The following is a 57,671-nucleotide window of genomic DNA, read 5'->3' as shown; positions in this document are numbered from 1 at the left end:
GAGTTCGAGTATATCAACGGTCTGCATGTGCGCTTTATTCTCTGGACCGGCGACGACGAATTCCCACCTGCGTCCCAGATCCTTTTCGAGGATAATTTCCCCTACGCTTACCAGGCGGAGGATCTGGCGGTGGTGGGAGATATCTCCATCAACACGCTGAAGATTCTGGCCGGGAAATAGGCGGATAACTGGAATAAAGGATATTAGAAATAAATGGAAAATAAGAAAAAAGCAATCCTGGCCGTGAGCTTCGGTACCAGCTTTCATGAGACCCGGGAAAAGACCATCGATCGCATTGAGGCAGATCTGGCGGCAGCCTACCCGGAGTATACCCTGTATCGGGCATGGACCAGCAAGATGATCATCACGAAGCTGAAAAAGCGGGATGGTATTGTGATTCCTACGGTGGCGGAGGCTGTGGAACAGATGATTTCCGATGGCGTACAGGAACTGATTGTGCAGCCCACCCATATCATTAATGGCATTGAAAATGATCTGATGAAGGAGGATGTGCTGGCACGAAAGGAAGCCTTTGAAAAAATCGCGTTCGGCGATCCGCTGCTGACCACTACGGAAGACAATGTGGCGGTACTGCAGGCGGTGATGTCAGAATTTCCGGCGCTTGCAGAGGATGAGGCGCTGGTATTTATGGGACATGGAACTACCCATTACGCCAATACCGTTTACGCGGCCTTGGATTATACCTTTAAGGATTTGGGATATACCCGAACCTTTCTCGGAACTGTGGAGGCTTATCCGTCCATGGAATCCCTGAAAAAGCAGCTTCGTGCGCTGGCGCTGAAAAAGGTCATTCTGGCACCTTTTATGGTGGTTGCCGGAGATCATGCAAACAACGACATGTCCGGCGAAGACGAGGATTCCTGGAAGAGTCAGTTTGAGGCGGAAGGGTATCAGGTATCCTGCGTGCTGAAGGGACTTGGCGAGTATCCCAGTGTGCGAAAAATCTATGTGGCGCATACAGAGGCGGCGAGAAAGAGTCTGGAAGAGCAGGCGTAATCATTTGCGTTTCGCGGGTAGACGGGCAGCAACACCGCCCGATATAAAATAAATAGGGTAAAACGGAGATACCGTATCAACAGCAAGTTCTGTTGATACGGTATTTTTATGCAATAGGAAATTCCTATGGAATCCCCTATTACATAAGAAATATTATCGCATTCTTTCTTTGTCGCAAAATCGGAGAATCTGACGAACGATTTCAAAAGTGATTTGTAATAATATGGGAAAAATCACATAGAATGGAAAGTAGTAACAGAAAGGAGGGGGAGAGAGGGCAATAGACAGCTTGTAGTGAAAAAAGGAGAATGAGAGAATTGAGGAGAAAAGCAAAAAGAATTTGGGCGTTCCTGCTTGTGCTTCTGCTGCTTTTTTCAGTGGCCGGAGGAAGCAGCTTCCCGGTGTTGGCAGAGACGGAAGGTGCAAAGAGCGTTTCCGTGGAGGGCGGGGAGGCGAAAGAGACAGAGAAAGCCGAAAAACAGGACAGGCAGGAGGAAGAACAGCAGGAAGATACGGAGCAGGTGGAACCGGGACAGACGGGTCACGATGAGAGAGAAGAGACCGGGGCAGAACAGGGAAAGGACGCGAAGAACCCCCAGGAAGACGATGGAAATGCCAGTCCGGATGAAAATACAGGAATCACAGAAAATGGAGAAGTCGGAACGGAGGAAGAGCCGAAGGTGACCGATCCGGAGCAGCAGCCCACAGATTCCGCAGCAGATCCGGGAGCGGACGCGGCGAATGCAGAAAAACCGGCGGAAAATGAAACAGAGACAGAGAAACAGACCGGGGAAGCCCTTCCAGAGGAAGAGTGTGTTCCGGAGGAGATCCTTCCGGCTGAGCCAGTGGTATTGGATCTGGCGACGGTGAAACCGGAAGCTCCGTCCCTGGCCCATCGGAAATATGCCGAGCGGAACCCGGATGGAACTTACGATCTGACGCTGGAATTTACGGGAAAAGCGGATACCGACAGTAATGCCCGGAAACTGGACGTCCTTCTGATTGTGGACAGGTCGGGGTCAATGACTTACTCTATGGGAGGATCTAAGGAAACAAACTATAAGAACAGCCGCTGGTACAATGCCAAGCTGGCCATTCAGCAGCTGATCGATACACTGGAACAGAATGATGGACTGGATGTTCGTTACAGTATTGTGACATACAGTGGAAGTGAAGATGATGGAACCTGGAATGACGCAAGCATAGCTGTAGAATGGAACGAGGCGAAGAATTTTAAAATAAGTGGGAATCTGACAAATCCACAGGATCAGTACAGTGTCGGAGGCGGTAAGCTGGATTATAAACCCTCAGGTGGAACGAACTATCAGGCAGGACTCCGTACGGGGGCGGAACAACTGGTAAAAGCCCGTTCAGACGCGGAAAAGGCAGTACTGTTTCTGTCGGATGGAAAACCAACGTTTTATTATAATAGTGACGGAGATACTGTGGGAGCCGGAGATGAAGATGCAGATGAAGATTGGTGGGGAAATAAGTATAACTGGGGCAGCTGTTCCGGCGCCGCCTATACCCAGGCAGACAAAATGACCGGCATCAACTATTTCTACGCCATTGGTATCGGAAAAGACGAGCAGGCAATCAATCCGGCTACACTAAAAGAATTGAGCGTGCGGATCGAGAAAAAGAATTCCGGTTGTAAAGTCACAGAGAATAACGCGCCATACCTCTGCGGCAGTCTGGAAGAGCTGAAAAAAGCATTTTCGGAAATGGCTGGTGAGATTACAAGGCTTTCCTGTAAGAATGTGACTGTTACCGATACCCTCAGTGAAAATGTAGATCTGCTGAATAAAGACGGAAAGCCCCTGACCAATGCGTCAGAGCTTGTATACACACTCTCAGCGGTGAATGCAGAAGGCGGCGAAGAGAGCATACCGGACGGAACGACAGTCGTTTATAACCCGGCGACCCGTGAGCTTCAGCTGAAATTCCCGGACGAATACGAGCTGGGCGATGGCTGGACCTATGAAATCACGGTTCACATCGCGCCGTCGGAGCTGGCCTACAAGAAGTATTTTGAGGCAGACGAGACTTACCCGGATAGAGCGGAGCCCGATACAGGAACCCATGCGGACGGCTGGGGCTTTTATTCCAATGTGGAAGACAGTGCAAAATTGATTTACACCTGGAATGATACGGTTCCGGGGGAAGAGGAGTTCCCGATGCCCGTAGTGAAGCTGGACGGCGTGGATATCCCGGTACCCACAGGCCTCGGCTTCAGCGGACAGTTGGGAAGCGGCGTATGGGCAGCGCTGCTTGGCACGGCGACTATGGCGGCTCTGGCATATCTGGCATACAGGAGACGGCGATACGATGGAACGCGATAAGGCTGAAGTAAAATATTTTCTGATCCGGCTGGGTGTGATGATGGTAGTCTTCTGGCTGCTGTTCGGAGTGGTTTTCGGCGTCACGGCCATGAAAGACAATTCTATGAGCCCGAAGCTGGAGGCAGGCGATCTGGTGCTGTACTATCGGCTGGGAAAAAAGCTGAACGATCGCTCAGTGATTGTATTTTGCAAGGAGGGCAGGCAGTATGTGGGCCGTATTGTGGCCCGTGGCGGGGACACAGTGGAGGTGGCCGGAGAGGATGGACTTTACATCAATGGCTATCAGGTTCTGGAAACTGACATTTATTACCGGACGCCGGTATATGATGGAAAGGTGGACTATCCGGTGACACTGAAAGAGGACGAGGTCTTTGTGCTCTGCGATTACCGGGAGGGGGCTTTAGACAGCCGGTATTTCGGGCCGGTGAAACACTCTGAGATAAAGGGGACTGTTATTACAGCAGTCCGCAGATCGGAACTATAAGAACTATAAAACGAGGCAGGAAAGAGAGAGGGAACGAGATGAAATTTCAGAGAATCGCAGGCAGACTGGCAGCAGGAATGATGACAGGAGCAGTGCTTCTGACTACATTTGGCGGAAATGCGCTGGCAGCGACGGAGGTAACGCCTTTGCAAGAGATGAAATATAAAAAGATTGTGACCACAGATGTGCATACGTACGCTCCGGATACGAGCTTTTCCTTTACGCTGACGCCGGTGGATCACAGCAAAGATACGACGCAGGCAACCTTTGCGGATAATGTGGTTTTATCCGGCGTAGAGGGTGGTCTGACTATGGAAAAGGGAACCATTACATTTGCGCCGTCCGGGACAGCGCCTGCAGCATCCTATGAAGGCAGCGATAATATCAAATGGGATATTACAAAATTTACGAGACCGGGCGTCTATCATTATCAGGCGAGGGAAACAGCCGGTAATTACGAGGGTATCGTTTATGACGGAACGGTTTATGATGTTTATGTATTTGTCTTAAAGGATGATACCGGCAGCCTGTATGTAAAAAATATCCTCTGCACAAAGCCGGTGACGGATAAAGAGGGGAATACCAAGGACACGAAATCTGACCTGATTTTCACCAATGATTACGGCAAAGAGCATGACACAACGCACGATATCACCATCGTCAAAAAAGTTACCGGAAATATGGGCGAGACAAATAAAGACTTCAGGTTCCATGTAAAAGTGAAAGGCGCAGACGGTGAATGGTATAAGGTTGTCATCACAGATAAAGAGGGCGGAAGGGTAACGGAGACACATCTGGAGAACAACGTGGAAGCGGAGTATACCATCAAGGATACCGGTTCCATCCATATCTATGGCCTGACTGCCGGTGATACCTATACGGTAAATGAACAGGATTATACCGCAGACGGTTACACCACGAAATATGTGGATGCGGACGGAAAAGAGGTATCGAAGGAGAATCAGGTAACGGAAGACGGGAAGCTGCTCTACGTGGAGAACCACCGCGACGCCAAAATTCCCGGCGGCGTAGTCAGCACCGTAGCTCCCTATGCTCTGATGCTGGCCTTCGCGGCAGCGATGATCTTCTTCTTTGGACGTAAGAAAAAGCTGTTCGGGGAATAAGAAATGTGGCGGGCAGCAGCGAGAGTGGCCGGGATTGGGAACCGGTTACTCACCATAATTGCAGGCCTGCTGGTCTTTGTAATGCTGGCCTACGGTACGTATTCCCTCTGGGATACGTACCGGGTAAGCCAAAATGCTTTTGTATCCGCCGAACTTCTGGATTATAAGCCGGTAGGAGATGGAGAAAGCGCAGGCTTTGCGGAGCTTCAGGAACTGAATCCCGACGTGCGCGCCTGGATCACCATACCAGATACGCATATCGACTATCCGGTGCTGCAGGGAGAAAACGATATGATCTATGTCAATCAGGACGTCTACGGCGAATTTTCTCTGTCTGGCGCAATATTCCTGGCCAGCGCGGACAGTCCCGATTTCTCCGACAGCTACAGCCTGCTCTACGGTCACCATATGGAAAATGGCGCCATGTTCGGCGATGTGGCGAAATTTACAGAAACAGCGTATTTTACAGAGCATCCGGACGGCGTCCTGTATCTGCCGGATAAGGAATTGACTATCCATATTTTTGCGTGTGTGGAGACGGACGCCTATGATGAACAAATCTATCACAGCGGAAAAGACGTGGATGTTTCAGGGCTTCTGTCTCATATCAGAAAAAAGGCGGTACAGTATCGGGAAGCAGTTCGGGGTGAGAAGCTTATCGGGCTTTCCACCTGCGCAGATGATGTGGGAACCAATGGACGCGTGGTAGTATTCGGCTGGCTGGAAGAAACGTCAGCCGGAAGGGAGGTGTAAACACCTGTGAAAAATAAGAAAAAAAAGGTCTGGAAATGGGCGCCGCTTTTCGTTTTTATTCTTAGCCTGTGGCTGCCGGTGAAGACAGAGGCGGCAGAAAAAAGCTGTACGCTCACCATACCGGTGCAGGTCGAAGTGAGTGGTGAAAATATCCCGGGCGGTAAAGATTATAAAGTAACCCTGGAAGCGGTGACAAAGAACGCGCCGCTGCCCATAGAGACCGTGAAGACCCGCACCGGCGCGGGCACGATTACCTTCGGCCCCGTCACCTATGGAGAGGTCGGAACGTATCAGTACCGCATTTCCCAGGATACGGACAGCGCCGAACGCTTCAACTATGACCGGACAGCTTATCTGGTGGACGTACAGGTGATCCGCCGGGGCGATGGCACCCTGACGGCAGAAGTGGTGGCAAACCGGGAAGGAAAGCAGGAAAAATCCGACGCGATTCGCTTTGATAACCGGTATGATGCGCCGAAAAATCAAAGCTCCGGAGACTCCGGCGGACACCGGAGTGCTGTCAGAGCCGTCCGGACCGGCGACACACAGCATCCGCTGATGTGGCTGTTGACAGCCGGGGCTGCGGCAATGGCGATAGCACTGATTATCAGAAAAAGTATCGCGAAGAAACGGGAAAAGAAGGAACGCATTTACAGACAGCGCATGTCGGTTTACCGATAGGCGAAAGGAAAGCAAAAAAAGAACCGCAGCCGGAACCCGATTTTCCGGCTGCGGTTCTTTTGGTTATAAAATCAGCGCTCCATTTAAGATCTGGACACGCTTGCGGGAGTCAGAACACTGGAAATAATCTTGCTGAAGGCCTTCATGAAAATGAAGAGCAGTACCGTATTGATCCCCAGGGAAACGATACATTTTACAAGACGGATGGTGAAGAGATACTTCCATTCCATGCCGTACATAAAATGCAGCCACAGGGTATTCAGGGTGCAGGCTTCTACGAACTCAAAAAAGGTAGCCGCAAAAATACGGACCGGGGTCACTTTGGAACGGTACAGGATCAGACCGAAGGCAAAGCCGAGAATTGCGTAGCTAAGTGTGAAGCCCGGAAAGAAGGGGCCTGTCTGGGGGGCAGCAAAGAAGCTGACCACATCGCCTGCGATACCGGCTGTCATACCCATCACCGGACCGCCATAGGCAGCGGCAGCAGCCAGCGCCAGGAACGCGAAGCGGAACTCCAGATAGGGAGTAAGCTTTAAATTGAAAAAGGAAAGCGCCACGTAAGCGGCCACGAACAGACCGCAGAGGCAGATACTCTGAACCTTCCGGAGATTGTTAAACTGTTCACGAAAGGAAAGGGCATCCTTGGAAAAAAACTGCATAAAAAATACACCTCCAAAATTATGTGTGAGAAACAGGTTACAAAATAAATAATATCGAGACTGCTTATGAAGCCCGATTCCTCCACACATGAGATGTACTCATCTGTAGCAACGGGTGCGGATAATATATCGTAAGACCGAGTCAAAGCTCTCCTTTTCGTTTCGCGGCGACTCCCCAGCCTGCGAACACTTGACGCATAAAATCCTACTTCGCTATTATTTATTTTTCGTTCAGATTGTATCCGAACAGGTACATTATAACATAGATTTTCCAAAAAGCAAGAAAGATTATCAAAAATTTAACGAAACTTTGAAAAAGCCTCCTTGCATAATCCTTCAGAACATGGTATTCTAAAAACCAATGTCGATTTTGGCATATCGCAAATCATTCCTGTGACAAAAATTTCTTATCGTAAAGCGAGGGCTTAGATAAGACGTTTCGATAGAAAGAGGTGTAAAAATGATACTGGATGCAATCCTGGACGCGCTTCTGGATACCGCGAAGACCGTGCCGTTTCTGCTGGCTGCCTTTCTGCTTCTGGAGACGCTGGAGCATTATTCCAATAACTTTATGAATCGTGCCCTGGGAAAAATGGGCAAGGCAGGCCCTCTGGTGGGAGCCATCTTTGGCTGCGTTCCCCAGTGCGGTTTCTCCGTAGCAGCGGCGAACCTGTATTCCGGCGGCGTTATCACTCTGGGAACCCTGATGGCCGTATTCCTGTCCACCTCCGACGAGGCCATCCTGATACTGTTCAGCCATCCGGGCAGCGGCCGGGTCATCGGACAGCTTCTTCTGGGCAAAATGCTGATCGGCATTGTGGCCGGATACCTGTTGGACTTTTTGCTTCGTAAGAAAAAGGAGCACAAGCACATCGAAGATATGTGCCGCGGCTGTGGCTGCAGCGACGACAGCGGCATCGTAAAACCGGCTGTGCGTCATACCATTCAGCTGACCATCTATGTCTTCGTTTTCACCGCCATCCTGAACATCGTACTGGGATGGGTGGGTATGGACGCCCTGACCACCTTCCTGGGCAAAGACACCTGGTTCCAGCCCTTCCTGACCGCGCTTCTGGGACTCATCCCCAACTGCGCTTCCTCAATTCTCATCACCGAGCTCTACCTGGCCGGGGGCCTGAGCCTTGCGTCCGCCATGGGCGGTTTATGCGCCGGAGCAGGCGTCGGCCTGGCAGTCTTATTCCGGGAAAATCATCCGGCGAAGGAAAATGCAGCCATCGTAGGTCTCCTGTACCTGCTGTCCGCCGGAGCGGGCCTGTTGCTGGAATTTATTTTATAGTAGAAATCAAGACAAAGGGATTCTGTAAAAAGCAGGATCCTTTTTATATAAAGCTTCTGAAGGTAGCCAGACCGGAACAGATATGATAAGATAGAAAAAAGGGACAAAAGAAAAGATAAACGGAGGTGCCTATGAAAAAAGCAGGAGGATATTTAAAAAGCATATTGCCGCTGGTGGCTATGCTGGGAATACAATTTGCGGCTTCTACGGTTCAGATGATAAGGTTCATGGTGCAATATGGCGTGGAAGAGGGAACACAGATATACATGAACGATACCATGACGGTATTGCTGATCTCTGACGTACTGCTGCTTGGTGTAGCAGGCCTCTGGTATTATATCAGTGTGGTACGGTGGCGGGAGAAATACGGGATCCGGGAGATGTCACTGTTTCAAAAAAAAGATCTGGTAAGCCTGCTTCTGATGGCGGTGGGCGCGCAGTTTCTGATAGGGATTCTGATGAGCGGCTGGGAGGTGCTGGATCCGAAATCCATGCAGGAGTACACGGATCTGATAGAAGACGCGGGTCTTGGAGAAAGTGGAATTTCCGCGATCCTGGCGACGGTCATCATTGGCCCGATTGCGGAGGAATTGATCTTCCGCGGCCTGACGGTCGAATATCTGAAGCGGGCGGGAGCCTCCTTCGGGGTGATCAATATCCTGCAGGCTCTGTTTTTTGGCATTGCCCATCTCAACCTGGTACAGGGAAGCTATGCCTTTCTGATAGGCCTTCTGGCCGGATATCTGGTGCTGCGCTATCGTTCCATCTGGGCTGGGATTGCCTTCCATATGCTGTTTAACGGGTATTATCTTTTGGAACCTCTGGTAGCCGGAGCCCTGGGCTTTTTGCCTGAGGTGCTGCAGGCGATTTGCTTCGTGGTATTCGGCCTGCTTCTGGTGGCGCTGCCCCTGCGGAGACTGATACGGAAAACAGAAGAACAGGACATGGAATAAAACCGAAATGGGATTTGAGAGATGACTTTTTCACTAAGCATCTCTCATTTTTTTGTCTATGTTTCCGGATTGACCGGTAGCCTGGGCTATGATACAATGATGGAAACTAGGAAACTTTTTTGGGTTTCCGGGTTTCCCCTGACAAAAAGGAAACACCCTAAGGAGGGATGAATGAGAGAGAAAATCATTGATACAGCCATAGAAGAATTTACGAAACATGGATCGAAATTTACCATGAACGATGTGGCGAAGGAATTAGGGATTAGTAAAAAAACCATCTACACCATCTTTGAGAGCAAGCAGGATGTGCTGGTGGGAATTGCCGACCGGTATGCCCGGGATTTTACCGATATGAGGGAAGCCATTGAACAGGATGACAGTTTGGATACTCTGGAAAAGCTGGAACGGCTGTTCTGCGCGATTCCCACCAAGTATTACAATATCGGCCTCAGTCGGCTCTTTGAGGTGGCCCGGAAGTATCCAAAGCAGTACAGATACCTGATGGAGGCGGTGAATCAGGGCTGGATCCTTGCGGAGCAGTATCTGGAGCGGGGCGTACGGGAAGGTAAGATCCGAAAGGATATCTCCGTTCCGGTGGTAATGGCGATGATCCGGGGAACGGTAACCTGTTTTACGGAGAGCGATATTCTCTATAAAAACGGGCTGACCTACGAGCAGGGAAAAGAAGAGATGGTTCAGATCATCATGAAGGGGATAAGAGCAGCGTGAAAGACGCTTCCCGCAGTTACCTGCTGTGAGGATTGCAGAAATAAGAAAAAGGAGAGTGAGACAATGTTTTTTCAGATTTATGGAGAAACCGCAGGCTGGCAGCTGTTAGGCTGGCTGCTGGTCTTTGCCGGACTGGTATTGATGAACGAGGTGGCAAGACGGACCAAATGGGGCGGAATCGCGTGTTTCCTGGCTCTTCCCGCAGTGTTGACGGTGTATTTTATCGCGATCTACATCGGAGCGGCGGCGGGCGCAGAATGGGCGTTGCAGAATGACACCTACGTACATATGAACAGCTGGTTCCATTACGCCAAGCTGTACGCGGCGACGGCGGGCTGTATCGGATTTATGGTACTGAAATACAACTGGGGAAAACTGGGAAAATCACACTGGTTTAAAGCCTTCCCCTTTGTGATTGTGGCAATCAACATTCTGATCGCGGTGGCCTCTGATTTTGAATCCGCTATCCGGGCCGGATCTCTGGCAGGCGGCTGGTGGCTGTCCTCAGAGGGCGTATGGCTGTATGGCGGCTGGTGGAATGTGCTGAATGGCCTGGCGGGTCTATTCAATATCGTATGTATGACCGGCTGGTGGGGCATTTACTCCTCTAAAAATAAGCAGGATATGCTGTGGCCGGATATGATCTGGGTATACATTCTGGCATATGACATCTGGAATTTCCAGTATACCTATCTGAATCTGCCGACCCATTCCTGGTACTGCGGTCTGGCACTGCTTCTGGCACCCACCTTTGCGGCGGCTCTCTGGAATAAGGGCGGCTGGATCCAGAACCGTGCCAATACCCTGGCTCTGTGGTGTATGTTCGCACAGGTATTTCCGCTGTTCCAGGACGCCAGCCGTTTCACTACGGTGACCTCCGTCTACGGCGAGGGCGGCATAGCCGCGGCAATGGGAAGCACTATGCCGGTTACCGCGAATCCTACGGCGCAGGGACTGATTTCTGTGATTGCGTTTGCAGTCAACGTATTTAGCTTCGCTTATATCCTGAAGCAGGCGAAGGTACAGAAGAAGAATCCGTGGAAGGAAGAGATTTTCGTGGATACGAAGGATTATCAGGAGGCAATGGCCAGAACCAGATAAGGCTTTGGAACAGTTACAGGGGCGTGCTCGGGACGGAAAAATTCCGCTCCGGGCACGCCCCTTATTGAAGATATTGAAGAAACGGATTATGAGCCGGATTGCTTCCGGTATACCAGCCAGGAATATACGTAGAGCCAGAGGGTGCCTGCAAGAATAAAGCCAAAGGCCAGCACGGTCATAAGCCTGGAGGGGAAGACACCGGACAGGATCAGGAGAATTCCCATGATACAGAAGAGAACGCCGCCCATGGCGTGGGTTTTCTTCCAGACATATTCATTTTCCAGGGTCCAGGGCGTCTTGATTCCCATGGTGTAATTGGTGCGAAGCTGCGGCATATAGTTGCCGATGGCCAGAAAGAGAATTCCAACGGCCACGGGAACCACCTGCTCGATCCGCACCGGAAGGCCAAAAATGACAGCGTCGGTAGCCCAGGTAAGGCAGATCAGAAACAGGGTCATAGTGTAAATAAAAATATCAAAGGCCTTCTTATGGAGCGTGTAGCTTTTCTTCCTTGGATCGATATAGGGCAGCAGCTTCATGAAAAAGAACAGGATACAGGGCAGCGCCGCAAGGAACAGGGTCACGTATTTGTTGGAATAGCCGTTGACCGTCCCGTCAAAGCCCCAGTGAGTAGGCACGATATCCGGCATCCCCGGCAGCAGGCAGGCGTGGGCCAGCAGAGAGACTACGGAGAGTCCGATAAAAAAACAATCCTTTTTCGTTAATTTCATTATTTATTTCCTCCTTTGGAAAAATCAAAAAACCATTTCATAAGTTCCTGGAAAACAGTCATATTCAGGCTGTAGACGATGTTCTGGCCTCTGCGCTCGTCCAGCACCAGCCCAGAGGATTTCAGAACATTCAGGTGATGGCTGACAGAAGGCTTGGAGATATCGAAGCAGCCGGCGATTTCCCCGGCAGTCAGATCTCCCTCGGTCAGCAGCTCCAGAATCCGCCGCCGGGTGGGATCCGACAAAGCCTTAAAAGCATCATTTAACATAGTGCCTCCTTTCCTGATATTCAGAAACTGATATTTAGATAGTTAGATGAATATCTAAATATCTAAACACAAAATAGCACACAGGAATAGAAAAGTCAAGAAAATTTATAGATGATAAATTTTACATAAAGGCGGCAGAAGCTGGACACATTGAGAACAGGAAAATGTAGATTTTTCATTCTGGATGTGATAGAGTAAAGCAGTAAGAAAAATAAAACGCGCCGGGCCGGGAGAACCCGGCAGCGGGCTCATATAAGGAGGTTATCATTATGGCAGTGATAGAGATTACAGAAGCAAACTTTGAGACAGAGGTATTGAAGTCTGACGTTCCCGTACTGGTGGATTTCTGGGCTGTATGGTGCGGACCCTGTCAGATGCAGGGGCCTATTATCGACGAGCTGGCGGAAGAGGTACAGGGCGTTAAATTCGGCAAGCTGAATGTGGATGAGAACATGGGACTGGCGCAGAAGTTCCGCGTCATGAGCATTCCGACCCTGATGCTGTTCAAGGATGGACAGGCCGCAGCCACGGTCGTAGGTCTGCAGTCCAAAGAAGCTGTAAAGAATCTGCTGGGAGTCTGAGATGGCATACGACGTAATCATAGTAGGCAACGGACCGGCCGGGTTGTCGGCGGCCCTTTACACCAGCCGGGCGAATCTAAAGACCCTGGTCATCGGCAAGGATGACGGCGCCCTGACCAAGGCGGATAAAATCGAAAATTATTTCGGCATGGCGGAGCCCATATCCGGCTGCGAGCTGGTGGAGAATACCAAGAGACAGGCGAAAACGTTGGGAGCAGAGCTTACAGAGGACGAGATTTTCCATATCAGCTGGAATGGAAGCTTTCGGCTGGAAGGCCGGAAGGAAACCTATGAAGCGAAGGCCGTGCTGCTGGCTACGGGAACCTCCCGGAAGACAGCCAATGTTCCGGGGCTTTCGAAGCTGGAGGGCCGCGGCGTCAGCTACTGCGCTGTCTGCGACGCTTTCTTTTACCGGGGACGGAAGGTGGGCGTCCTGGGAAATGAGGACTATGCTATCCATGAACTTGGCCAGCTTCTGCCGGTGGTGGGAGAGGCGGTGCTTCTGACCAATGGAAAGCCCCTGCATACAGACGTGCCGGAGGGCGTAGCGGTTTATGAGAAGAAGCTTACGGCTGTAAACGGAGAAGAGCAGGTGGAGGGCGTCACCTTTGAGGACGGGGAAAGCCTTGCCCTGGACGGTATTTTCGTGGCGCTGGGAAGTGCCGGAGCCGCCGAGCTGGCCCGGAAAATCGGAGCCATGACAGAAGGACGGAACATCAAAGTGGATGAAGAAATGGCCACCAACGTACCGGGACTTTACGCAGCCGGAGACTGCACCGGAGGCCTTTTGCAGATCTCCAAAGCAGTCGGTGAGGGAGCAAAGGCTGCCATGAGCATGATCCGTTTCGTGCGGCAGCAAAAAAATAATTCAAACTGAAGGAGAAACAAAAAATGAAACTGATGATAGCGTCAGATATTCACGGTTCCGCGTATTACTGTGAAAAGCTTCTGAAAGCCTACGATGAGGAGAAGGCAGATAAGCTGCTGCTGCTGGGCGATATCCTGTACCACGGTCCCCGCAATGACCTGCCGAAGGATTACGCGCCCAAGCAGGTGATTGCCATGCTGAATCCCAGAAAGCAGGATCTGCTGTGTGTGCGCGGCAACTGCGATACGGAAGTGGATCAGATGGTGCTGGAATTCCCGATACTGGCGGACTACTGCATTCTGTATCTGAATGAGCGGATGATTTTCGCCACCCATGGCCATGTGTTCAACGAGAAGAACCTGCCTCAGCTTAAAAAGGGTGACATTCTGCTCCACGGACACACCCATGTGCCTGTATGTAAGGAGACGGAGGACTATATTTACCTGAATCCCGGATCCGTATCCATCCCGAAGGAGAACAGCTGGCATGGCTACATGATTCTGGAGGATGGTATATTTGCCTGGAAGGATCTGGAAGGAAACGTGCAGAAGGAATTCTGCCCGCAATTATAACGGATAGCTGTCTGTATGGCAGGGCAATTCATGGAAAATAGTGTATGAAAAAGAAAAGCTTCCGAATCCATGCGGTAAAAACCGTTTGGAATCCGGAAGCTTTTTTGACAACATCCTCTCTTATTCTTCGATATGCTCGAGACCCTGGCAGAGAATATTGACCACATGATCGTCGGCCAGAGAGTAGTAGATGGTTTTGCCGTCCCGACGGAACTTTACCAGGCGGCTCTGCTTTAAGACCCGCAGCTGGTGGGAGATAGAACTCTGGGACATTTCAAGCCCCGCGGCAATATCATTGACACATTGTTCTCCGTCACGGAGTACAAATAAAATTTTGATCCGTGTGGAATCCGCGAATACCTTAAAAAATTCAGAAAGATAATAAACCTCGTCATCGGCGGGCATCAGTTCGCTGCTCAAAATGCGATCCCTCCTTTTTCAAATGATTGAGAAAGCTATATTGATTGTAACACAAGAAAAAATCGGTGACAAGAATAATATTTGAAAATATGATGATATGAGAATATATATATGCATATTCATATATAAAAAACAGTGGAAAAGCGCCGGAAATCTGGTATATAATAAGTAATGAAGAAAAGGGAGAGAGAACCGATGGGCGTAGAAATCTATGAAATTATGCATATGGACAGACGGGTAGCGAGAATCGATACTTCCGGGCGGTGTAAGATCTATTACCGCTCTTATCTGCCCTACAATCTGTACCTGGAAGAAGAGACGGATATTGATACACTGGTCAATAATGTGACGAATTTTTATTACTGGTGCTCCACCCGCATTCTGACGCTGGACAGGCAGTACGCGAAGGAGATTCTGAACAGCATCGGGATGCAGCAGGCCGTTACGGATCGGGAACGCGCCCGGATCGCCCTGTCCTATCGCTGTGTATCCCTGACGGACGTATTCTGGGTCCGTAATCAGAAAGAACGGGTCACCTTCGCGCAGGTGAATCTCTACGATAACCACCTTTCCAATACCTTTATGGATATCGCCCTGCGGGGAAAACAATATACAGTAAATAATGAACAGCTGGCGCAGGATCTGGCCACCAACGGCTGCTTTCCCAAGGCCTGGCAGAGAGTGGAGGGCGGCTTCCGGTTACTGAAAGACGGCGGAACGGAAGCAGTGGAACGGGAGCTTCTGGCCAGCCAAATCTGCCGTTGCTTTGACGCGAATCAGGTGCTTTATGAAAAGGACTATTTTGACGGGGTAATGGTGACGGCCAGTGATAATATTACCTCCAAGGAATATTCCATTGTTTCTATGGAGGCTTTTGAAATCTATTCGGCCAATCATGGACGGGATACAAAAAAATATGTGCTGGGACTGGATCGCCACAGCTATTACATGATGAATATTCTGGATTATCTGACGGGCAATACGGATCGGCATTGGGGAAACTGGGGCGTGCTGGTGAAAAATAAAACCAATAAGCCGGTGGGTCTGCATAAGCTGATGGATTTTAACCGGGCGTTTTATGCCTATGATACGGAAGAGGGAGCAAACTGTCAGACGCTGTTTCACCGGGAGCACAAGACGCAGAAGGAGGCGGCTGTGGAGGCGGTCAGACGCGTCGGCCTGTGTCAGAAAAAAGAGGTGGAACGGGCCTGCTTCGCGGCTTTGCCGCAGTATTATGAGATGTTCTGCCACAGACTGGAGCTCCTGAAAAAGTGCTGTATAGATAAAAGTACGCAGACAGGAATTTCCCAGAAAAAGGAAACTGAAATTGCCCATTATCGCTTGAAATAAGGCCAAAAACCAGCTATAATTAGAATATCTATGAGCAGGGAAAAACATAAGAATACGGAGATTATTTTGATGAAAAAATTCAGATATACAGGTAAGAAAATGGCAGCCCTGGTGCTGGCCGGGGTGATGGGATTTTCTATTACGGCGTCGGCGACCACAGAGTCAGAGATTAAGAAGCAGCAGCAGGCGACCCAGAAGCAGCTGGACGAAATCAATTCCCAGATGAAGTCCATCGAGAGTCAGCGCAACAGCGTGCTCAGCCAGGTGAATTCCCTGAACTCCGAGCTGACGACCCTGGTGCTGAATATCGAGCTTCTGGAGAGCGATATTGAGGCCAAGGCCGAAGAAGTGGATCAGGCTCAGGCTGATTACGAGGCGGCCAAGCAGAAAGAGGAAGAGCAGTACGAAGCCATGAAGCTTCGGATTCAGTACATATACGAAGAGGGAGATATGGATTATCTGTCCCTGTTCCTGCAGGCGGAGAATTTCTCCGATTTTCTGAACCGGGCGGATTTCGCCCAGGAGATTCAGACCAAGGACCGGGAAATGTTCCTGGAATATCAGGAAACCAAGCAGGAGGTAGCGGATCTGCTGGAGGAGCTGGAGCAGGAAAAGGCTGATATGGAGGATCTGCAGGCGGAGTATGAGGATCAAAAGAGCGCCACGGAGGCCGCTTTGTCGCAGAAGAAGGCGGAGCAGGCAGATTATGACAGTCAGCTGGCTGCTGCCAAATCCCAGGCAGCCACATATAAGAAGCAGCTGCAGGATCAGCAGAAGCAGCTCAAGAAGCTGGAAGCTGAGCGGAAGAAAAAGGAAGCAGAAGCGGCTGCAGCGGCGGCGAAAAACAGTGAAGCATCCAAGTCCGGCACCATTTCCACCGGATCGAATTCCGGTTCGGGCAGTTCCGGTTCGGGCAGTTCCGGTTCCGGGAGCAGCTCCGGATCTTCCGCATCCGTTTCCGGAGGCGGATCTGGCGCGGCGATTGCAAGCTATGCCCTGAAGTTTGTGGGTAATCCCTATGTATCCGGCGGCACCAGCCTGACGAACGGCGCGGACTGTTCTGGCTTTACCTGGGCGGTCTATCAGAATTTTGGGATTTCCATTCCCCGACAGTCTGACGCCCAGGGACATTCCGGCAAGTCTGTCAGCTATGCGGATGCCCAGGCGGGAGATATCATCTATTATGGCGGCCATGTGGGGATCTATATTGGCGGAGGACGTATCGTCCATGCCAGCACAGCCAAAACGGGTATCAAGATCAGCTCTGCCACCTACCGGGGTATTCTTTCGGTGCGGAGATATTATTAAAACAAAATAAGACAGACAGCGTGCACAGACGCCTGCTTTCGGAAGATTCCGGAGGCAGGCTCTTTTTATGTAATAGGAAATTCCTATGGAATCCCCCATTACATAAAAATATTATCGCACTGCGGCGGAGAGGTAGCATGTCGTTTACACGACCCGCCGTAAGTAGCATCCTGCAGTATCAATTTGTTAAACAGAATAAAAAGTGGTTGACTATAATGTATATATATGATATATACATTATATAAACACAACACACACAAAGAAAGCAAGGAAAACAGCCTATGAATATCATCATCAGTAATTCCAGTGGCAAGCCCATCTATGAACAGATCACAGCTCAGATTAAGGGGCAGATTATGAATGGATCCCTGAAGCCGGGAGAGGCGCTGCCTTCCATGCGGCTGCTGGCAAAGGAGCTTCGGATTAGCGTGATTACCACCAAGCGGGCCTACGAGGAGCTGGAGCGGGAAGGCTTTATCACCACGGTGGTGGGCAAGGGGAGCTTTATAAGGGAAGCGGATCAGGAGTTTGTCCGGGAAGAACGGCTGCGGGCCGTGGAAGGGCACCTGCAGGCGGCGGTGGACGCGGCCAGACAGTGTGGCATGGACGAGACGGAGCTGGTGGACATTTTGCAATTACTATTTGAGGAGGCATGAATATGAACAGTGCCATAGAAGTAAGAAACCTGACAAAACAGTATCCGGGATTTGCGCTGAAAGATGTGAGCTTTCAGATTCCGGAGGGCAGTATCGTCGGTTTTATCGGAGAAAACGGCGCGGGAAAAAGCACGACGATAAAGGCGATTCTGGATTTGATAAAGCGGGACGGCGGAGAAATTACACTGCTTGGCGAGCCGGACGGCGCAAAGGACGAGACATTGAAAGAACAGATCGGCGTGGTTTTTGATGAGAACTGCTTTCCGGATTATCTGAACCGGAGAGATGTGAATCGGATGCTGAAGGCCATCTACAGAGGGTGGCAGGAGGAACGCTTTGGAAAGCTCTGTGATCGGTTCGGGCTCCCGGGGAAGCAGATGATCAAAGAATATTCCAGAGGCATGAAAATGAAGCTTTCCATCGCGGCGGCCATGTCCCATCAGGCCCGGCTTCTGATTCTCGATGAGGCGCTTAGTGGTCTCGATCCGGTGGTGCGTGCGGAGATCCTTGATATGCTCCGGGAATTTGTTATGGACGAGCGGCATACGGTGTTTCTGTCCTCCCATATCACCAGCGATATCGAGAAGATCGCGGATTACATTTTGCTGATTCATAAAGGGGAGATTCTTCTGTATGAAGACAGGGATACGCTGTTGGAGAAATACGCCTTGATCCGGTGCAGCGCCGAAGAGGCCGCGAAGCTGAATCCGGCCATTGTGGTGGGTGTCCGCCGGGGCCGGTTCGATACGGAGGTGCTGGTGCGAAGCCGGGAAGGGCTGGAGGCAAATGAGCATCTGGTTATGGATCGGGTAAGCCTGGAGGATATTCTTCTTTATACGGCGGGAGAGCCGGGAAATGAGAGGTGTGCGGGATGAAAGGACTGATTTTGAAGGACTTGTATACACTGCGGCAGATGGGGAAGATCTATCTGATTTGTATGGTGTGCCTGGTGATCTGGGGCCTGGTTACAGACAATCCAACCATGCTTTCCAGCCTGCTTCTGGTATATGGGCTGATGCTTTTAATTACGACAGCCTCCTACGATGAAGCCTCCCATTTTAACCGGTACGCGCTGACCCTTCCCCTGACGCCAAAGAAACTGGTACAGGCGAAATACCTGTTTGCGCTGCTTCTTTTCACGGTTATGGTGACGCTGGGGATTCTGGGCGGCGCGGGTATGCTTGCGGTGCTGGGAGCAAAGGCAGAGATGGGGTACGGAGAGCTTCTGGCGTCCACATGTTCCATCAGTTGCATCTATCTGATGACAATTGTTTTCATATTGCCCTGCATCTATAAATTCGGTGTGGAAAAATCCCGGTTTCTGTTTATGGCGACTTACCTGCTTGTATTTGCCGGTTTCGCGCTGCTGTTCAGTATAGATAACATGAAAACATGGCTTTCCGGACTGGGTGATCGGGGATTCCTGTCTATAGGCGCAGTCTTCGGAGCGCTGGCTATCGTGGGGCTGATTGTGTCCTACCATATTTCCATCCGGATTGTGGAAAATAAGGAATGGTAAGGAAGCGCATTCACAAAATCTTAAGAAAGATTTCAGAAAAAGGGTCTGGCAAATCAGGCTCTTTTCTTTTATACTGAAGAACGGACAAAAGACGACAAAAAACGAAGGAGACCTTATGACCGGACGACAGAAAAAAAGAGCCTGGATTTTCACAGGAGCGGTGTGTACCATGCTTGGCATGGGTGCTTTTATCGGCCAGGTATATGCCCAGAGCCTGGAGGAACCGGTGCTGACTACGTCGGAGGAAGCACTTCCGGATGTGTTGGAAGCGGAAGATACGAAAGAATTTGTGACAGAATATACAGACGGTGAAGAAAAAACGGAGGATACGGAGGAAAATCTGCCGGAGGACTGGAATCTGATTCTGGTCAATAAGACCCATCCGATTCCGGAGGATTATCAGGTGGAGCTGAAAAGCATTGGCAGCGGACATCAGATAGACGCCCGGGCCTATGATGATTTCAAGGCTATGATTCAGGCGTCCAAGAGGGATGGAGTGACCATCTATGTAAGTTCATCTTATCGGGATATGAACAAACAGATTACACTGTATGAGAAGAAGACGGATTCCTACCTGCAGCAGGGTTATTCTCTGGAGGACGCACTGTCAAAGGCAGGACAGGTGGTGGCGGTGCCGGGCACCAGTGAGCATCATCTGGGGCTGGCCATCGATGTGGTTTCCTCTGAGTACCGGAAGCTGGACGAGAAGCAGGAGAATACGAAAGGCTTTCAGTGGATGAAGGAGCACAGCTGGGAATATGGCTTTATCCTGCGCTATCCAAACGGAAGCACGGATATCACGGGTATTATCTACGAGCCCTGGCATTTCCGCTATGTGGGCCTGGAAGCGGCAAAGGAGATCTACGAGAGAGACATTACGCTGGAGGAGTATCTAGGCGCGAGGCCGGTATCCGAGGGTGAGGCAGTAACCTACGATTACAAGCCGGAGAAAAAACAAAAGCAAAAACACGAGGCACCGGTAACAAATGAAGAATCTGTGCCGGAAGAAGCGCCGGCAATAAATGAGACACTCATGCCGGAGGAAACTCAGGCAGCCGGTGAAGGACTGTAAACAAAAAGTTACAGTCCTTAATTTTTTGTAAAATCAGGTTCCTGCCGGTTGGAAAGTATCAGAAAATATGATACCATAGATCAGTACGAAAGAGAGGGGACATAAAGCATGAAGAAGATTCTGGGAAAGCTGCTGAACCGGATTGTGATATTCGGTATTCTTCTGGCTGTTCAGCTGGGCTGGTTTCTGCTGACTTTTACAAAGCTGGTTCATTATTCCACGGGCCTGTCCCTAGTTTTCCGGATCATAAGTATCCTGGCAGTGCTGTGGATCATTAATACGGAGGATAATCCGGCCTACAAGATCGCGTGGATCATCCTGATTCTGGTAGCGCCGCTTCTGGGTGGCCTGTTCTATATGGCGGTAGGTCACAAGCGCCCGGCCAAGGGCATGCGAAAAAGGCTGGATGCGGAGCGGAAGCGTACGGAAGGGGAGCTTAAGCAGCAGGAAGAAATCATGGAACGGCTTGGCGAGATGGATCAGGGAACGAAAGGAGAGTCTTATTATCTGGCCGAAGCCGGAGGCTATCCGGTCTGGGATCATACTTCAGCTGTTTATTATAAGATTGGAGAAGAGTACTATACTTCTCTTCTGGAAGAATTAAAAAAAGCGGAACACTTTATTTTTATGGAGTTCTTCATCGTAGGCGAGGGTAAGATGTGGAACAGTATTCTAAAGGTTCTGGAGGAAAAGGCTGCGGCCGGTGTGGATGTGCGATTTATCTACGACGACTTTGGCTGTGTATCCCTGCTTCCGCCCGCCTACAGTCTGATTCTGGAATCCAAGGGCATCAAGAGCTTTGCCTTTAATCGATTTATTCCATTATGGTCGTTGGTAATGAATAACCGCGACCATCGGAAGATAGTGGTTATCGACGGTCATACGGCTTTCAGCGGCGGCGTGAACCTGGCGGACGAGTACATCAATGAAAAGGTGCGCTTTGGGCACTGGAAGGACACGGGCTTTATGCTGAAGGGCGAGGCGGTCTGGAACTATACGGTCATGTTTCTGCGGATGTGGAACGCCCACCGGCATACGGACGAATCCTATGAGGCTTTCCGGCCCCATGTGTGGCATCCGGAAGCCTTCGAGGGTCAGGGCTTTATACAGCCCTACAGCGATTCGCCTCTGGACGACGAGCGCCTGGGTGAAAATGTGTACCTGAACATCCTGAATCGCGCGAAGGATTATGTGTATATCTTCACTCCCTACCTGATCGTGGATCACGAGATGCAGACGGCTTTGTGCCTGGCGGCCAAGCGGGGGGTGGATGTGCGGATCATGACGCCGGGCATTCCGGACAAGAAGACGATTTTTCAGCTGACCCGTTCCTATTATCCGGTGCTTCTGAAGGCAGGCGTGCGGATTTACGAGTATACGCCGGGCTTCCTCCATGCCAAGTCCTTTGTCTGCGACGACGAGGCGGCCGTGGTGGGTACGATTAACATGGATTACCGGAGTCTGTATCTGCATTTTGAATGCGGTACCTTCTTCTATCAGAATCCACTGGTGATGGACGTGAAGCGGGACAGCCTGACGACCATGGAAAAGGGTAGGGAGATTGCCTTAAGCGACACAAGACAGGGCTTCTTTGGAAGTCTGTTCTGCGCGGTGCTCCGGGTATTTTCACCGCTTCTGTAACCGAGAAAGGGGTTTTATTACAAATGAATATCTTATTTTTCCTGAAACCGAAAGCGGAGGTGTCCTACCTTTACGAGGATTTTTCCATGCGTCAGGGCCTGGAGAAGCTGGAGCGCAGCGGTTATACCGCGATTCCGGTCATTAACCGTCAGGGTGAATATATCGGCACTATCACCGAGGGCGATTTCCTGTGGTCCCTGAAAAATAAGTTCGCACTGGATTTAAAGCAGGCCGAGGAGGTCCCGCTTACCATTGTGAAGCGCCGGATGCGCTGCGAGCCCATTTCCATTGATTCCAATATGGAAGACCTGGTGTCCAAGGCCATGAACCAGAATTTCGTGCCGGTTATCGACGACAAGGGCATCTTCATCGGGATTGTGACCCGGAAGGATATCATTGAATTCTGTTATAAGGCATATACGAAGACAGAAAAAACTATTTGAATAGGAAATTAAGAAATGTTGAAAAAGGAATGACGGCAGTTCATTCCTTTTTTTTATAGATCTATAACAAGTTTTTATGTAAAAAGCAAAATTTGTTGCACATTTCATATTGATTCTCTGTCTATTTTTTGCTAAAATTGATCCCGATATCGTTTTGTATCAATGGTAGTTTATACAATACACTATCAAATAAATATATGGAGGGCTGGAAATGAGTAATACAGCACAGAGCCCGGCAAGCAGAAGAATTGAGGGTCTGCTGGACGGGAACAGTTTTGTGGAAATCGGCGGACAGGTGACTGCCAGAAGTACTGACTTTAACCTGCAGCAGTCTAAGTGCCCGTCTGACGGAGTAGTTACCGGCTACGGTCTGATTGACGGTAATCTTGTCTATGTGTACAGTCAGGACGCTTCCGTACTGAACGGAACTCTTGGCGAGATGCATGCGAAGAAGATTGTACGCCTGTACGAGATGGCATGTAAGATGGGAGCACCGGTCATCGGTCTGATCGACTGCGCGGGTATCCGTCTGCAGGAGGGCGTAGACGCCCTGAACGCGTTCGGAGAGATTTATACCCAGCAGGCGCTTGCGTCCGGAGTTGTTCCGCAGATCACAGCAGTGTTCGGTCACTGCGGCGGTGGACTGGCTGTCGTACCGGGACTTTCTGATTTTACCTTTATGGAGGAGAAGGACGCGAAGCTTTTCGTGAACGCTCCGAACACCATCGCAGGCAACAACACCCAGAAGTGTGACAGCGCTTCTGCTAAATTCCAGGCAGAGGAAGCAGGCAGCGTCGATGCAGTCGCTGACGAGGCAGGTATCCTGGCTCAGATCCGCGCACTGGTTGCGATGCTTCCGGGCAACAATGAGGAAGAAGGCTGCTATTCTGACTGCGCGGACGATCTGAACCGCGTATGCGCAGAGCTTCAGGGCGTGGAGTATTCCGCATCCTACATCCTTTCCACCATTGCTGACGGCAAGGCTTTCTTTGAGACTAAAGCAGCTTACGCCAAGGATATGGTGACAGGCTTCATCCGTCTGAACGGCATGACCGTAGGCGCGGTAGCCAATGGAGAGCAGGAGATGACGGCACGCGGTGCTCAGAAGGCAGCAGAGTTCGTAGAGTTCTGTGACGCGTTCAATATCCCGGTTCTGACCATTACCAATGTAAAGGGCTTTAAGGCTTCCCTGTGCACCGAGCGCAATATCGGTAAGGCAGCAGCGAAGCTTACCTACGCATTTGCGAACGCGACCGTTCCGAAGGTAAATGTAATCGCAGGCGAGGCATTTGGCAGCGCTTACGTGATCATGAACAGCAAGAGCATCGGCGCGGATCTGGTATACGCATGGAAGGACGCAAAGATCGGTATGATGGACGCTTCCCTGGCGGCAAAGGTTATGTACGCTGGCGCGGACGCCGCAACCCAGCAGGAGAAGGCGGCAGAGTACGCGGCTCTTCAGGACAGCGTAGACGCAGCGGCTGCACGGGGCTATGTGGACACCGTTATCGAGGCGCAGGATACAAGAAAGTATGTGATCGGCGCGTTTGAGATGTTATTTACCAAGAGAGAGGACCGTCCGGCGAAGAAACACGGAACTGTCTAAGAGGAGTGAGAGTATGAAACGAAGCTTGAAAAAATTATCGGCTCTGCTGCTCCTGATGGGACTTTTTGTACTGACCGGCTGCGCTGCCAAGGAGACTCTTCCGAATGAGGAGGTATACCAGGGCAAGCTCGACAGCTATGTGGAGATGCTGGTTGGTACAGATAAAGAAAGCCTGGATGCGAATCTGAGCAATCTTCAGGAGAATTATGATGATTTTGAGCAGCAGGTAGCTTTGTATCCCTATATCGGCGGAACCGGACAGAAGTTTGATTTTACGGCAGACGCATACTTAAGCCTGCTGAAATCCTATGATGCCAATTTCGATGAGTTCGGTGATTTTGTAGGCCTGAAGGAATATGAGGGCGGCACCACCGACAAGGATGGCAATGTAACCTACACTGCTGTCTATGAGTTCACAGATCATAACATGCGTCTGGCTCTGGAGTTTGATAAGGACGATGTGGTTACCACGGTAACCATGGACCCGATCTACAGCAAGGGAGAGATTGCCAAAAAGGCAGCCCTGAATACCTTGATTGGTATGGGATCTGTATTCGCTGTGCTGATTCTTCTGGCGTTTATCATTTCCCTGTTCAAATACGTATCCGTATTTGAAAATCGGGGAAAGGCAAAGAAGGATGCGGCAGAGAAGGCGGCAGCGCCCGCACCTGCTCCTGTGGCACCTGCGGTACCTGCACCGGCAGACGATCTGCAGCTTATCGCAGTCATCACTGCGGCAATTGCGGCGGCAGAGTGTACATCTACAGATGGCTTTGTAGTACGTTCTATCAAGCGCAGAAGCAACAATAAATGGAAAAAAGCATAACGCATGCTCATATTTAGGAGGATTCATAGAGATGAAAAATTATACAATTACCGTAAATGGCGTAGCTTATGATGTAGTCGTTGAAGAGAAGGGCGCAGGCGCAGTAGCAGCAGCTCCCGCAGCGGCAGCTCCCGCAGCAGCACCTGCACCGGCAGCAGCTCCGAAGGCAGCAGCTCCCGCGGCAGCAGGCGCAGTAGCAGTAAAGGCTTCCGTACCGGGCAAGGTACTGAAGGTAGAGGCAAGTGTCGGACAGGCAGTGAAGTCCGGTGACAGCATCATCATTCTTGAGGCAATGAAGATGGAGATCCCGGTAGTAGCACCCCAGGACGGCACCGTAGCAGGCATCAACGTAAGCGTAGGCCAGGCTGTAGAGTCCGGAGATTTACTGGCATCCCTGAACTAATGGCATAGCCTTAAGAGAAATCAACGGAGGTTAAGACATGGGATACATTTTAGAAACCCTGGGAAACCTCATGCATCAGACCGCGTTTTTTAACCTGACCTGGGGAAATTACGTCATGGTCCTGGTGGCATGCGTGTTCCTGTATCTGGCTATCAAAAAAGAGTACGAGCCTCTTCTTCTGGTTCCGATCGCTTTTGGTATGCTTCTTGTAAATATTTATCCGGATATTATCGCAAGTCCGGAGGAAACTTCAAACGGAGTAGGCGGACTTCTGTACTACTTCTATGTACTGGATGAATGGTCTGTCCTGCCGTCCCTGATCTTCATGGGCGTCGGAGCCATGACCGACTTCGGTCCGCTGATCGCGAATCCGAAGAGCTTCCTTCTGGGAGCGGCAGCTCAGTTCGGTATCTTCGCAGCTTATCTGGGCGCTATGCTCATGGGCTTTTCCGACAAGGCAGCAGCGGCTATCTCCATCATCGGTGGAGCAGATGGCCCGACTTCCATCTTCCTGGCCGGAAAACTGGAGCAGACCGCTTTGCTTGGACCCATTGCGGTAGCTGCGTATTCCTATATGTCTCTGGTTCCGATTATTCAGCCGCCTATCATGAAGCTGCTGACGACCGAGAAAGAGCGTAAAATCAAGATGGAGCAGCTTCGTCCGGTATCCAAGCTGGAGAAGATCCTGTTCCCGATTATTGTAACCATTGTTGTCTGCCTGATTCTGCCGACCACCGCTCCGCTGGTAGGTGCCCTGATGCTGGGTAACCTGTTCCGCGAGTCCGGCGTGGTACGTCAGCTGATGGATACAGCGTCCAACGCCCTGATGTACATCGTTGTTATTCTGCTTGGTACCTCCGTAGGAGCAACCACCAGCGCAGAGGCATTCCTGAATATCAGCACACTGAAGATCGTAGCCCTGGGTCTGATTGCGTTCGCGTTCGGTACCGCGGCCGGCGTTCTTCTGGGCAAGCTTATGTGCGTACTCAGCAAGGGCAAGATCAATCCGCTGATCGGTTCCGCCGGAGTTTCCGCAGTTCCGATGGCAGCCCGTGTATCACAGAAGGTAGGAGCGGAAGCAGATCCGACCAACTTCCTGCTGATGCATGCCATGGGACCGAACGTAGCCGGAGTTATCGGTACGGCCGTAGCAGCCGGAACCTTTATGGCAATTTTTGGAATTTAACCGAATCAAGTAAGTCCCCTACTTCAATTGCGAAAAGCAATAAGCAATGGGTGGGGACTTGCTTGTATCAGGAGGAGTGCAAGCTCCTTCTGATAAACTGCGGAGCAGTTATTCGGTTATGAGCAAGTAGCGAAGCGGATTGCGAATATCCGCTTTAATGATGCCGGGCTCAAAAAGTCAGATGGCGTTCGTGCCTGCACGATAAGACATCTGACTTTGGGAGCCGTAATAATAGGAGGAACTATTATGTCAGATATGAAACCGGTACAGATTACCGAGACTATCCTGCGTGACGCACATCAGTCTCTGATTGCTACACGTATGTCCACAGAGCAGATGCTGCCCATCGTGGAAAAACTGGATCAGGTAGGCTACCATTCCCTGGAGTGCTGGGGAGGAGCTACCTTCGACGCATCCCTTCGTTTCCTGCATGAGGATCCCTGGGAGAGACTTCGTAAAATCAAAGACAAGGCAAAGAAAACTCCGCTGCAGATGCTGTTCCGTGGACAGAACATTCTGGGTTACCGTCCCTACGGCGACGACGTCGTAGAGTACTTCGTACAGAAGTCCATCGCAAATGGTATTGATATTATCCGTATCTTTGACTGCCTGAACGATCTGCGTAACCTGCAGACAGCAGTAAAGGCTGCCAACAAAGAGAACGGCCATGCACAGGTAGCGCTGTCCTACACTCTGGGCGACGCGTATACACTGGAGTATTGGACCACCATGGCGAAGAACATCGAGGAGATGGGTGCAAACTCCATCTGTATCAAGGATATGGCAGGCCTGCTGCTTCCGTACAAGGCTACGGAGTTGGTTAAGGCACTGAAAGAGACCGTTAAGATCCCGATTCAGCTGCATACTCACTATACCTCCGGCGTGGCTTCCATGACCTACTTAAAGGCGGTAGAGGCCGGCGTAGACGTCATCGACTGCGCCATGTCTCCCTTCGCTCTGGGAACTTCCCAGCCGGCAACCGAGGTTATGGTTGAAACCTTCAAGGGAACTCCCTATGATACAGGATATGATCAGAAGCTTCTTGCTGAGATCGCGGATTACTTCCGTCCCATGCGCGACGAGGCTCTGGAGAGCGGCCTGCTGAATCCGAAGAACCTGGGCGTGAATATCAAGACCCTGTTGTATCAGGTACCGGGCGGTATGCTGTCCAACCTGACTTCCCAGCTGAAGGATCTGGGCGCTTCCGACAAATACTATGAGGTACTGGAGGAGGTTCCGCGTGTACGTAAGGACTTCGGCGAGTGCCCGCTGGTAACTCCGTCCTCCCAGATTGTAGGTACACAGGCTGTTATGAATGTGGTAGGCGGCGAGCGTTACAAGATGGTAACTAAGGAGTCCAAGGACCTGCTGTCCGGACACTATGGAAAGACTGTAAAGCCGTTCAATCCGGAGGTTCAGAAGAAGTGCATCGGCGATGCCGAGGTGATCACCTGCCGTCCGGCAGACCTGGTTCCGAACGAATTAGAGACTCTGGAGAGCGAGATGAAGCAGTACGAGGAGCAGCCGGAGGACGTTCTGACCTACGCACTGTTCCCGCAGGTAGCAACCGACTTCTTCAAGTACAGAGACGCACAGCAGAAGAAAATGGATGCAACCGTAGCAGACACCGAGAACGGGGCATATCCGGTATAATCGGATTTTTGAAAAATCAGATTTTGAAATCGCAGATTGCCGATCCGGCAAAAATGTGGTACACTAACAGCGTTGGCGAATTTTCGCCGACGCTGTTTTTACATTACGAAGTATTCGTATGAAATTCACTATTTCACCCGAAACGATGTGACATTGTGATGATGAGCTGCTACAGATGTACAGATAGAAAGAGAGAAATTTGCATGAGCAAGGTATTGATCGTGGGCGGCGGCGCAGCCGGTATGCTGGCTTCCATTTTCTCGGCCAGAAACGGCCATGAGGTCCACGTATATGAGAAAAATGAAAAGCTGGGTAAGAAGCTGTATATTACGGGAAAGGGCCGCTGTAATCTGACCAATGCCTGCGACATGGACGCTCTTTTCGCCAGCGTGCGAACCAACAGCCGTTTTTTATACAGCGCCTTTTACGGCTTCACCAACCAGGACGCCATGGCCTTTTTCGAAGAAGAGGGTCTGAAGATCAAGACGGAGCGGGGGGGACGTGTCTTCCCGTTGTCGGACAGATCGGCGGATGTGCTGGATACGCTGCGGCGTAGTATGCGGCGTGCTGGCGTAGAGGTTCACTTGAATACAGAAGTAAAAGATATTATCGTTGAAGCGGGAGAAGCCAGAGGTCTGATTTTGTCAGATAAAACCCGGATAGAGGGTGACGCGGTTATTGTGGCCACGGGCGGTCTTTCCTATCCGGTAACCGGTTCCACAGGCGACGGCTACCGTTTCGCAAAAGAGGCGGGCCATAAGGTGACCGACTGCATCCCGTCCCTGACTCCTTTTAATATCCGGGAACAATTTGTAAAGGATTTACAGGGACTTTCCCTGAAAAATGTGGAGCTTCGGATCTGCAATGGAAAGAAAGAGGTATTCCGGGAGTTCGGAGAGATGATGTTCACCCATTTCGGTATCACCGGACCACTGGTGCTGACAGCCAGCAGCTACGTGGGAACCCTGGCGGCAAAGCAGGAGCTTAAGGCGGTACTGGATCTGAAACCCGCGCTCAGTGAGGAACAGCTTGACCAACGTATCCTAAGGGAGTTTGACGCAAATCACAATAAGAGCTTCAAAAATGTGATCGGCAGCCTGTTCCCGGCTAAATTAACGCCGGTGATGATTGGCCTCAGTGGCATCGACCAAGATAAGAAGGTACATGATATCTCCCGGGAGGAGCGGCAGGGCTTTGTGAAGCTGACCAAAAGCCTGCCTATGACCGTGACGGGGCTTCGGGATTACAAAGAGGCGATTATTACCAAAGGCGGCGTGGCTGTGAAGGAGATCAATCCTTCCACCATGGAATCAAAATTCGTAAAAGGATTATACTTTATCGGTGAGGTACTGGATCTGGACGCAGTGACCGGCGGATTCAATCTGCAGATTGCCTGGTCCACGGCCTACGCAGCCGGTAATGCTGTATAGAGGAGGAACCTATGACATATCAGATAGCGATTGACGGACCGGCGGGAGCCGGAAAAAGTACCATTGCTAAGGCAGTGGCGAAGAAGATGGGGTACATCTATGTGGATACGGGAGCTATGTACCGTGCCATGGCGCTGTATTTGCTGCGCCGGGGGATTAGCGCGGACGAGAGCGGAAAAATCAGTGCGGCAAGCCGTGACGCTGATATTACGATTGCATACAAGGACGGCTTACAGCAGGTATTATTGAACGGTGAGAACGTAACCGGATTGCTCCGCACCGAGGAGGTAGGCAATATGGCTTCTGCGTCCTCTGTAAATAAGGACGTGCGCCTGAAGCTGGTGGAGCTGCAGCGCGCCCTGGCCGAGCGGGAAAATGTGGTCATGGATGGCCGGGATATCGGCACTTATGTGCTTCCGAAGGCCAATGTAAAGGTCTATCTGACCGCGTCCAGCGCCTGCCGCGCCAAGCGCCGCTATGACGAGCTGACGGAAAAGGGTGAGACCTGTGATCTGGCGGCCATTGAGGCTGACATTATCGAGCGGGACAAGCGGGATATGGAGCGGGAGTTCGCACCTCTTCGTCAGGCGGAGGACGCGACTTATGTGGATTCCTCAGATATGACCATTGATGAGGTAATCACGGCAATTACCGATCTGATTCACTAGGAGGTGCCTATGGAAGTAAGGCTTGCGAAGACGGCCGGGTTCTGCTTTGGCGTGCGCCGGGCCGTGGACACGGTATACGAACAGGTGGAGCAGGCGGAGGGCCCCATTTACACTTATGGCCCCATTGTACACAATGAAACCGTGGTACAGGAACTGGAGGAAAAGGGCGTAAAAGTTCTGAACTCCGAAGAAGAACTGAAAAGCCTCACCAGCGGTACAGTCATCATCCGGGCCCACGGCGTGGGGGAAAAGGTGTATGAGCTTCTGAAACAGCAGGGCGTGAATCTGGTGGATGCCACCTGTCCTTTTGTGAAAAAGATTCACCGTATCGCCCGGAAGGAAGAAGCCAACGGACGTCACATCCTGATCATCGGTAATGCAAAGCATCCCGAGGTGGAGGGCATCCGTGGCTGGTGCGAAAAACCTGCCTACGTGGTGGAATCCCTTGAAGAAGCGGAAAACTTTGCCCTGCCGATGGGTGAAAAGCTCTGCATTGTGTCCCAGACGACATTTAACTACAATAAATTTGAAGATATAGTTGAAATTATTTCAAAAAAGGGTTATGATATAATTGTTTTAAATACGATCTGTAGTGCAACCGAGGAGCGTCAGACCGAAGCCCGGGAAATTGCGTCCGATGTAGACGCGATGATAGTGATCGGAGGAAGTCACAGCTCCAACACACAGAAGCTATTTGAAATATGTAAAAAAGAATGTGAAAATACTTACTATATACAGTCACTTGATGATTTGGATTTGAAGACATCGCAGTCCATCCGTTGCGTAGGTATTACAGCAGGGGCTTCGACCCCAAACAAAATTATTGAGGAGGTTCAAAAACATGTCAGAATTAAGTTTTGAACAAATGCTTGAAGGTTCACTGAAAACAATAAGAAACGGAGAGGTTGTCGAAGGCACTGTGATTGATGTCAAAGAAGATGAAGCCATCTTGAACATAGGCTACAAATCCGACGGTATCCTGACCAAGAATGAGTACAGCAACAGCCCCATCGACCTGACCACAGTCATCCATGTAGGTGATACCATGGAAGTAAAGGTTCTGAAGGTCAACGACGGCGAGGGACAGGTTCTCCTGACCTACAAGCGTCTGGCAGCCGAGAAGGGCAGCAAGCGTCTGAAAGAGGCTTTTGAGAACGAGGAAGTGCTGACAGCACCGGTTACCCAGGTTCTGGACGGCGGCTTAAGCGTTGTTGTAGATGAGTCCAGAGTATTCATCCCGGCAAGCCTGGTATCCGATACCTATGAAAAGAACCTGGCGAAGTATGAAGGTCAGGAGATCAGCTTTGTTATTACCGAGTTCAATCCGCGCCGTGGCCGCATCATCGGTAACCGTAAGCAGCTGATCGTTGCTGAAAAAGCTGAGAAGCAGAAAGAGCTCTTCGAGCGCATCCATGTAGGCGATGTGGTAGAGGGTGTTGTAAAGAACGTAACCGATTTCGGTGCATTCGTAGATCTGGGCGGAGCAGACGGTCTGCTTCATATCTCTGAGATGTCCTGGGGACGCGTAGAGAACCCGAAGAAGGTATTCAAGGTTGGCGAGAAGCTGAATGTCCTGATTAAGGATATCCGTGATACCAAGATTGCCCTGAGCCTGAAATTTGAGGATCAGAATCCGTGGCTGTATGCTGCTGACAAGTATGCAGTAGGCAACGTAGTTACCGGTAAGGTGGCAAGAATGACAGATTTCGGCGCATTTGTAGAGCTGGAGCCGGGTGTAGACGCACTGCTTCATGTATCCCAGATTTCCAGAGAGCACGTAGAGAAGCCGTCTGACGTACTGAGCATCGGTCAGGAGATCGAGGCAAAGGTTGTAGACTTCAATGGCGAGGATAAGAAGATTTCTCTGAGCATGAAGGCACTGCAGAGCAACGAGACAGCCGGCGATGTGGCAGATGTGGACATCGACGCGGTAGCAGCTGAGGAAGAGTAAGAAAAGAATTACAAACGGATATACACAGACGGGAGGACAGGCACTTTGGCGTGCGTGTCCTCGCGCCTTGTCTGGGCATAATTTTGTGAAATACACAAGGAGAAAGGACAGTATGTGGAATATACAGATTGCAGGCGTGGACATTTACCATATCGTCAACTGGTTTTATATCTATAGCTTCTTGGGATGGCTCTGGGAAAGCTCCTACGTATCCATAAAGGAGAAGAAACTGGTCAATCGAGGCTTTGTGGCCGGTCCGGTCTGCACCATCTATGGCTTCGGGGCTGTCATCGTCTATCTGATTCTGAAGCCCATCGCCGGAAATATTCTGTTGCTCTATATCTGCGGCGTGATTGTGCCGACAATTCTGGAATATGTTACGGCGGTTCTGATGGAGGCTCTGTTCCATACCAGCTGGTGGGATTACAGCAAGAATAAGTTTAATTTTCAGGGGCGCATCTGTCTGGGCGCATCCCTGGGCTGGGGAGTGTTTTCCGTGATTCTCTTTTATGTATTTCAGCCTTTTGTGGACTGGATTGTGAGCCTGTACAGCGTGGCGACCGGAAAGCTGCTGGTGAGCGTGGCGACCCTGGTATACGCGGTGGATTTCGGCATGTCCTACATGAACGCCATGCAGATTGGCGAGAAGCTGCGGAATATGGACGCGGTTATGGACGAGCTGTACGAATATATCCAGAATACGAAGCTCTATGAGAGCACCGAGGAACTCAAAGAACGGCTGGCCCATTACCGTCTGCCTGAGTATGTACCGGAGCTGAAACAGCGTCTTGAGGATCGGGTCAATGCAATGGTAGCCTTTGCGGGTGAGTCTCCTGAAGAATTTAAAGCCCGTCAGGAAGGACGTCTGGCAGAGCTGGCCGAGCGTTTCGGCGCTGCGCAGAAGCGCTTTGAGCGTCTGAAAGGTATGGGTAACGTATTTACCAGACGTACCATGAACGCTTACCCGAACATGAAGTCCCGGGCGCAGGCGCTGAAAGAGCGTGCGGTACGGAAGGTTGGCAAGGGTTCCAGAGAACAGTAACGAGTTGAAATAAAAAATACCGGAGTGATAAAAATTCATGGCACATGTGACCTTTAAGGGCGGAGTATTTCCGCACAAGAGAAAGCGGTTTACAAGAGAAAAAGCATTGGAGGAGTATCTGCCGAAGGGAGATCTGATCTATCCCCTGCGTCAGCATATCGGCGGCACGGCAGTGCCAGTGGTAGCTGTGGGAGACCGGGTACTGGAGGGACAGCTCCTTGCGAAGGCCAGTGGCGATATCTCCGCGCCGGTTCATGCGTCGGTGTCCGGTACGGTAAAAGCGATTGAGCCGCGGAAAACCGTATCCGGAAAAGAGATTTTGTCTGTGGTAGTCGAAAATGACGGTCTGTACGAAAAAATGCCGGTTTCGGAGATAAAGCCCTGGCAGGAGCTGGAGGTTGGGGAGCGCCTGCGCCGGATCCAGGAGGCCGGAGTGGTCGGTATGGGAGGAGCCGGATTCCCGACCCATATCAAGCTGGCAGTACGGAATCCTAAGAGAATCCGTTATGTCCTGATCAACGGTACCGAATGTGAGCCCTATATGACCAGCGATTACCGTAGAATGCTGGAATCGCCGGAGTGTCTGGTTGAGGGACTTCGGATTGTTTTGAGTCTTTTTGAGCGTGCTACCGGTATTTTTGCCATGGAGGATAATAAACGGGACGCCATTACAGCCATGCAGATGGCCAGCGGAAGTGAACCCCGGATGGAGGTCCGGGTACTGGAAACCAAGTATCCCCAGGGTGCGGAGCGTATGCTGATCTACGCCTGTACCGGCGCGGAGATCAACACGTCCCAGCTTCCGGCAGACGCGGGCTGTATCGTACTGAATGTGGAAACGCTTCACGCCATCTATGAGGCGCTGGTTCTCGGCCTTCCGGTGACGAAGCGGGCAGTGACGGTGACCGGAAAAGCGTTGAAGGAACAGAAAAATTTTCTGGTTCGGATCGGCACCAGTTTTTCGGAGCTTCCGGAGGCAGCGGGCGGTTACGCGAAGCAGCCGAAGAAGTTTGTCTGCGGCGGTCCCATGCGCGGTGTGGAGATGAAGAACCTGGAGGTTCCGGTGACGAAGACAGTAACCGGATTTCTGTGCATGAGTCAGGATTATACGGATAAGCCGGGCGTCTGCATCCGATGCGGTTCCTGTACAGAGGCCTGCCCGATTTATCTTTTGCCCACAAAGCTTGCGGACGCGGCGGAGGCCGGAAAAGAGCAGGAGTTCCGGGATATGAACGGCATGGAATGCTTGGGCTGCGGAAGCTGCAGCTTTGTATGCCCGGCCAGAAGACAGCTGGCTCCGTCCATTCAGGACATGCGCCGGAAGCTGCTGGCACAGGGAAGAAGATAGGGAGGAAATGAGACAATGGAAAAAAATTACAAATGGATCTTTCCTCATGTGAAGGGAACGATGACGACAGCAGGTATGATGCGGATGATGCTTCTGGCGCTTTTGCCTGCGGAGATTTTCGGCGTCCTTCATTTCGGACCGCGGGTACTTCTGCATCTGCTGATTTGCGTTGTCACCTGTACACTTACAGAATTTACCATTGAAGCGTTTCGGGATAAGCCGCTGACTGTGGCGGACGGAAGTGCCATGGTGACGGGGGAATTGCTGGCCCTGATGCTGCCGGTAAACGCGCCTCTGTGGCTTGGAGCCTTAGGAGGGCTTTTTGCTGTCGGCGTGATCAAGATGCCTTTCGGTGGCCTTGGAAAGAACCGGCTGAATCCGGCTCTTTCCGGCTATTGTTTTCTGTTTCTGGCTTTTCCGAAATATATGAAGGATTACAGCTTCGGCAGCTATGGTTCCCAGACGCTTCTGGGGCAGCTTTTGTCCGGACAGACCGTAGATCCCTATCCGATGCTCTGGGGCAATACCAACGGCAGTATCGGTACGGTATCGGCGGCGATGTTACTCCTTGGCGCGGTGCTGCTGCTGGCCTTTGGTATCATTCATCTGCGGATTCCGGCGGCGATTGGGATCTCCTTCCTGATTACATTGTTTCTCGGCGCGGGAAAGGGCTTTGATCAGCTCTATTTTACCACCCAGTTTCTGGGAGGCGGTCTAATTCTGGGAGCTTTCTTTGTGGCGACGGACTGTGTGACGTCACCGATTACGAGAAAGGGCCAGATCTGGTACGGCGTTCTGATTGGCGTCATGACGGCGGCGCTTCGGCTGGCCGGGATAGAAGAGGGTATGGTGTACGCGATACTGGTATCAAATCTGTGCGTGCCGTTTATTGAACAACTGACTGTACCGAAGCCCTTCGGAAGAAGAAAACCGGTACAGGTTACACAGAACAGGAGACAGCCATGATTGCGTATATCAGAGGTACACTGGCTTATATTGAGCCGGAGGAGAGTATGGCAGTGCTGGAGACCGGTGGAATCGGCTACCGGATTCTCATGTCCGGACGGGATCTGGATCTTTTACCGGCGGCAGGCGAGGAGCTTCGCCTGTATACCTACCTGCAGGTGCGGGAGGACGCATTTGTGCTTTTCGGCTTTTTTACCCGGGAGGATCGGAAGCTGTTTCAACAGCTTTTGAGCGTCAATGGTATCGGTCCGAAGGCGGCCCTTGGAGTACTTTCCGCCCTTTCCGCGGACGATCTCCGCTTCGCGGTGCTGGCGGATGACGCAAAGGCCATTGCAAAAGCGCCTGGTATCGGCCTGAAGACAGCCCAGAAGCTGATTCTGGAGCTGAAGGATAAATTAAGCCTTGAGGAGGCCTTTGAGGCGCGTCTGGAGAATAGCCAGGCAAAGGCGGCAGCTGGAGCGGCTCCCGATCTGAGCGAGGCCCGGAACGAGGCCGTGGAAGCTCTGACAGCCCTTGGCTATTCCGCTTCCGATTCCCTGAAGGCTGTGCGGAAGGTGGAAGCAGCCGACGGTATGAATGTAGAAGATATTTTAAAAGCTGCGTTAAAATATATCAGCTTCTAGGAGACAGAGAGATGGGAAAACGTATCATTACAACGGAGGCTATGGAGGAGGATATCCGCACAGACTACAGTCTGCGGCCTCAGACGCTGGATGAATATATCGGCCAGGAGAAGGCTAAGGAAAATCTGAAGATCTATATTCAGGCGGCCAAAGCCCGGGGAGAATCTCTGGATCATGTGCTGTTTTACGGACCGCCGGGACTGGGCAAGACGACTCTTGCCGGCATTATTGCCAATGAGATGGGCGTTCACATGAAGGTGACTTCCGGTCCGGCTATCGAAAAACCCGGTGAAATTGCGGCTATCCTCAACAATCTGTCTGAGGGTGATGTGCTTTTTGTGGACGAGATTCACCGGCTGAATCGACAGGTGGAGGAGGTTCTGTACCCGGCCATGGAGGACTTTGCCATTGATATCGTCATTGGAAAGGGCGCTTCGGCCCGGTCTATCCGGTTGGATTTGCCGCATTTTACATTGATTGGCGCGACAACCAGGGCGGGACTTCTGACAGCGCCCCTGCGGGATCGCTTTGGCGTGGTTCATCATCTGGAGTTCTATACAGACGAGGAGCTGCAGACCATTGTGGAGCGTTCGGCGGACGTGCTGGGCGTGGAGATTGACCCGAAGGGAGCCCTGGAGCTGGCCAGACGTTCCAGGGGAACTCCGAGACTGGCCAACCGGCTTCTGAAACGGGTACGTGATTTCGCCCAGGTCAAATATGATGGGAAGATCACGAAAGAGATTGCGGATTTCGCGCTGGATCTGCTGGAAGTGGATCGCTATGGTCTGGATCAGATCGACCGGCGGATTCTTATGACCATGATTGAGAAATTCATGGGCGGTCCGGTAGGCCTGGACACCTTGGCGGCGGCTATCGGCGAGGATTCCGGCACGATAGAGGATGTCTATGAACCGTATCTGATCAAGAAAGGTTTCATTAACCGGACGCCCCGGGGACGTGTGGTCACAGAGTTGGGATATCATCACCTGGGTGTTGTGCCGGATGGCGGTAATGTGATATAATAGAGTATCGAAAAAACCAAAGGACGTGAACGAGATGGCGATGAAAAACGCAGTGGAAGTGGTGGTGGATGGCCGGGTCTATAAGATCAGCGGCTACGAAAGCCAGGAGTATCTGCATCAGATAGCAGTCTATATCAACGAGAAAATGACCGAGTGCCACAGTACGGAAAACTACCGGAAACAGAGCGGCGATCAGCGGCAGCTGATGTTGAGTATGAACCTGGCGGACGACTATTTTAAAGCCAAGAACCAGGCTGAGAAGCTGACCGCGGAGCTGGAGAAGAAGGAGCGGGAGCTGTACAGCGTCCGTCACGATCTGATTGAGGCCCGGCTGGAGATCGAGAATCTGAAAAAAGAGAAGAAGGCAGGCTCCGGACAGAATAACCGCAGAAATGAGCAGCATGCGGGAAAGCAGAATAATGTTGGAAATAATGTGAATTCTGTGAACAGTGGAAACAATACACAGAGATAAATGGAGAGGGCGCCAGACGGATTTTTGGCGCCTTTTTTGTGGAGGAGGAAACATGAGACATCAGACAGAGCTTCTGGCTCCGGCAGGTTCCTTTGAGAGCCTGCGGGCCGCAGTCAACGCGGGAGCGGACGCCGTATATATCGGAGGCACAAGGTTTGGCGCCCGGGCCTATGCGGAGAATCCGGACGAAAAGGGCCTGTGTGAGGCTATCGAGTTCGCTCATCTGCACGGCTGCGATCTGTATATGACAGTCAATACGCTTTTGAAGGATTCGGAGATGGAGGAGCTTGGAGCTTATCTGAAGCCCTATTATGAGAGCGGTCTGGACGCAGTCATTGTCCAGGATATGGGTGTCTTTTCCTATATTCGCGAGAACTTCCCGGATCTGGATATTCACGCCAGCACTCAGATGACGGTGCTTGGCGCGGAAGGAGCTGAATTTCTGAAAAAGCAGGGAGCTGCCCGTGTGGTGACAGCCCGGGAGCTGTCGCTGCAGGAGATTCGCCGGATTCATGATACCGTGGATGTGGAGATTGAGAGCTTTATTCACGGAGCCCTCTGTTACTGTTATTCGGGCCAGTGCCTGATGAGCAGCATGTTTGGCGGCCGCAGCGGCAACCGTGGCCGGTGCGCTCAGCCCTGCCGCCTGCCTTATCAGTTGAAGGGTGATGGAAAGCTGCTTGGCAAAAAGGGCGAGGAGTATATCTTAAGTCCCAAGGATATGTGCACCATTGAGATTCTGCCGGAAATTCTGGAGGCAGGCGTCTGCTCCCTGAAAATCGAGGGTCGGATGAAACGACCCGAGTACACGGCAGGCGTAGTGCGCGTTTATCGGAAATATCTGGATCATTACCTGGAATATGGAGGGGATAAATATCGTGTGGACCCGAAGGATTATGGGGAACTGCAGGCACTTTATAACCGGGGCGGATTTTCCAGAGGCTATTATCAGGTACACAATGGCCGCGATATGATTTCCCTGACCAGACCCAGCCATTTTGAGGAGAAGGGAAAGAAGGCCATGCAGGAAAAGCAGCGATACGAGGCGCTGCTGCAGGAGATTCGGAAGGAATATCTGGACAGGGATAAGAAGGAAACCATCGAGGGTAGCTTCCGCATTTCCCTGGATGGACCGTCGGAGCTTGCGGTGCGGTATCGGGACGCAGAGGTGCGCGTGGAGGGCGAGCCCGGTCAGGTGCCGAAGAATCAGCCTATGACGGAAGCGGATATCCGCAAGCAGCTTATGAAGACCGGGGATACTCCCTTTATATTCGGAAAGCTCGCGATACAGATGGACGGCGATATCTTCTGCCCCAACGGGCAGCTGAACCGGATGCGGCGGGAGGCTTTGGAGAAGCTGACAGAGCAGTGTACGGCAGGAGCGCACAGAGCATCCGGAGATATACGGAAGCTGCTTACATGCAACGGGGCAGGCGGAGATACGGACAAAAAGGCACAGAAGCCAGGTCATTTTCTGCTTCGGGTACAGTTGGAGCGGGCAGAATATCTGCCGGAAGTGCTGGATTTTCCGGAGGTACAGGCAGTCTATCTGACCAGCGAAAAGCTGGATTTTGAACGGCTGCCGGAATATGTAAATGTCTGCCACAGGGCAGAAAAGGAATGTCTGCTGGTACTGCCGGCGATTTTCCGGACACCCGCCAGACGGTGGTTTGAGGAGCGGACAGAGCTGATAAAGCAGGCGGGATTGGACGGCCTGGTACTGAAAAACCTGGAAGAGCTGGAATTTGTAAAAAATCAGGGGCTGGAACTGCCGCTGATTGGTGATCACAACCTCTACAGCTGGAATCAGGAAGCCGGCACATTCTGGAAAAAACAGGGAATCACAAGAGAAACACTTCCGCTGGAGCTGAACGACCGGGAACTTAAGGAGCGGGGAGCCCGAGATGCCGAGCTCATTGCCTACGGTTATCTGCCGCTGATGACTACGGCAGGTTGTCTGCACCGGACGGTGGAGCGCTGTGATCAGAAGGAGACGGTGCGGATGCTGATAGATCGCTATAAGAAAGAATTTCCGGCTGTCAATTACTGCCGTTACTGTTATAATGTAATCTATAACAGTGAACCGCTGTCTCTCCTGAATAATAAAGAAGAGGTCGAGCGGCTTGCGCCGGAGGCGTTACGTCTCTGCTTTACATTGGAGAGCCGGAAGGAAATCCGAAGAATCCTGAAGGATTACACAGAGGTGTTTTGCGGCGGCGCGCCGTGCCGGAGACCGGAGTACAGCTACACAAAGGGACATTTGAAACGGGGAGTACAGTAAATATATGGTATTCTTGATTACCGATTTATCCAAATACGCGTTTATTATCCTGATTGCGCTTTATACATCCTTAAGCTATTCGGTGCTGCGAAAACGGGATCAGGAGGAGGTGCGCCACGGTTTTCGGCTGCAGATTCTGAACCTGTTCCTGATTCATGCCCTGGCCTTTGTGGTGCTGTACATGCAGACCGGGGAAATGAAGCTGGCGGTATTCTACGCCTTTCAGTTTTTTTTGCTGCAGGCGGTGCTGGTGTTCACCCGGATTATCTATCCGAAGGCAAATCGGCTGGTGCTGAACAATATGTGTCTGCTGCTGGCCATTGGTTTCATCATGCTGACGCGGCTGTCATATGACAAGGCAGTGCGTCAATTTCAGATTGCGGCAGTGGCACTGGCGGTGGCACTGATTGTGCCGGTACTGATCCGAAAATGCGGCTTTCTGCAGAAGCTGCCCTGGCTTTACGGAATCGGCGGGCTGGCGCTTCTGATGGCCGTGGCCGTAGTGGGCAAGACCACCTCGGGCGCGAAATTATCACTGGTTATCGGCAAATTTGTGTTCCAGCCCAGTGAGTTTGTGAAAATTACCTTTGTATTTTTTGTGGCAGCCATGCTGAGTAAGAGCACGGAATTCGCGGATATTGTGCGGACGACCATTCTGGCGGCGGCCCATGTGCTGGTGCTGGCAGTGTCCAGCGACTTGGGCGGGGCACTGCTGTTCTTTGTAACCTACCTGGTGATACTCTATGTGGCCACGAAGAAACCTCTGTATTTCCTGGCAGGTCTGGGAGCGGGATCGGTGGCGGCGGTCATCGGCTATCATCTGTTCGCCCACGTGCGGGTCCGGGTGCTGGCCTGGACCGACCCCTTCAGCGTCATTGAAAATGAGGGGTATCAGATCACGCAGTCCTTATTTGCCATCGGAACCGGACGCTGGTTCGGCATGGGACTGAATCTGGGCATGCCCAATAAGATCCCGGTAGTGGAGCAGGATTTTATTTTCTCGGCTATTGCTGAGGAAATGGGCGGTATCTTCGCCGTATGCCTGATTTTGATATGCATGAGCTGTTTTATCATGTTTATCAATATTGCCATGCAGATCAAGAACCGATTCTACAAATATACGGCGTTGGGCTTCGGGACCCTCTATGGTTTTCAGGTGTTCCTGACCATCGGAGGAGCCATCCGCTTTATTCCGTCCACAGGCGTGACATTGCCGCTGGTGAGCTACGGCGGAAGCTCCCTGGCGTCCAGTATCCTGATGTTTTATATTATTCAGGGTATGTATCTCTTAAAAGAAGACGAGGATTTGCAGATTGAAAAAGAACGAGCAGCCAAAGCAAGAAAAGCAAAAAGAGTCAAAGACGGGCAGAGCAAAAAGCAGGAAAAATCATGAACTGGCGGTGATTACGTACCTTTTCATCGGTCTGTTTGCGCTGATGACAGGCTATTTTATCTATTTTGACGCGGTCTTAAGTCCGGATGTAATCAACAATCCCTACAACGCCAGGCTGGACGCCTTTGCAGAGCGGAATATCCGGGGAAATATCCTGGCCTCGGACGGCACAGTGCTGGCGGAGACGAAGGCAGCGTCGGACGGTACAGAGACCCGGGAATATCCCTACGCCAATCTGTTTGCCCATGTGGTGGGCTATTCTACCCGTGGAAATACAGGCATTGAGCAGTTAGCCAATTACTACCTGCTGACTTCCAGTATCTCACCGGCAGAGCAACTGAAAAATCAGGTGAAAGACCAGAAAAGTCAGGGGGATAATGTGGTGACCACCCTGGATATGGATTTGCAGCGAACCGCTTACGACGCCCTGGGCAAGAACCGGGGTGCGGTGGTAGTGCTGGAAGCACAGACCGGACGGGTGCTTGCCATGGTGTCCAAGCCGGACTACGATCCAGGTACTATCAATGAAAAATGGGATACGCTTACGGCGGAGGATTCCCCGGAGAGTGGCAGCGTCCTCTACAACCGCGCGACCCAGGGACTCTACGCGCCCGGCTCCACGTTTAAAATTGTGACGCTGCTGGAGTATATGCGGGAAAATCCGGATTCCTATGCAGACTTTTCCTTCAATTGCAAGGGAAAGGTTACAGAGGGAAACTATACCATCAGCTGTTATAATAAGAAGGCCCATGGAGCCGAAGATTTGACAAAGGCCTTTGCGAAATCCTGTAATTCAGCCTTTGCCACCATTGGCCTGTCGCTGGATGAGAGTGTGTTTAAGAGTACCTGTGAGGAGTTACTGTTCAACACAGAGTTGCCGTCACCTCTGACTTATTCCAAGAGCTCCTTTTCCCTGAAAACGGACGCCACGCCTGCAGAACAGATGATGACAGCCATCGGCCAGGGGGAGACGCTTGTTTCACCCCTTCATATGGCTCTGATTGCCGGCACCATTGCCAATGACGGCGTGCTGATGAAGCCTTATCTGCTGGAGGAGGTGCGAAGCGCGAAGGGCGCGACGGTGAAAACCTTCGATACGGAGGAGTACGGCTCCCTGATGACGGCGGACGAGGCCGCTGCACTGACCGAATATATGAAGGCCGTGGTGGAGAGCGGAACAGGAAGCAAGCTGAAGGACCTGGGCTTTGAGACCGCAGGTAAAACGGGAACAGCCGAGTACACCAGTGATAAGAGCAAGAGCCACGCCTGGTTTGTAGGCTTTTCTGATACCGGGGACCGGGATATCGCGGTCTGCGTGCTGGTGGAGGAGCGCGGCAGCGGCAGCGAGTACGCAGTGCCCATTGCACGGCAGATTTTTCAGGAATGGTACGGGAATAAGGCTCTGAAGGATCTGATGAACGGGACCGAGTAGAAGGTGATAACAAACGCTTGTCAAATCTCCCAAAAAGCGCTATACTATACCTAGTTTTTGAACACACCAGGACAGGAGGTTTTGCAATGATTGAAGCAACCAGTTGTGGCGGTGTGGTAATATTTCGAGGTAAGATCCTGCTTTTGTACAAGAATTACAAGAACCGTTATGAGGGCTGGGTATTGCCGAAGGGGACTGTAGAGCCGGGAGAAGAGTACAAGGAGACGGCGTTAAGAGAAGTGCGCGAGGAAACGGGCGTAGATGCCGCGATTATCAAGTATATTGGCAAGAGCCAGTATTCCTTCACGGTGCCGGAGGACACGGTAGAGAAGGACGTTCACTGGTATCTGATGATGGCGGACAATTATTACAGTAAACCACAGCGCGAGGAGTATTTTGTGGATTCGGGATATTATAAGTATCACGAGGCCTACCATCTGCTGAAGTTTTCCAATGAGAAGCAGATTCTGGAGCGGGCCTACAATGAGTATCTGGATCTGAAAAAGAGTAATCTCTGGGGCAATAAAAAGTATTTTTAGAAGAAACGAGAGGAAAGAGGGTGTCGCGGATAGGTTTCGATACCCTCATTTTTCGAATTTAGGACAATAGCGTAAGCGCAGAGCGGACAGACTGTTGTCTGGAGAGGATTTCGGAATGCAGTGGGCGGAAAATCTTTATCTGACTGACAAAACGGCGAAAAAAAAGGATAAGATTATAAGAAAAGCCAACCGTGGTATGGGGATGGTCAGCATCTATCTGATCACCCTGGCTTCCAATCCGGAGAATCTTTTTGATATTTTTCACGCGGCCCATCTGAAGCAGTCGGCCTTTTATAAGCAGGATCTTTTCGTGGTGGGTATCGCGTCGGGTTACGAGGAGGCCCTGGAGCTGGTACAGCGGATGGTAGAGGACATCTATCGGAAGACCGGCGGCTTCGCCGTGCGTGAGTATTTTGGCAGGACGGAGAACTGACAGTATGCTGCATATAATCTGGATTATCTTGAAAATCATACTGCTCATACTTGCAGTGGTGCTGGGACTGGCTTTGCTGATTCTGGCATTGCTTCTTTTGGTGCCGATTCGGTACGAGGCCCATCTGAAAAAGAAAGAGGAATTTTTCGTGGAAGCAAGGGTGCACTGGCTACTTCAGCTGGTACGGGTACCGGTGAGCTTTCGGAACGGGGAACTGTCGGCGAAGCTGAAGGTACTTATTTTTACCGTGAAGGATTTTCTGGCGGATGAAAAAGAGATAGAGGATGGGATGAAAGAAGTTTTCGCGGACGCAGAGGAGCACGCGGGGAAGGCGGCAGAGCAGGAGATCTGCATAGAGCCCGTAGAAGAGGAAACAGAAGAACTGGAGCCGTGGCCCGCCCGCAAACAGCGGAATCTCGGAATTTTCGGGAAAATTACCGTTTTTCTGAGAACGCTTGCGGGCTTCCTGAAAACTATCTGGCGCTGCTTAAGCTCTATTCCGAAAAAATTAAAAAATCTTAAATATACATTACACCGGTTCTATGTTAAAATAAAACGAATGAAACGCTTTGCCACGGACGACCGCACAAAGGCGGCACTCAGTCTTGCCTGGAGCCAACTGAAAGGTTTTCTGGTGAAACTGCTTCCGAACAAAGTACGGGGTGACCTGCGTTTTGGAACGGACGACCCGGCGCTGACCGGAGAAATTCTGGGCGGCATCAGTATATTTTATCCTCTTTTCATGGATAATGTGAAGGTAGTCCCTGATTTTCAGGAGACTGTGCTGGAGGGTGAGCTGTATCTGAAGGGCCGCATCCGGCTGCTGACCGTCGCGCAGATTGCCTGGAGGCTGTACCGGGACAAAAATGTTCGTTTTGTATACCGAATGGTGACCTGACGTGCCGATATGACAAAGCATCCTGAATCACGCTGCACCTTTTTACGCACAACAGGCGCAGGTGGTTTGGACAGTGCAAAATCGCGATAAAAATTTATAATCATAGAAGATATAATAAGGAGGCTTTCTTATGAATAATACATTTGATACCACCGTAGAGTCCCTGTTCAAGGGCATGGACAGCTTTATCACTACAAAAACCGTAGTCGGCGACGCAGTTACCATCGGCGATACCATCATTCTGCCGCTGGTAGACGTATCCTTCGGCGTGGGAGCCGGAGCCTTCGCGGGCGATAAGAAGCAGAACGCAGGCGGCGGTATGGGAGCGAAGATTTCCCCCAGCGCTATTCTGGTAATCTCGAATGGCGTCACCAAGCTGGTCAATGTAAAGAATCAGGATACTGTAACGAAGATTCTCGACATGGTTCCGGATTTCGTGAATAAGTTTGCATCAGGCGGCACAAAGAATGAGAGTCCGGTGGCAGACGCCATCCAGGACGCAGTAGACGTAATCGAAAAGGACGAGCCGGAGGCAGCTCCAAAGGCAGAGTAATCGGCTACCAGGATACACATTTCAAAAAAAAGGACATAGAATAGAATAAGAAATAATATGCCGGGAGCCGTTATGAAACAGCTGCTTGGTTTTGTGATGTTCTGGATAGGCGTCGGAATCCTCACCACCTTTTTTATGCCGGTCAACGGCTGGTTTGTGCGGGCGCTGGCGGCCTTTTCCCTGATGATTGTCGGGTATAATCTGTTCTCGTCCGGAGGAAAATGCGGAAGATAAAAGATTATTGTTCACATGCACTGTCCCGCGGAGCGTGTTATTGAGAACGGAGTGAACAATAACGATAAAGGGAGATAGAAAATGTCTGTAACTACATTGAAGCGGATAGCGCTTGTGACCATGGTGCTGGGGTATATCGGATCGCTGATTTCGGGTATGCCGGTGTTTCTGCAGTGGCTCGGAAAGCTGTCCGCGCCGCTGTTCTTTTACTGTATGGCATGGAGCCTTACGAAAACCAGTGATAAGAAAGCGTATTTCCGGCGGCTCTACATCGCCAGCGTAGCCATGGCGGCCTTTAACCTGCTCATGTCCGTTGTGGCACAGAAGACCGGCCTGGTCACCGCCGTCACCACCAATATGTTCGCGACTTTATTTGCGTCTGCTTTTCTGGTGGATCTGATTGAATACGCGAATCGCCATCCGAAGCGGAGATTGAAAATCTGGTTCACATACATTTTTTATCAGGTGGCTGTCGCGGGTGTATGGGCCGGACTCTATGAAATTGTGGAAGTGCCCTATGCAGTATTGAATTTCGGTTCGGCTCTGCTTGGAAGCGCGCTGACCTGCGAGGGAGCGCTGATGTATGTGCTGATTGGCGTGCTATTCTATTTTACGAAGGAGGACAAGAGTAAGAAGCGGATGATTCTCGGATACCTGGGTATCTTTCTTGTATTCTTTGTAAATTCCGCCTTTGGTCTCTGGGGAAGATTGTTTTCCCTGGTGGGTCATGATGTGCTGGTGGCTCTGATGGAGATTATGACGGGGCTGGTGCTCTGGGGAGCATCTTTCCGTCCGATTTTTGATCTGTCCCATATGTTCCATAATGATTTTCAGTGGATGATGATCTTTGCCCTGCCGTTGGTGCTCGGCTGCAATGAAAAGCTTGGCTTTTGTAAGAAGAAGCGGAAGCGGGACAAGCTGTCACCGCAGTTCCGGAAGTATTTTTACTACATATTCTACCCGGTACATGTATATGTGCTGTGGTTCATCGGGGCTGTGATTATGAAATAAAACGCAGGATTCTTTCTTATTTTCTATAAAAGGGACACAAAAAAAGGAGCGGCACACGCTGCTCCTAATTTCTCAATCTTAAACTTAAGCTCTCTCAACTGCTCCGGACTTCAGACAGGATGTACATACATACATCTTTCTGGCAGCGCCGTTAACCTTAACCTTTACAGACTTAACATTGGATTTCCACATCTTGTTGGAACGTCTATGTGAATGGCTGACGTTGTTTCCGAAATGAGCGCCTTTTTCACAGATTGCACACTTTGCCATGTTTGCACCTCCTCTTGAACGATAGTGAACCTATATATAGGCTCGCAACATAAGTTATTCTAGCAGATGCCACTATATTTTGCAAGTGGAAATTTAAAAATATTACAATTTTTTAGAAAGTATGAAAAATAGCTTTCTTTTCGAGGTAAAACAGGTTATAATACACTATATCTATGTCATCTGATAAGCGAGGAGAGACATGGGCTTTTTTGATGTAATAAAAAATAAGAGTGGAGGTAATGATAATGAAGGGACTTATGAATACGCAGATGGGCGCTGTCATGATCGACCCGGAAGTTATTGCCAGATATGCAGGTTCCGTAGCAGTGGAGTGCTTCGGTATCGTTGGAATGGCCATGGTAAATATGAAAGATGGACTGGTAAAGCTCCTGAAGGGAGACAACCTGACCCGCGGCGTGAACGTACAGATCAATGACAATAAGATTACGCTTTCTTTCCATGTAATTGTAGCGTATGGCGTCAGCATTTCCGCTGTATCTGACAATCTGATGAGCAATGTAAAGTACAAGGTGGAGGAGTTCACCGGAATGACCATTGAGAAAATCAACATCTTTGTTGAGGGCGTTCGGGTCATAGATTAATTTCAGGAGGAGTTTTTTGACATTATGAAAACGATAGAGGTAAACACGCTTACAAAGATGTTTTTAGGCGGCGCTAAGAACCTGGAAGCGAAAAAAGAGTGGATCAACGAGCTGAATGTATTTCCGGTGCCGGATGGCGATACGGGAACCAACATGACGCTGACCATCATGTCTGCAGCTTCCGAGGTCAACAACCTGTCTGAGCGTACTATGGAGACAGTAGCGAAGGCTATTTCCTCCGGATCCTTAAGAGGAGCGCGCGGAAACTCCGGCGTTATCCTGTCCCAGCTGCTTCGTGGCTTCACCAAGGGAATCAAGGGGTATGAGACCCTGGACGTGATGACCATTTCCAATGCATTCCAGAAAGCAGTAGAGACTGCGTACAAGGCGGTTATGAAGCCGAAGGAGGGAACAATTCTGACGGTGGCCAGAGGCGCGGCTGATAAGGCGGCAGAGCTGGCTCTGGAGGAAGAGGATCTGGACGTCTTCTTTGCAGGTGTGATTGAAGAGGCGGAGCGTGTGCTGGCGACTACTCCGGATCTCTTACCGGTTCTGAAAGAGGCAGGTGTGGTAGATTCCGGCGGACAGGGCCTTGTGGAGGTGCTGAAGGGCGCTTATGACGCTTATCTGGGAAAAGAGGTGGATTACACCTTTGAAGCGCCGAAGTCCGCTCCGGTGAAGATCAGCGCGGAGACAGAGGCTGAAATCAAGTTCGGTTACTGCACCGAGTTTATTATCGTATTAGATAAGAAGTTTGAGCATAAGGACGAGATGGAATTTAAGGCTTTCCTGGAGTCTATCGGTGATTCTATTGTGTGCGTGGCTGACGATGATATCGTAAAGATTCATGTACATACGAATCATCCGGGTCAGGCCATCGAGAAGGCGCTGACCTACGGTTCCCTGTCCCGGCTGAAGATCGACAATATGCGTGAGGAGCATGAGGAGAAGCTCATCAAGGATGCTTCCAAGATTGCGGCTCAGCAGAAGGCAGAAGAGCCGAGAAAGGAGATGGGCTTTATCTCAGTATCCATCGGCGAGGGCATTGGTGAGATCTTCAAGGGTCTCGGCGTGGATTACCTGATCGAGGGCGGTCAGACCATGAACCCCAGCACCGAGGATATGCTCAATGCCATTGAAAAGGTAAACGCGGATCATATCTTCATTCTGCCGAACAATAAGAACATCATCCTGGCAGCAAATCAGGCAAAGGCGCTTTGTGAGGATAAGGATATTATTGTTATCCCCACCAAAACGGTTCCCCAGGGAATTACGGCCATGATCAATTTCATGCCGGATTCCAGTGCAGAGGAGAACGAGACCCGCATGACCGAGGAGCTGGCCAATGTGAAGACCGGTCAGGTGACTTACGCAGTGCGTGATACTCACATCGATGACAAAGAGATCAAAGAGGGCAATATCATGGGCATCGGCGACCACGCGATCCTGGCTGTGGGCGAGGATGTGGAGCAGACTACGCTGGATATGTTCAAGGAGCTCATCGATGAGGATTCTGAGCTTATCAGCATTTACTACGGCGAGGACGTGAAGAAGGAGGATGCGGACAAGCTGGGCGAGGATTTAAGCGATCTGTATCCGGACTGCGATATCGAGGTTCATTTTGGCGGACAGCCGATTTACTATTATGTAGTTTCTGTGGAGTAGAAAATGAATACAGCTTCCCCAATTACAGCCTTAAAAGGCATTGGAGAAAAGACAGCTGCGCTCTTTCACCGTGTCGGGGTAGACACGGTGGGAGAGCTCTTGTCTTATTATCCGAGGACATATGATGTATATGAAAGACCGGTGTCAATCGGTGCTCTGGAGGCCGATAAGATACAGGCCGTGACCGGCGTTATCCGCCGGATCCCGGATGGCAGGCGAGTGGGCAGGTATCATATTACCACCGTGTCCTTAGAGGAAAATGGCCTGCACCTGCAGCTTTCCTGGTTTAATATGCCCTTTCTGCGAAACAGCCTGTTGCCTGGCTGCATCTATATCTTCCGGGGACGGGTGCAGAAGAAAAAGGGTCGAACCACCATGGATCAGTCGGAGATTTACGCGCCGGAGGACTATGAGAAGCTGCTGGACACTATGCAGCCCATCTATGGACTGACCGGCGGTCTGTCCAATAAGACTGTGACCAAGGCGGTGCGCCAGGCTTTTGAGCAACTGGATCTGGACACAGAATATCTGCCGGAGCGTATCCGGAACGAACAGCAGTTAGCGGAATATAACTTTTCCCTGCGGGCCATCCATTTTCCGGTGAAGCGGGAGGATCTGCTGTTGGCCAGAAAGCGTCTGGTCTTTGATGAGTTTTTCCTGTTTATTTTAGCCCTGCGGCAGATGAAAGAGCAGACCGAAGATACGGTCAATGAGTGCGTGATTCATCCGGGAGCGTCTGTGGAGCAGTTGCTTTCATCACTGCCCTACGAGCTCACCGGGGCCCAGAAGCGGGTCTGGAATGAGATTCAGGCGGATCTTAAGGGAGAAACGATCATGAACCGGCTGGTGCAGGGAGACGTGGGATCCGGTAAGACGGTCATTGCGCTGCTGGCATTGCTTTCTGCGGTGGAGAGCGGCTATCAGGGGGCGCTGATGGCGCCCACCGAGGTGCTGGCAAGACAGCATGCGGAGAGTATCCGGGAGCTGCTTTCCGGGCTTTCCGTGGACGTATGCGTGGAGCTGCTGACCGGATCCATGACGGCCAAGGAGAAACGGGAGGCTTATGCGCGCATTGAGAGCGGTGAGGCGCGGATTATTCTCGGAACCCATGCGCTGATTCAGGAGAAGGTAAGCTTTGCCCGTCTGGGACTGGTGGTGACAGACGAGCAGCACCGGTTTGGTGTTCGCCAGAGGGAGACACTGGCGAGTAAGGGACTTCATCCCCATGTGTTGGTCATGAGCGCCACGCCGATCCCCCGGACTCTGGCTATTATCATTTACGGGGATTTGGATATCTCCGTCATCGATGAGCTTCCGGCCAATCGTCTGCCCATCAAGAATTGTGTGGTGGACGAGAGTTATCGACCTAAGGCCTACCGTTTTATCGAGCGGGAAGTGGCCGCCGGGCGGCAGGTGTACATTATCTGCCCTATGGTGGAGGAAAATCCGGAGATCGAGATTGAAAATGTGGTAGATTATACGGAAAAGCTGCAAAAGGAGCTGGCTCCCGGTATCGCCATTGAATATCTGCACGGGAAAATGAAAGCCGCCGAGAAGAATGACATTATGGAGCGCTTCGCGGCAGGCGAAATCCAGGTGCTTGTCTCTACAACCGTTATTGAGGTGGGAGTCAATGTTCCCAACGCCACAGTTATGATGGTGGAGAACGCCGAGCGCTTCGGCCTGGCTCAGCTTCATCAACTAAGGGGGCGTGTAGGACGCGGAAAGCACCAGTCCTACTGCATTTTCGTTAGTGGATCCGACAGTAAGGATACCAAAAAGCGATTGGAGATTCTGAACAAGTCCAATGATGGCTTTTATATCGCTTCAGAAGACCTGAAGCTTCGGGGACCGGGCGACCTGTTCGGAATCCGCCAGAGTGGAATTCTGGAGTTTAAGATTGGAGATATTTTTACAGACGCGTTGATCCTGCAGGCTGCCAGTGAGGAGGCCGCGAAGATCGAAAAATTAGACCCGGAGCTGAAGCTGGAGGAGCATCAGGGGCTGAAGGAGAAGCTTTTGGAGTACCGGACGGCAGGAATAGCGCGCATGAGTTTGTAAGGAGAAAAGACGGAAGTATTATGAACATTTTAAATATCGAGCACGTAAGCAAGCTTTACGGAGATAAATGGATTTTCGATGATATCTCCTGTGGCATTCAGGAGGGAGAAAAGGTCGGGATCATCGGCATCAACGGCACGGGCAAGACGACCCTGCTTCGGATTATCGCAGGTACCGAGGAGGCTGATCAGGGACAGGTTATTATGCAAAATGGCATAAAGCTGGCCTTTCTGTCCCAGGCGAACACATTTCCGGATGGGTCTACGGCGCTGTCCTATGTGGCGGGCGGAGAGGTCACCGAGTATGACGCAAAAAATATGCTGAACACCTTAGGCATCCCGGATGTGGGTGCGCAAATCGAGACGCTGTCCGGCGGGCAGAAGAAGCGGGTGGCCCTGGCACGGACCCTGCTGCTTCCGGCGGATATTCTGATTCTGGACGAGCCCACGAACCATCTGGATGAGGAGATGATCCGCTGGCTGGAGGCTTATCTTCGGAAATTCCGGGGAACCGTGATCCTGGTAACCCATGACCGTTATTTTCTGGACCGGGTGACCAACCGGATTCTGGAAATCAGCCGTGGGAAGCTTTACAGCTACCAGGCCAACTATTCCGGCTTCCTGGAGCTGAAGGCGAAGCGGGAAGAAATGGAGCTGGCCACGGAGCGGAAGCGGCAAAGCGTCCTCAGAATGGAGCTTGAATGGGCAGCCAGAGGCTGCCGGGCCCGGAGCACCAAGCAGCGTGCCAGACTGGAACGGCTGGAGGCACTGAGGGCCGGTAAGGCCCCGGTTTTCGATAAAGCTGTGGAGCTGGATTCAGTGGAGACCCGCATGGGCAAAAAGACCATAGAATTGCATCATGTATCTAAGGAATATGAGAGCCGAAAGATCGTTGAGGATTTTACGTATATTTTCCTGAAAAATCAGACTATCGCGTTTGTTGGCCCAAATGGCTGCGGAAAGTCCACGTTACTGAAAATGATTGCGGGGCAGATTCCGCCGGATACCGGCGACGTGGAGGTGGGCGAAACCATCAAGCTTGGCTATTTCGCCCAGGAGCTGCCCCAAATGGATGAGAACCAGCGGGTCATCGACTATGTAAAGGACATCGCCGAGTACATTCCGACCCGGGACGGTCGGATCACGGCATCCCAGATGCTGGAACGCTTTCTTTTTACGCCGGATATGCAGTACGCGCCCATCGGAAAGCTGTCGGGTGGCGAAAAGCGGCGGCTGTATCTCTTAGGCGTCCTGCAGACAGGCCCCAATGTGCTGGTCATGGACGAGGTCAGCAATGAGCTGGATATTCCCACACTGACCATCCTGGAGGATTACCTGAATTCCTTTATCGGCATCGTGATTCTCGTTTCCCATGACCGCTATTTCCTGGACAATGTGGTGGATCGGATCTTTGCCTTTGACGGCAACGGCCATTTCCGTCAGTATGAGGGAGGCTACACGGATTACATGGAAGCGCTGGCCCGGGAAAATGGCGGCGCAGGCGCGGGCTTGGGAAGCGGATCCGGAAAGGGTGCGAAAGCGGCGGGAGCTTCCGAGGCAGGCAGTAAAAAGAAGGCTACCTGGGACAAGGGCGAGAAGAAGCTGAAATTCACCTACAAGGAGCAGAAGGAATTCGAGACCATCGAGGACGATATTGCCGCGCTGGAAGCGAAGATCGAGGAGCTGGACGGAGAGATGGCAGCCCACGCCAGCCAGTACAGTCGCCTGACGGAGCTTACAAAGGAGAAGAAAGAGACACAGAGCCTGCTGGATGAGAAGATGGAGCGCTGGATGTATCTGACGGAGTTAAAAGAAAAGATCGACGCGCAGTAGGTGCGGTAATGAGAAAAACAAAGATAGAAACATTTTTCGAAGCATGTTAAAATGAAAAATGGTTCATGAATAAAAGGTATATTTAGTTTTATATGTTGAAGAGAAAATACCATACAGGTATCTCTATATGTGCCTAAAATACGCATACGATATAGTTATAGAAAGAAGGAACACACATGGATTCACTCACTTACAAAAGAACAAACGTCTACGAAACCGCAGATGAGACCCTGATGACTGAGATCTTCGATTTCGCTGAGGGCTACAAGCACTTCCTGGACGAAGGAAAGACGGAGCGGGAGTGCTGCGCCTATGTGGAGGCGGCTGCGAAGACAGCAGGCTACGAGGCTTTTGATTTTGGCCGCAAACTCAAGGCGGGCGACAAGATTTATTACAACAACCGCGGGAAAAATATGTATCTGATCAAGGTGGGCACTGAGAATATCGCGAAGGACGGCATCCGTATCATCGCCTCTCATATCGACAGTCCCCGTCTGGATCTGAAGCAGCTTCCCCTCTATGAGTCCGAGGGCGTGGCTCTGGGCAAGACCCATTACTACGGGGGCCTGCGCAAATATCAGTGGGCGGCCATGCCCCTGGCCCTGCACGGCGTGGTGGCGTTGAAGGACGGCGCCACCGTGCAGGTGAAGGTGGGCGAGTCTGAGGGCGATCCGGTATTCTACATCAGCGATCTCCTTCCCCATCTGGCAGCCAAGCAGAATCAGAAGCCTCTTGGCAACGCCATCGAGGGCGAGCAGCTGAATATCTGGTTTGGCAACATTCCCTACACGGCAGCTACGGAGGACGATGAGAAAACCGTCAAGAACAATGTGCTGCACCTGCTGCATGACAAATACGGTATCACCGAGGCGGATTTCATGAGCGCTGAGCTGTCCATGGTTCCGGCCTTCAAGGCCCAAGATGTGGGCTTCGACCGGGCCCTGCTCGGAAGCTACGGACACGACGATCGGGTCTGCGCTTACCCGGCATGGAAGGCTTGCCTGGATGAGACCTCTGACAGACATACGGTGATGATTGTCCTGGCGGATAAAGAAGAGATCGGAAGCGAGGGAACCACCGGTATGCAGAGTGCTATTTTCACGGACCTCATCGACGAGCTGGCAGCCTCCTTCGGCGTAAGCTCAGCGGCTATCCGGGCCCATTCCAAGTGCCTGTCCGCAGATGTGACGGCGGCCTACGATCCCAATTACCCGGAGGTCTGCGAGAAGAACAACTCCGTATTCCTGTCCTGCGGCGCCGGCATCATGAAGTTCACCGGAGCCAGAGGAAAGAGCGGATCCAACGACGCCAACGCCGAGTTTCTTGCATATCTGCGGAACCTGTTCGACGAGAACGGCGTGGTATGGCAGACCGGGGAGCTGGGCAAGGTGGACGAAGGCGGCGGCGGAACCGTAGCGAAATTCATCGCCAAGTTTAACATCGACACCGTAGACATCGGCGTTCCGGTTATTTCCATGCACTCGCCCTGGGAGGTGGTATCCAAGGCGGATCTGTATGAGAATTATCTGGCCTTTAAGGCGTTTATCCAATAAAAAGTGAAGAAAGTAAAGCTTCAGGGGATAAGATCGCGTGTGATCTTATCCCCTGATTTGTGTATGCGGTTATAGAAAGGCCGGTTACCGGAATTCGGAATTCAGCGAAAATATACTTGACAAAAATCTGATTTTCCATATAATTATCAATGGTAATTAACATTGGTAACTAAATGCAAGGAGACATACAGATGAACAACCGATTAATTAAGCAGATGTTCGACGCCTGCTACATGGCGAAGCGGACCCGGGATCTGCTTCCCCCACTGCCGGAGGGCGTACAGCCGTCCTATATTCAATATCTGGATTGCATGCAGGAACTGGAAGAAAAAGAAAAACAGGTCCGGATTTCCGATCTTAGTGAATTCCTGAATGTTCCAAGACCCGGCGTGACCCGGACGGTCAAGGAGATGGAAGCAAAGGGTTATCTTCAGAAAATGGCTTCGCCGGACGACGGCCGGGTGACCTTCCTTACCGCCACGGAAAAGGGGAGAAAGCTGCATCAGAAATACGACGAGGAATATTTCAGCGGCCTGCTGCCGTATTTTGACAGCATTTCTGACGAGGAGGCCGAAACGATGATTGCGACCGTCGAAAAATTTTATCAGATTATGAGCGGGAGGAGAGAGACCTATGACAAACGATAAGTCAGATTTTACACAGGGTAGTATTTTAAAGAAATTAGTAGCATTTATGCTGCCGGTGCTGGGCGCGCTGATTCTGCAGGCGGCTTACGGCGCGGTGGATCTGCTGGTGGTGGGGCGCTTTGGCTCTACATCGGGACTTTCTGCAGTTTCCACCGGCAGCCAGGTACTGAACCTGGTGACATTTGCAGTGACTCAGCTTGCCATGGGTATCACAGTGCTCATTGCCCGGTATCTGGGCGAAAAGCGATCCCAGTACATCGGACCGGCCATCGGCGGAGGCGCTGTGGTATTCGCTGTGATTTCTGTAGTGCTGTTCTTGATTATGGTAGGATTGGCGCGACCCATTGCGGTGCTGATGCAGGCGCCTGCGGAGGCAGTGAGTCTGACTGCGTCCTATGTGCGGATCTGTGGAGCCGGCATTTTCTTCATCGTGGCTTACAATGTGCTGGCGGCCATTTTCCGGGGCTTAGGTGACAGCAGCTCCCCACTTCTGTTTGTGCTGGTGGCCTGTGTCATCAATGTTGTCGGCGATCTGGTGCTGGTGGCAGGCCTTCGTATGGACGCGGCGGGCGCGGCCATTGCAACTGTGGCGGCGCAGGCCTGCAGCGTAGTATTTGCGGTGCTGCTTCTGGTAAAGCGTGGACTGCCCTTTGACATCAAAAAAGAGGATTTTCGTTGGAACGCCCAGTGCCCGAGATTCCTGAAAATCGGACTTCCGCTGGCTTTTCAGGAGATTATGACCCAGTGTTCCTTCCTGGCCCTCTGCGCCTTTATCAACCGTCTGGGTCTGGAGGCCTCCTCCGGCTACGGCGTGGCCTGCAAAATCGTCAATTTCGCCATGCTGGTACCCAGCGCTCTGATGCAGTCCATGGCCTCCTTCGTTTCCCAGAATGTGGGAGCGGGCAAGCACAAGCGTGCGAAACAGTCCATGTTTACCGGCATGGGTGTGGGTCTGGTAGTAGGCGGCTGCGTCTTCTTCCTCGTACTTTTAAAAGGTGACCTGCTGTCCGGGATCTTCACCACCGACGTAGCAGTCGTGGCCCATGCCTACGACTACCTGAAGGGCTTCGCCCCGGAGACCCTGGGAACCGCCATCCTGTTCAGTATGATGGGCTATTTCAATGGCAACAACAAAACCGTTTTCGTCATGGCCCAGGGCATGATACAGACTCTTCTGGTCCGCCTGCCTCTGTCCTATTACATGAGCATTCAGCCGGACGCCAGCCTGACCCGCATCGGTCTCGCCGCGCCGATCTCTACGGCGGTGGGAATCGTGCTTTGTATCGGGTGTTATCTGTATATGCAGCGGGGAGAGAAGAAAGTGCACTAATATAGGCTTATACGAAACTAACAGAATTCAGGTTTTCTGTATTTCAGTGCATGTTTTATGAATTTGCAAATTAATCTTATCTGTACTATTTGATATGCTTCCGGCCAGCGAAGACATCGAGACCATGTTTGCGGAGCAGTATGACACGGCTCTGAAGGGCATTGACGCGGAGCGGATGGAGAAGGCGGCGAAGGTGTTCGGCGTTTAAAAATGAGTACCCTGTATTGGAAAAAAATTGTCGAATTTCCGCCCGATTCCCCTTGACGGAACCCGACCGACCCGTTAATATATTCTAAGATATGTGTAAAGATAACGTAAAAGTTACGTGAAATACAGCAAAGCGAAGGAGATAAGAATGAATAACTGGGAGAATGTGGTTCTGGTGCCGGAATTTGACGAGCAGGGCGTGGCCTGTTATCGGCTGGACGGCGGAAACTACCTGAATGAGTACTATATTGTATCTGAGGCAGAGTCCAGAAAGCTTCTGAACACGCCGGAGATTGTAGGCTATGAGGTGTATAACTGCCTGATTTCCGCCACATCTCAGATGCTTTATTATCTGAAGGAGCAGAAGAAGGTGACCACCGCCAATATTCTCTCCATTTTGAGAGGCGCTCTCAACTATCCGCTGGAGGAGAGCTGCTACCGGGAGCACATCCGTGTTCATGACATCAGCTTCCTGTCCAGTGAGCGTGTTTTTGAAAATGAGGAGATCGCGGGATTGGAGATCAAGTACAGCAAGCTGACCATGGTGCCGGACAGCACGCTGATGATCGGCGATATCATTGCCAGCGGCGAGACGTTGATTCACTGTCTCCGCTATGTGACTGATTTCTACCGGGATCACGGCGCGAAGCTCCGCAATATTATCATTTTCACCATCGGCGGAACCAAGGGTATCGACATCCTGGAGGATCTGACCCGGGATATCCGGGAGTTCTGGCCGGAATTTGAAGGCTTTATTACCATTTATTACGAGGGTATTTTCAGCACCTACCAGGACAAGGGCGTGTCCGGCATCAATCTGCCGGATGTGGATTTCTACTGGAAGGGCGGCATCGTAGCGCCGGAGTTCCGCAGAGAGACCCTTTCCATGTGCAGTCCGCTCTTTGAAAAATGTATCATTTACGACGGCGGAGCGAGACGGTATGAGATCCACGAGCATGTGGAG

59 protein-coding genes and 1 riboswitch (1 of these 60 running past the window's edge) are annotated in these 57,671 nt (G+C 51.3%); of the genes, 54 read left to right on the top strand and 5 right to left on the bottom strand.

The annotated features are described in order from the left end of the window. The 7 genes from ACTRC3_RS04130 to ACTRC3_RS04100 form a co-directional block, all read left to right on the top strand. Positions 1-180, top strand: the final stretch of a protein-coding gene (locus ACTRC3_RS04130; RefSeq protein ID WP_440321781.1) for a DUF3786 domain-containing protein. 468 nt of this gene lie to the left of the window's left edge; only the last 180 of its 648 coding nucleotides appear in the window; its start codon lies beyond the left edge, outside the window; its stop codon occupies positions 178-180. A 33-nt stretch (positions 181-213) separates the two neighbouring features. Then, a complete protein-coding gene (locus ACTRC3_RS04125; protein WP_349164018.1) occupies positions 214-1,017 on the top strand; it encodes a sirohydrochlorin cobaltochelatase in 804 nt (267 codons plus the stop codon). Between the two features lie 317 nt (positions 1,018-1,334). Further along, entirely contained in the window at positions 1,335-3,359 is a 2,025-nt protein-coding gene (locus ACTRC3_RS04120; RefSeq protein ID WP_440321779.1) for a DUF7604 domain-containing protein, read from the top strand. Further along, positions 3,346-3,843, top strand: coding sequence for a signal peptidase I (gene lepB / locus ACTRC3_RS04115; RefSeq protein WP_178039497.1), 498 nt, complete (start codon positions 3,346-3,348; stop codon positions 3,841-3,843). The genes ACTRC3_RS04120 and lepB overlap by 14 nt, the downstream gene beginning before the upstream one ends. Positions 3,844-3,881: 38 nt before the next feature. After that, positions 3,882-4,967 (top strand): DUF7601 domain-containing protein, encoded by a 1,086-nt coding sequence (locus tag ACTRC3_RS04110; RefSeq protein ID WP_440321778.1) that lies wholly within the window; start codon positions 3,882-3,884, stop codon positions 4,965-4,967. 3 nt (positions 4,968-4,970) lie between these two features. Then, positions 4,971-5,720, top strand: a complete 750-nt coding sequence (gene srtB / locus ACTRC3_RS04105; protein WP_440321776.1) for a class B sortase — start codon at positions 4,971-4,973, stop codon at positions 5,718-5,720. 6 nt (positions 5,721-5,726) lie between these two features. Continuing rightward, the gene (locus ACTRC3_RS04100; protein ID WP_440321774.1) at positions 5,727-6,401 is read left to right on the top strand and encodes a Spy0128 family protein; all 675 of its coding nucleotides are present in this window, start codon (positions 5,727-5,729) and stop codon (positions 6,399-6,401) included. A gap of 83 nt (positions 6,402-6,484) precedes the next feature. Here the strand turns inward: ACTRC3_RS04100 and ACTRC3_RS04095 are convergent, their stop codons facing one another. Beyond that, entirely contained in the window at positions 6,485-7,060 is a 576-nt protein-coding gene (locus tag ACTRC3_RS04095; protein ID WP_440321773.1) for a folate family ECF transporter S component, read from the bottom strand. A gap of 107 nt (positions 7,061-7,167) precedes the next feature. After that, a riboswitch (THF riboswitch) is annotated at positions 7,168-7,275 on the bottom strand. Positions 7,276-7,520: 245 nt separating this feature from the next. Between ACTRC3_RS04095 and ACTRC3_RS04090 the strand changes: the two genes are divergently transcribed. From ACTRC3_RS04090 to ACTRC3_RS04075, 4 genes are all read left to right on the top strand, one after another. Continuing rightward, on the top strand, positions 7,521-8,357 hold the full coding sequence (locus tag ACTRC3_RS04090; RefSeq protein WP_440321771.1) for a putative manganese transporter: 837 nt from the start codon (positions 7,521-7,523) through the stop codon (positions 8,355-8,357). Between the two features lie 131 nt (positions 8,358-8,488). Further along, on the top strand, positions 8,489-9,310 hold the full coding sequence (locus ACTRC3_RS04085; protein WP_440321769.1) for a lysostaphin resistance A-like protein: 822 nt from the start codon (positions 8,489-8,491) through the stop codon (positions 9,308-9,310). 171 nt (positions 9,311-9,481) lie between these two features. Beyond that, positions 9,482-10,039, top strand: a complete 558-nt coding sequence (locus tag ACTRC3_RS04080; RefSeq protein ID WP_178038589.1) for a TetR family transcriptional regulator — start codon at positions 9,482-9,484, stop codon at positions 10,037-10,039. A gap of 63 nt (positions 10,040-10,102) precedes the next feature. Then, positions 10,103-11,140 (top strand): DUF5692 family protein, encoded by a 1,038-nt coding sequence (locus tag ACTRC3_RS04075; protein ID WP_440321766.1) that lies wholly within the window; start codon positions 10,103-10,105, stop codon positions 11,138-11,140. Positions 11,141-11,226: 86 nt separating this feature from the next. On the opposite strand, the gene ACTRC3_RS04070 is transcribed toward ACTRC3_RS04075, so the two are convergent. Next, positions 11,227-11,871: an SdpI family protein gene (locus tag ACTRC3_RS04070; RefSeq protein WP_440321764.1), complete on the bottom strand. Its 645-nt coding sequence runs from the start codon at positions 11,869-11,871 to the stop codon at positions 11,227-11,229. Beyond that, entirely contained in the window at positions 11,871-12,140 is a 270-nt protein-coding gene (locus tag ACTRC3_RS04065; protein WP_440321762.1) for an autorepressor SdpR family transcription factor, read from the bottom strand. Before ACTRC3_RS04065 ends, ACTRC3_RS04070 begins: the two co-directional genes overlap by 1 nt. A gap of 269 nt (positions 12,141-12,409) precedes the next feature. Between ACTRC3_RS04065 and trxA the strand changes: the two genes are divergently transcribed. The 3 genes from trxA to yfcE are packed head-to-tail and all read left to right on the top strand — an operon-like array spanning position 12,410 to position 14,161. After that, positions 12,410-12,721, top strand: a complete 312-nt coding sequence (gene trxA, locus ACTRC3_RS04060; protein WP_178038585.1) for a thioredoxin — start codon at positions 12,410-12,412, stop codon at positions 12,719-12,721. A 1-nt stretch (position 12,722) separates the two neighbouring features. Continuing rightward, complete coding sequence (locus tag ACTRC3_RS04055) at positions 12,723-13,598, top strand: NAD(P)/FAD-dependent oxidoreductase (RefSeq protein ID WP_440321760.1); 876 nt, start codon at positions 12,723-12,725, stop codon at positions 13,596-13,598. A 14-nt stretch (positions 13,599-13,612) separates the two neighbouring features. Continuing rightward, positions 13,613-14,161, top strand: coding sequence for a phosphodiesterase (gene yfcE, locus ACTRC3_RS04050; protein WP_440321759.1), 549 nt, complete (start codon positions 13,613-13,615; stop codon positions 14,159-14,161). A 120-nt stretch (positions 14,162-14,281) separates the two neighbouring features. On the opposite strand, the gene ACTRC3_RS04045 is transcribed toward yfcE, so the two are convergent. Next, a complete protein-coding gene (locus ACTRC3_RS04045) occupies positions 14,282-14,566 on the bottom strand; it encodes a metalloregulator ArsR/SmtB family transcription factor (RefSeq protein WP_178038592.1) in 285 nt (94 codons plus the stop codon). Between the two features lie 210 nt (positions 14,567-14,776). Between ACTRC3_RS04045 and ACTRC3_RS04040 the strand changes: the two genes are divergently transcribed. From ACTRC3_RS04040 to ACTRC3_RS03885, 32 genes are all read left to right on the top strand, one after another. After that, positions 14,777-15,931 (top strand): hypothetical protein, encoded by a 1,155-nt coding sequence (locus tag ACTRC3_RS04040; RefSeq protein ID WP_440321757.1) that lies wholly within the window; start codon positions 14,777-14,779, stop codon positions 15,929-15,931. Positions 15,932-16,000: 69 nt separating this feature from the next. Further along, positions 16,001-17,239: a C40 family peptidase gene (locus tag ACTRC3_RS04035; protein ID WP_440321756.1), complete on the top strand. Its 1,239-nt coding sequence runs from the start codon at positions 16,001-16,003 to the stop codon at positions 17,237-17,239. Between the two features lie 281 nt (positions 17,240-17,520). Beyond that, positions 17,521-17,895, top strand: coding sequence for a GntR family transcriptional regulator (locus tag ACTRC3_RS04030; protein ID WP_440321754.1), 375 nt, complete (start codon positions 17,521-17,523; stop codon positions 17,893-17,895). A gap of 2 nt (positions 17,896-17,897) precedes the next feature. Further along, positions 17,898-18,770, top strand: a complete 873-nt coding sequence (locus ACTRC3_RS04025; protein ID WP_440321752.1) for an ABC transporter ATP-binding protein — start codon at positions 17,898-17,900, stop codon at positions 18,768-18,770. Continuing rightward, positions 18,767-19,414, top strand: coding sequence for an ABC-2 transporter permease (locus tag ACTRC3_RS04020; protein WP_440321751.1), 648 nt, complete (start codon positions 18,767-18,769; stop codon positions 19,412-19,414). Before ACTRC3_RS04025 ends, ACTRC3_RS04020 begins: the two co-directional genes overlap by 4 nt. A gap of 115 nt (positions 19,415-19,529) precedes the next feature. Then, a complete protein-coding gene (locus tag ACTRC3_RS04015; protein ID WP_440321749.1) occupies positions 19,530-20,486 on the top strand; it encodes a M15 family metallopeptidase in 957 nt (318 codons plus the stop codon). 108 nt (positions 20,487-20,594) lie between these two features. Continuing rightward, positions 20,595-22,127 (top strand): cardiolipin synthase, encoded by a 1,533-nt coding sequence (gene cls / locus ACTRC3_RS04010; RefSeq protein WP_440321747.1) that lies wholly within the window; start codon positions 20,595-20,597, stop codon positions 22,125-22,127. Positions 22,128-22,150: 23 nt separating this feature from the next. Continuing rightward, on the top strand, positions 22,151-22,570 hold the full coding sequence (locus ACTRC3_RS04005) for a CBS domain-containing protein (protein ID WP_349164000.1): 420 nt from the start codon (positions 22,151-22,153) through the stop codon (positions 22,568-22,570). A 211-nt stretch (positions 22,571-22,781) separates the two neighbouring features. Further along, positions 22,782-24,176, top strand: a complete 1,395-nt coding sequence (locus tag ACTRC3_RS04000) for an acyl-CoA carboxylase subunit beta (protein ID WP_440321745.1) — start codon at positions 22,782-22,784, stop codon at positions 24,174-24,176. Between the two features lie 13 nt (positions 24,177-24,189). Continuing rightward, positions 24,190-25,002 carry an OadG family protein gene (locus ACTRC3_RS03995; protein WP_440321744.1) on the top strand — a complete coding sequence of 271 codons (813 nt, stop codon included), beginning with the start codon at positions 24,190-24,192 and terminating at the stop codon, positions 25,000-25,002. 31 nt (positions 25,003-25,033) lie between these two features. Further along, positions 25,034-25,405 carry a biotin/lipoyl-containing protein gene (locus tag ACTRC3_RS03990; RefSeq protein WP_186873490.1) on the top strand — a complete coding sequence of 124 codons (372 nt, stop codon included), beginning with the start codon at positions 25,034-25,036 and terminating at the stop codon, positions 25,403-25,405. 37 nt (positions 25,406-25,442) lie between these two features. Continuing rightward, positions 25,443-26,591: a sodium ion-translocating decarboxylase subunit beta gene (locus ACTRC3_RS03985; protein WP_178038572.1), complete on the top strand. Its 1,149-nt coding sequence runs from the start codon at positions 25,443-25,445 to the stop codon at positions 26,589-26,591. A 246-nt stretch (positions 26,592-26,837) separates the two neighbouring features. After that, a complete protein-coding gene (locus ACTRC3_RS03980; protein WP_178038571.1) occupies positions 26,838-28,244 on the top strand; it encodes an oxaloacetate decarboxylase subunit alpha in 1,407 nt (468 codons plus the stop codon). 203 nt (positions 28,245-28,447) lie between these two features. Further along, complete coding sequence (locus ACTRC3_RS03975; protein WP_440321741.1) at positions 28,448-29,674, top strand: NAD(P)/FAD-dependent oxidoreductase; 1,227 nt, start codon at positions 28,448-28,450, stop codon at positions 29,672-29,674. 11 nt (positions 29,675-29,685) lie between these two features. Next, positions 29,686-30,342, top strand: coding sequence for a (d)CMP kinase (gene cmk / locus ACTRC3_RS03970; RefSeq protein WP_178038569.1), 657 nt, complete (start codon positions 29,686-29,688; stop codon positions 30,340-30,342). A gap of 9 nt (positions 30,343-30,351) precedes the next feature. Then, complete coding sequence (gene ispH, locus ACTRC3_RS03965) at positions 30,352-31,203, top strand: 4-hydroxy-3-methylbut-2-enyl diphosphate reductase (protein WP_440321739.1); 852 nt, start codon at positions 30,352-30,354, stop codon at positions 31,201-31,203. Next, complete coding sequence (gene rpsA / locus ACTRC3_RS03960) at positions 31,184-32,293, top strand: 30S ribosomal protein S1 (RefSeq protein ID WP_178038567.1); 1,110 nt, start codon at positions 31,184-31,186, stop codon at positions 32,291-32,293. Before ispH ends, rpsA begins: the two co-directional genes overlap by 20 nt. A 112-nt stretch (positions 32,294-32,405) precedes the next feature. Beyond that, positions 32,406-33,335, top strand: a complete 930-nt coding sequence (locus tag ACTRC3_RS03955; protein ID WP_440321736.1) for a putative ABC transporter permease — start codon at positions 32,406-32,408, stop codon at positions 33,333-33,335. Positions 33,336-33,372: 37 nt separating this feature from the next. Next, positions 33,373-34,683 carry an electron transport complex subunit RsxC gene (rsxC, locus tag ACTRC3_RS03950; protein WP_440321734.1) on the top strand — a complete coding sequence of 437 codons (1,311 nt, stop codon included), beginning with the start codon at positions 33,373-33,375 and terminating at the stop codon, positions 34,681-34,683. 15 nt (positions 34,684-34,698) lie between these two features. After that, on the top strand, positions 34,699-35,649 hold the full coding sequence (locus ACTRC3_RS03945) for an RnfABCDGE type electron transport complex subunit D (protein WP_440321732.1): 951 nt from the start codon (positions 34,699-34,701) through the stop codon (positions 35,647-35,649). Then, the gene (gene ruvA / locus ACTRC3_RS03940; RefSeq protein ID WP_178038563.1) at positions 35,646-36,272 is read left to right on the top strand and encodes a Holliday junction branch migration protein RuvA; all 627 of its coding nucleotides are present in this window, start codon (positions 35,646-35,648) and stop codon (positions 36,270-36,272) included. Before ACTRC3_RS03945 ends, ruvA begins: the two co-directional genes overlap by 4 nt. An 11-nt stretch (positions 36,273-36,283) precedes the next feature. Beyond that, complete coding sequence (ruvB, locus tag ACTRC3_RS03935; RefSeq protein WP_349163993.1) at positions 36,284-37,294, top strand: Holliday junction branch migration DNA helicase RuvB; 1,011 nt, start codon at positions 36,284-36,286, stop codon at positions 37,292-37,294. Between the two features lie 34 nt (positions 37,295-37,328). Continuing rightward, entirely contained in the window at positions 37,329-37,766 is a 438-nt protein-coding gene (locus ACTRC3_RS03930) for a cell division protein ZapA (RefSeq protein ID WP_178038561.1), read from the top strand. A gap of 52 nt (positions 37,767-37,818) precedes the next feature. Further along, on the top strand, positions 37,819-40,047 hold the full coding sequence (locus ACTRC3_RS03925) for a DUF3656 domain-containing U32 family peptidase (protein WP_440321730.1): 2,229 nt from the start codon (positions 37,819-37,821) through the stop codon (positions 40,045-40,047). Between the two features lie 4 nt (positions 40,048-40,051). Beyond that, entirely contained in the window at positions 40,052-41,440 is a 1,389-nt protein-coding gene (locus ACTRC3_RS03920) for an FtsW/RodA/SpoVE family cell cycle protein (RefSeq protein WP_440321728.1), read from the top strand. Further along, positions 41,361-42,872: a peptidoglycan D,D-transpeptidase FtsI family protein gene (locus tag ACTRC3_RS03915; protein WP_440321727.1), complete on the top strand. Its 1,512-nt coding sequence runs from the start codon at positions 41,361-41,363 to the stop codon at positions 42,870-42,872. The genes ACTRC3_RS03920 and ACTRC3_RS03915 overlap by 80 nt, the downstream gene beginning before the upstream one ends. A gap of 86 nt (positions 42,873-42,958) precedes the next feature. Next, a complete protein-coding gene (locus ACTRC3_RS03910; protein ID WP_178038557.1) occupies positions 42,959-43,411 on the top strand; it encodes an NUDIX domain-containing protein in 453 nt (150 codons plus the stop codon). A gap of 115 nt (positions 43,412-43,526) precedes the next feature. After that, positions 43,527-43,844 carry a hypothetical protein gene (locus tag ACTRC3_RS03905; protein ID WP_440321725.1) on the top strand — a complete coding sequence of 106 codons (318 nt, stop codon included), beginning with the start codon at positions 43,527-43,529 and terminating at the stop codon, positions 43,842-43,844. Between the two features lie 4 nt (positions 43,845-43,848). Continuing rightward, the gene (locus ACTRC3_RS03900) at positions 43,849-44,742 is read left to right on the top strand and encodes a DUF2953 domain-containing protein (protein WP_440321723.1); all 894 of its coding nucleotides are present in this window, start codon (positions 43,849-43,851) and stop codon (positions 44,740-44,742) included. Positions 44,743-44,872: 130 nt separating this feature from the next. Further along, the gene (locus ACTRC3_RS03895; protein WP_440321722.1) at positions 44,873-45,295 is read left to right on the top strand and encodes a GerW family sporulation protein; all 423 of its coding nucleotides are present in this window, start codon (positions 44,873-44,875) and stop codon (positions 45,293-45,295) included. Between the two features lie 72 nt (positions 45,296-45,367). After that, positions 45,368-45,529 carry a hypothetical protein gene (locus ACTRC3_RS03890; RefSeq protein ID WP_178038553.1) on the top strand — a complete coding sequence of 54 codons (162 nt, stop codon included), beginning with the start codon at positions 45,368-45,370 and terminating at the stop codon, positions 45,527-45,529. A gap of 81 nt (positions 45,530-45,610) precedes the next feature. Then, positions 45,611-46,540, top strand: a complete 930-nt coding sequence (locus tag ACTRC3_RS03885; RefSeq protein WP_440321720.1) for a TraX family protein — start codon at positions 45,611-45,613, stop codon at positions 46,538-46,540. Positions 46,541-46,624: 84 nt separating this feature from the next. Here the strand turns inward: ACTRC3_RS03885 and rpmB are convergent, their stop codons facing one another. Further along, entirely contained in the window at positions 46,625-46,810 is a 186-nt protein-coding gene (gene rpmB / locus ACTRC3_RS03880; protein ID WP_158362047.1) for a 50S ribosomal protein L28, read from the bottom strand. A gap of 245 nt (positions 46,811-47,055) precedes the next feature. Between rpmB and ACTRC3_RS03875 the strand changes: the two genes are divergently transcribed. The 8 genes from ACTRC3_RS03875 to ACTRC3_RS03840 all read left to right on the top strand — a co-directional run. Beyond that, the gene (locus ACTRC3_RS03875) at positions 47,056-47,412 is read left to right on the top strand and encodes an Asp23/Gls24 family envelope stress response protein (protein WP_158362048.1); all 357 of its coding nucleotides are present in this window, start codon (positions 47,056-47,058) and stop codon (positions 47,410-47,412) included. A gap of 24 nt (positions 47,413-47,436) precedes the next feature. Further along, the gene (locus tag ACTRC3_RS03870; RefSeq protein ID WP_349163984.1) at positions 47,437-49,077 is read left to right on the top strand and encodes a DAK2 domain-containing protein; all 1,641 of its coding nucleotides are present in this window, start codon (positions 47,437-47,439) and stop codon (positions 49,075-49,077) included. Positions 49,078-49,080: 3 nt separating this feature from the next. After that, the gene (gene recG / locus ACTRC3_RS03865) at positions 49,081-51,138 is read left to right on the top strand and encodes an ATP-dependent DNA helicase RecG (protein ID WP_440321718.1); all 2,058 of its coding nucleotides are present in this window, start codon (positions 49,081-49,083) and stop codon (positions 51,136-51,138) included. A 20-nt stretch (positions 51,139-51,158) separates the two neighbouring features. After that, the gene (locus ACTRC3_RS03860; RefSeq protein WP_440321716.1) at positions 51,159-52,970 is read left to right on the top strand and encodes an ABC-F family ATP-binding cassette domain-containing protein; all 1,812 of its coding nucleotides are present in this window, start codon (positions 51,159-51,161) and stop codon (positions 52,968-52,970) included. 176 nt (positions 52,971-53,146) lie between these two features. Further along, on the top strand, positions 53,147-54,523 hold the full coding sequence (locus ACTRC3_RS03855) for an aminopeptidase (RefSeq protein WP_440321714.1): 1,377 nt from the start codon (positions 53,147-53,149) through the stop codon (positions 54,521-54,523). 191 nt (positions 54,524-54,714) lie between these two features. Further along, positions 54,715-55,170, top strand: a complete 456-nt coding sequence (locus ACTRC3_RS03850) for a MarR family winged helix-turn-helix transcriptional regulator (RefSeq protein WP_440321712.1) — start codon at positions 54,715-54,717, stop codon at positions 55,168-55,170. Then, entirely contained in the window at positions 55,157-56,500 is a 1,344-nt protein-coding gene (locus ACTRC3_RS03845) for an MATE family efflux transporter (protein WP_440321710.1), read from the top strand. The genes ACTRC3_RS03850 and ACTRC3_RS03845 overlap by 14 nt, the downstream gene beginning before the upstream one ends. A 355-nt stretch (positions 56,501-56,855) precedes the next feature. Then, positions 56,856-57,671 (top strand): hypothetical protein (locus ACTRC3_RS03840; protein WP_440321708.1); only part of this gene is annotated, 816 nt, incomplete at its 3' end.

The organism is Laedolimicola sp. (genome assembly GCF_051972735.1).
GTDB lineage: Bacteria > Bacillota > Clostridia > Lachnospirales > Lachnospiraceae > Laedolimicola > Laedolimicola intestinihominis.
This window is presented reverse-complemented; position numbering and strand designations above follow the sequence as displayed.

Coding starts and splice junctions, on each gene's coding strand:
- ACTRC3_RS04095 (WP_440321773.1), bottom strand. CDS start 7,060: ATGCAGTTTTTTTCCAAGGATGCCCTTTCCTTTCGTGAACAGTTTAAC.
- ACTRC3_RS04015 (WP_440321749.1), top strand. CDS start 19,530: ATGACCGGACGACAGAAAAAAAGAGCCTGGATTTTCACAGGAGCGGTG.
- ACTRC3_RS03980 (WP_178038571.1), top strand. CDS start 26,838: ATGTCAGATATGAAACCGGTACAGATTACCGAGACTATCCTGCGTGAC.
- ACTRC3_RS04030 (WP_440321754.1), top strand. CDS start 17,521: ATGAATATCATCATCAGTAATTCCAGTGGCAAGCCCATCTATGAACAG.
- ruvA (WP_178038563.1), top strand. CDS start 35,646: ATGATTGCGTATATCAGAGGTACACTGGCTTATATTGAGCCGGAGGAG.
- ACTRC3_RS04055 (WP_440321760.1), top strand. CDS start 12,723: ATGGCATACGACGTAATCATAGTAGGCAACGGACCGGCCGGGTTGTCG.
- lepB (WP_178039497.1), top strand. CDS start 3,346: ATGGAACGCGATAAGGCTGAAGTAAAATATTTTCTGATCCGGCTGGGT.
- ruvB (WP_349163993.1), top strand. CDS start 36,284: ATGGGAAAACGTATCATTACAACGGAGGCTATGGAGGAGGATATCCGC.
- ACTRC3_RS03995 (WP_440321744.1), top strand. CDS start 24,190: ATGAAACGAAGCTTGAAAAAATTATCGGCTCTGCTGCTCCTGATGGGA.
- ACTRC3_RS03895 (WP_440321722.1), top strand. CDS start 44,873: ATGAATAATACATTTGATACCACCGTAGAGTCCCTGTTCAAGGGCATG.
- srtB (WP_440321776.1), top strand. CDS start 4,971: ATGTGGCGGGCAGCAGCGAGAGTGGCCGGGATTGGGAACCGGTTACTC.
- ACTRC3_RS03855 (WP_440321714.1), top strand. CDS start 53,147: ATGGATTCACTCACTTACAAAAGAACAAACGTCTACGAAACCGCAGAT.
- trxA (WP_178038585.1), top strand. CDS start 12,410: ATGGCAGTGATAGAGATTACAGAAGCAAACTTTGAGACAGAGGTATTG.
- ACTRC3_RS03845 (WP_440321710.1), top strand. CDS start 55,157: ATGACAAACGATAAGTCAGATTTTACACAGGGTAGTATTTTAAAGAAA.
- ACTRC3_RS04040 (WP_440321757.1), top strand. CDS start 14,777: ATGGGCGTAGAAATCTATGAAATTATGCATATGGACAGACGGGTAGCG.
- ACTRC3_RS03890 (WP_178038553.1), top strand. CDS start 45,368: ATGAAACAGCTGCTTGGTTTTGTGATGTTCTGGATAGGCGTCGGAATC.
- ACTRC3_RS04090 (WP_440321771.1), top strand. CDS start 7,521: ATGATACTGGATGCAATCCTGGACGCGCTTCTGGATACCGCGAAGACC.
- ACTRC3_RS03910 (WP_178038557.1), top strand. CDS start 42,959: ATGATTGAAGCAACCAGTTGTGGCGGTGTGGTAATATTTCGAGGTAAG.
- ACTRC3_RS03885 (WP_440321720.1), top strand. CDS start 45,611: ATGTCTGTAACTACATTGAAGCGGATAGCGCTTGTGACCATGGTGCTG.
- ACTRC3_RS04035 (WP_440321756.1), top strand. CDS start 16,001: ATGAAAAAATTCAGATATACAGGTAAGAAAATGGCAGCCCTGGTGCTG.
- ACTRC3_RS04045 (WP_178038592.1), bottom strand. CDS start 14,566: ATGCCCGCCGATGACGAGGTTTATTATCTTTCTGAATTTTTTAAGGTA.
- ACTRC3_RS03905 (WP_440321725.1), top strand. CDS start 43,527: ATGCAGTGGGCGGAAAATCTTTATCTGACTGACAAAACGGCGAAAAAA.
- ACTRC3_RS03875 (WP_158362048.1), top strand. CDS start 47,056: ATGAAGGGACTTATGAATACGCAGATGGGCGCTGTCATGATCGACCCG.
- ACTRC3_RS03945 (WP_440321732.1), top strand. CDS start 34,699: ATGGAAAAAAATTACAAATGGATCTTTCCTCATGTGAAGGGAACGATG.
- ACTRC3_RS03920 (WP_440321728.1), top strand. CDS start 40,052: ATGGTATTCTTGATTACCGATTTATCCAAATACGCGTTTATTATCCTG.
- ACTRC3_RS03955 (WP_440321736.1), top strand. CDS start 32,406: ATGTGGAATATACAGATTGCAGGCGTGGACATTTACCATATCGTCAAC.
- ACTRC3_RS03975 (WP_440321741.1), top strand. CDS start 28,448: ATGAGCAAGGTATTGATCGTGGGCGGCGGCGCAGCCGGTATGCTGGCT.
- recG (WP_440321718.1), top strand. CDS start 49,081: ATGAATACAGCTTCCCCAATTACAGCCTTAAAAGGCATTGGAGAAAAG.
- ACTRC3_RS04080 (WP_178038589.1), top strand. CDS start 9,482: ATGAGAGAGAAAATCATTGATACAGCCATAGAAGAATTTACGAAACAT.
- cls (WP_440321747.1), top strand. CDS start 20,595: ATGAAGAAGATTCTGGGAAAGCTGCTGAACCGGATTGTGATATTCGGT.
- rpsA (WP_178038567.1), top strand. CDS start 31,184: ATGTCAGAATTAAGTTTTGAACAAATGCTTGAAGGTTCACTGAAAACA.
- ACTRC3_RS03900 (WP_440321723.1), top strand. CDS start 43,849: ATGCTGCATATAATCTGGATTATCTTGAAAATCATACTGCTCATACTT.
- ACTRC3_RS04125 (WP_349164018.1), top strand. CDS start 214: ATGGAAAATAAGAAAAAAGCAATCCTGGCCGTGAGCTTCGGTACCAGC.
- ACTRC3_RS04020 (WP_440321751.1), top strand. CDS start 18,767: ATGAAAGGACTGATTTTGAAGGACTTGTATACACTGCGGCAGATGGGG.
- ACTRC3_RS04070 (WP_440321764.1), bottom strand. CDS start 11,871: ATGAAATTAACGAAAAAGGATTGTTTTTTTATCGGACTCTCCGTAGTC.
- rpmB (WP_158362047.1), bottom strand. CDS start 46,810: ATGGCAAAGTGTGCAATCTGTGAAAAAGGCGCTCATTTCGGAAACAAC.
- ACTRC3_RS03990 (WP_186873490.1), top strand. CDS start 25,034: ATGAAAAATTATACAATTACCGTAAATGGCGTAGCTTATGATGTAGTC.
- ACTRC3_RS04085 (WP_440321769.1), top strand. CDS start 8,489: ATGAAAAAAGCAGGAGGATATTTAAAAAGCATATTGCCGCTGGTGGCT.
- ACTRC3_RS03860 (WP_440321716.1), top strand. CDS start 51,159: ATGAACATTTTAAATATCGAGCACGTAAGCAAGCTTTACGGAGATAAA.
- ispH (WP_440321739.1), top strand. CDS start 30,352: ATGGAAGTAAGGCTTGCGAAGACGGCCGGGTTCTGCTTTGGCGTGCGC.
- ACTRC3_RS03985 (WP_178038572.1), top strand. CDS start 25,443: ATGGGATACATTTTAGAAACCCTGGGAAACCTCATGCATCAGACCGCG.
- ACTRC3_RS03930 (WP_178038561.1), top strand. CDS start 37,329: ATGGCGATGAAAAACGCAGTGGAAGTGGTGGTGGATGGCCGGGTCTAT.
- cmk (WP_178038569.1), top strand. CDS start 29,686: ATGACATATCAGATAGCGATTGACGGACCGGCGGGAGCCGGAAAAAGT.
- ACTRC3_RS04065 (WP_440321762.1), bottom strand. CDS start 12,140: ATGTTAAATGATGCTTTTAAGGCTTTGTCGGATCCCACCCGGCGGCGG.
- ACTRC3_RS04075 (WP_440321766.1), top strand. CDS start 10,103: ATGTTTTTTCAGATTTATGGAGAAACCGCAGGCTGGCAGCTGTTAGGC.
- ACTRC3_RS04000 (WP_440321745.1), top strand. CDS start 22,782: ATGAGTAATACAGCACAGAGCCCGGCAAGCAGAAGAATTGAGGGTCTG.
- ACTRC3_RS04005 (WP_349164000.1), top strand. CDS start 22,151: ATGAATATCTTATTTTTCCTGAAACCGAAAGCGGAGGTGTCCTACCTT.
- ACTRC3_RS03870 (WP_349163984.1), top strand. CDS start 47,437: ATGAAAACGATAGAGGTAAACACGCTTACAAAGATGTTTTTAGGCGGC.
- yfcE (WP_440321759.1), top strand. CDS start 13,613: ATGAAACTGATGATAGCGTCAGATATTCACGGTTCCGCGTATTACTGT.
- ACTRC3_RS03925 (WP_440321730.1), top strand. CDS start 37,819: ATGAGACATCAGACAGAGCTTCTGGCTCCGGCAGGTTCCTTTGAGAGC.
- rsxC (WP_440321734.1), top strand. CDS start 33,373: ATGGCACATGTGACCTTTAAGGGCGGAGTATTTCCGCACAAGAGAAAG.
- ACTRC3_RS04025 (WP_440321752.1), top strand. CDS start 17,898: ATGAACAGTGCCATAGAAGTAAGAAACCTGACAAAACAGTATCCGGGA.
- ACTRC3_RS03850 (WP_440321712.1), top strand. CDS start 54,715: ATGAACAACCGATTAATTAAGCAGATGTTCGACGCCTGCTACATGGCG.
- ACTRC3_RS04110 (WP_440321778.1), top strand. CDS start 3,882: ATGAAATTTCAGAGAATCGCAGGCAGACTGGCAGCAGGAATGATGACA.